This window comes from Roseomonas sp. KE0001 (assembly GCF_016107285.1).
GTDB lineage: Bacteria > Pseudomonadota > Alphaproteobacteria > Acetobacterales > Acetobacteraceae > Pseudoroseomonas.
Genome location: NZ_RCVQ01000002.1, coordinates 328,720 through 383,519 on the forward strand (window position 1 = coordinate 328,720; position 54,800 = coordinate 383,519).

Sequence of the window (54,800 nt, forward strand, 5' to 3'; positions counted from 1 at the left end):
AGCGCCCGGTTGGCCGGGATGGTCCAGGGCGTCGTCGTCCAGATCACCGCCTCGGCGCCGACCAGATCCTCCGCGCCGGCCTTCAGGATCGGGAAGCCGGTGTAGAGGATGGCGGACTTGTGGTCGTGGTACTCGACCTCGGCCTCGGCCAGCGCGGTCTTCTCGACCGGGCTCCACATCACCGGGCGCAGGCCGCGATAGAGCGAGCCGTTCATCAGAAACTTGCCGATCTCGCCTGCGATGGCGGCCTCGGAGGGGAAGTCCATCGTCGCGTAGCGCCCGGCCCAGTCGCCGGCGACGCCGAGGCGCCTGAACTCCTCCCGCTGCACGTCCAGCCAGTGGGCGGCATAGGCGCGGCACTCGGCGCGGAACTCCAGCACCGGCACGGCGTCCTTGTCCCGCCCGCCCTGATACTTGCCGCGGGGGTTGCGGTACTCCTCCTCGACCTTCCACTCGATCGGCAGGCCGTGGCAGTCCCAGCCGGGGATGTAGTCGGCATCCTTGCCGCTCATCTGGGCGGCGCGGTTGATGACGTCCTTCAGGATCTTGTTCAGCGCGTGGCCGATATGGAGCGCGCCGTTCGCGTAGGGCGGGCCGTCATGCAGGACGAACTTCTCCCGCCCCGCCGATTGCTTCCGCAGCCGGTCCCACAGCCCGATCCGTTCCCACCGCTCCAGCCAGCCGGGCTCGCGCTTCGGCAGGTCCCCCTTCATCGGGAAGGGCGTGCGGGGCAGGAAGACGGTGCCACGGTAGTCGCGGGCGCCGCCAGCGGCGGAGGGGTCGGCAGGCACGTCGGTCATCGCTGTTCGTCCAGGCCGCCCGGCGGGAGGGATGAGGGGCGGCGTCAGCCAGGAGAGGGGAAGGATGCGTCTGCGGACCCGGCCCTCCGGCGGAGGACCGGGCAGCTAATTCGCGGCCCTGCCATGGGCCACCCGGAGCGGAACGGCGTGCCAGACATAGGCGGGTTTTGCGGCGCGGCGCGCCGGGGGTCAAGGACGGCGCGCCGTGCTCCGACGCGCCGTCCTTGGCGACACCGATTTAATTAAAAATTGAGACTTTCATCGATTATTGTGCCATTCCCCCCGATGGAGTGGCCAAAATGGGCTTCCTTGGACGAGCCTTCCCCCTGTTCCGGACCGCCTGCCTGTTCGCCGGGCTCAGCCTGTCCAGCGGCTGCGCCGCGCCTGAGCTGATGGCGGGTTTCACCGAACCGCAGCCGGTGGTGGTGGAACGCGATGTCGTTTTCCAGCCGGGAGAGACGGGCCGGCTCGATGTCTACCGGCCCTCTCGCGCGGTCGGTGGGCTGCCGGTGATTGTTTTCTTCCACGGCGGGTTCTGGCAGTTCGGTAGCAACCAAGAGTTGCAGAACCAGGTCGTTGCCCAGGAACTCGCGAAGCGCGGCGCGGTCGTGATGGTCCCGGGCTACCGGCTCTATCCCGCCGCCACCTTCCCGGGCTTCCTGGAGGATGGCGCGGCCGCCCTGGCCTGGGCGCGGGACCACGCCGCCACCTATGGCGGCGACCCCGACAACCTCTATGTGGCGGGCCATTCGGCGGGCGCCTATATCGCCGTCATGCTGGCGGCCGATGGCCGCTACCTCGCGGCGCGCGGCCTGGACCACCGGAGGCTCGGCGGCGCCATCGGCATCGCCGGCCCCTATGGCGAATGGTTCCTGGACCATCCGACGGTGGCGCCCGTCTTCGCCGGCATTCCGGCCGCGCAGGCGCTGCCGGAGCCCTTCCTGGGGCCGGACACGCCCCCGCTCCTGCTGGTGAGCGGCAGCTGGGACGTCTTTACCCGGCCCGGCGACACCCGGCACCTGGCCGAGGTGGCCCGCGCGCGGGGCGGGCGGGCCGAGGCCATCCTCTACCCGATGATCGGCCACCTCGACATCATGATGTCGCTGCCCTGGCTGCCCAGCTTCGCGCCCCTGTCGAGCGACATGGCGCGCTTCATCCAGGCCAGGAGCGAACAGCGCCTGGCGGCCCGGCAGTCTCCCCGGCAGTCTCCCCTGCGGCTGACCGCGCTGCCCGCGCCCTGAGAGCCCGCCGCCCGGCTCAGCCATCCCCCCGGTTCAGCCACCGCCGGGCGGGCGCAGATCCAGGACGGCGCGGGCGAAGGCCTCCGGCGCCTCCTGGGGGAGGTTGTGGCCGATGCCGGGCAGGGTGCGGTGCGTGTAAGAGCCGGTGAAGCGCGCGGCGTCCCCGCCGCTGCCGCCGGGCCGGGAGACACCGTCGCTGCCGCCGTCCAGGCTGATGCTCGGCACGCCGATGGGCGGCTGCGCCGCCAACCGTTGCTCGATCGCCTCCAGCGCCGGGTCGCCCGCCGCCAGCCCGTGGCGGTGGCGGTAGGAGTGCACCACCACCGCCACGAAGTCCGGATTGTCGAAGGCGGCGGCGCTGCGCTGGAAGGTCTCCTCGGTGAAGCGCCAGTCCGGCGACCAGAGGCGCCACAGTAGCCGGCAGAACTCCTGCCGGTGCGCCGCCAGCCCGGCCGCGCCCCGCGCCCCGTGCAGGTAGTACTGGTACCAGTGGCGGTGCTCCCGCTCCGGCGCCGCCGGCACGCCGGCCGCGGCGATGTCCTGGATGTTGTAGCCGTCGCCGGTGACCAGCCCGGCGCAACGCTCCGGCCAGAGCGCCGCGACGACGCAGGCGGCGCGGCCGCCCCAGTCATAGCCCGCCAGCACGGCGCGCGGGATCGCCAGCGCGTCCATCAGCGCCAGGAGATCCGCCCCCAGCGCCCCCTGCTGCCCGGAGCGCGGCGTGTCGAGCGAGAGGAAGCGCGTCGGCCCATAGCCGCGCAGCCAGGGGATGACGACCCGCGCGCCCTCGGCGGCGAGGCGGGAAGCCACCGCGTCATAGGCATGCACGTCGTAGGGAAAGCCGTGCAGCAGGATGACCGGCCAGCCGCCGGCCTCGCCCTGCTCGCGGTAGGCGACGCGCAGCGCCCCGGCCTCGATCTGCTTCAGCATGGTTGGATTCCTCCCGCCCCGATGTGGGGGGCGGGCACGGCGCGGGGGAGGGGGCGCCCCGACCGGCCTCATCCCAGCAGCCGCCGCGCCTCCGCCGCATCCGCCGCGATCTGCGCCGTCAGCTCCGCCAGCCCGGCGAACCGGCGCTCCGGACGCAGGAAGTGCAGCAGCCGCACGCCGATCTCCTGGCCGTAGAGGTCACCGGTGAAATCGAAGAGATGCGCCTCCACCCGGCTTTCCGTCCCGCCCACGGTCGGCCGCTGGCCGATATTGGCCACGCCCTTCACCAGGGTGCCGTCGGCCAGCTCCGCCTCGATGGCATAGACGCCGCGCGCCGGCTCCAGGTGCCGCCCCAGCGGCACGTTGGCCGTGGGGAAGCCGATGGTCCGCCCGCGCTTGTCGCCATGGCTGACCGGGCCACGGATCTCCCAGGGCCGGCCCAGCGCCTCGGCCGCCCGCTCGGGATAGCCGTCCTGCAGGGCGCGGCGGATGCGCGAGGAGGAGATGGGGCCGGCGGCGTCGGCGACCGGCGGCACCACGGTCAGGCCGATGCCGAGCCGCTCGGCCTGCGCCGCCAGGAAGGCGACGTCGCCGCCGCGCCGGTGGCCGAAGGCGAAGTCGGCGCCGCAGGCGAGGTGCCGGGCGCCGAGCGCGCCATGCAGCACCTCGGTGACGAAGGCCTCGGCCGGGAGCGCGGCCAAGGCGGCGTCGAAGGCCAGGGCGACGACGACATCCGCGCCCGCCGCGCGCAGCGCCGCCGCCTTGGCCGGGGCGAGGGTCAGGCGGAAGGGCGGGTCGTCGGGGCGGAAATGCTCGCGCGGATGCGGCTCGAAGGTCAGCGCGGCGAGCGTCAGCTCCGGCCGTCCGGCATGGGCGGCGCGCAGCACGGCGCGGTGGCCGAGATGCACGCCGTCGAAATTGCCCAGGGCCAGCGTGGCGCCGCGCGCCGCGGGCGGCACCGCCTGCCAGGAGAGGCCCGGGATGGCGTTCGGGTCCGGCGGGTCCTGGCTCATCGGCCGGCGCCGTGGCGGCTCATCGCTGCGCCTTCTCGACCCATTTCTCGACCTCCACCGGGGCGAAATCCTCCAGCGCCGCCAGCGCCTGCTCCGGCGTGCCGGCCAGCGCCGCCAGGGCGCGGTGCTTGGGGTGCAGAAAGCCCTCCGTCACCATGTGGTCGAAGACCGTGCCCAGGCGGCCCCAGTAGCCGGCGGTGTCGAGGAAGACGAGGCCCTTGGCGTGGATGCCGAGCTGGGTCCAGGTGAAGGCCTCCACCGCCTCCTCCAGCGTGCCGATGCCGCCGGGCAGCACGACGAAGCCGTCCGACAGGTCGGCCATCATCGCCTTGCGCTCATGCATGGTGCCGACCACCCGCAGGTCGGTGATGGCGCCATGGCCGACCTCGCGGCGCATCAGCGTCTCGGGGATGATGCCGATGACCTCGGCGCCCGCCTTCATCGCCGCATCCGCGACGATGCCCATCAGCCCGACATGCCCGCCGCCATAGACCAGCCCCTGGCCGCGTGCCGCGATGGCCTGGCCGAGGGCCCGCGCGGCCGCCGCGTAGGCCGGGTTGTTGCCGGGGTTGGACCCGCAGAAGACACAGACACGCTTGATGGCCATCGGGGAACCCCAGCTCGATCGTGGCGCCGGGCGGGGCGGGCCCGAAGGCGGGGCCACCCACCCGGCCCTGCGGGCTTAACGCCGGGTGCCCGGATGGACAAGCGATCCGCACGGGGAGACAACCCGGCCGGATCGAGCACAGAGGAGTCGCCATGCCCGCCACCCCCATCGGCACGAGCGAACAGCTCCTGGAGGAGCTGCGCGGCTGGGTCGAGACCGAGACGCCGACCACCGACGCCGCCGCCATCAACCGCCTGCTGGACAGGGCCGAGGCCGGGCTGGCCGCCGTCGGCGCCGTGCTGGAGCGCATCCCCGGCACCGAGGGCCGCGGCGACCATCTGGTGGCCCGGACGCCGGGCGAGGGCAGGCCCGTGCTCGTCGCCGGCCATCTCGACACCGTCTGGGACCACGGCACGCTGGAGAGGACGATCCCCTTCCGCGTCGAGGGCGAGAAGTGCTTCGGTCCCGGCATCTACGACATGAAGGCCGGCAGCTTCTTCGCCTTCCATTCCGTGCGCGAGATCCTGCGGCACGGCACGCGGACCCGCAGCCCGATCACCCTGCTGCTGACCTCGGACGAGGAGGTGGGCAGCGGCACCAGCCGGGCGCTGATCGAGCGCGAGGCGGCCGGCGCCTGCGCCGTGCTGATCCCCGAGCCGGCGGGCGGGACGCAGAAGGCCTGTGTCACGGCGCGCAAGGGCACCGGGCGCTTCACCATCCAGGTCGAGGGCCGCAGCGCCCATGCGGGCGGCAACTGGCAGGAGGGCGCCAGCGCGGTGGTGACGCTGGCGCGGCTGATCGGCCAGATCCATGCGCTGGTGGACCTGCCGGGCGGCACGACGACGAATGTGGCGCCGATCTGGGGCGGCACGCGGCCCAACGTCATTCCCAACAAGGCCGGCTGCGAGGTGGATTTCCGCGTCGCCACGCTGGAGGACGCGGCGCGGGTCGAGGCGGCGGTGATGGCCATGGCCGGGCCGCAGCCGGAGGGGACCAGCGTCGTGATCACCGGCGGGCTGAACCGGCCGCCGATGGTCGAGGGGCCGGGCAACCTGGCGCTCTACGAGCAGGCCCGGGCGATCGCCGCGCGGCTCGGCTACGACCTGCCGAAGCAGCACCGCGGCGGCGGCTCGGACGGCAATTTCACCGCCGCCATGGGCATTCCGACGCTGGACGGGCTGGGCTGCTCCGGCGCGGGGGCGCATGCGGAGTTCGAGCACATCCTCTGGCGCGAGCTGGCGCCGCGCTGCGGCACGCTGTGCGAACTGCTGGAGACGCTGGGCTGAGGCCGGGCTCCGGGAGAGGCGGCGCCGCCCCTCCCGCGCCGGGGTCGCCTCGGGGCCGCCTCGGGGCCGCCCCCGTCAGTGGCCGCCCTCCGCCACCCCCTGCCGCCAGTAGCCGGCGGCCCGGAACTGGCCCGCCGGAAGGCCGCAGGCCTCGCTGAAATGCTGGCGCAGCTGGCGGGCGGTCTCCGCCTCGCAGGCGACCCAGGCGGAACGCCCGGCCTCGCCCGCCGGCCAGGACAGGGCGCGCACCGCGTCCAGCAGCGGCGCGCCATGGGGTGCGCCGTCGCGCAACAGCCAGCGCACCGCCATGCCCGGCGGCGGCGACAGCGTCTGCCGCTCGGCGGCATCGGCCACCTCGATCAACACCTGGCCGCGGGCGTCGCGCGGCATCTGCTCCAGGGCGCGGGCGATGGCGGGCAGGGCGGTCTCGTCGCCGCCCACCAGGGTCCAGCCCCGCACCGGGATATGGCCGCCGCCCGGGCCGGAGAGGCCGAGCCAGTCGCCCGGCTCCGCCCGCAAGGCGAAGCGCGAGCCCGGGCTGCCATCGCCATGCACGACGAAGTCGATCTCCATCTCGCCGGCGGCGGCATCGATGCGGCGGATGGTGTAGGTGCGCCGCGTCAGGTCGCGGCCGGCGAAGTCGGGCTGCCCGGCGGGGGTGAGGCCGGGCCAGCGCGGCTCGGCGCCGTCCGGGGCGCGCCGGCCCGGGATATAGATCTTGAGGTGCATCGCCTCGGCGTCGAAGCGGGCGAGATCGTCGCCGCGCAGGGTCAGGCGGCGCATGCGCGGCGTGACCGCGGCCACCCGCAGCACGCGGGCGGTGCGGAAGTTCGCCGGCCGTGCGTCGGCGCGCGGCGCGGCGGCGCTGGCCCAGGCGATGCCGAGCCGCTCCCCCGGCGCGAATTCGTCGAGATGGCCGGCGACGACGCCCTGCGCCTCGGCCAGCGCCGCGACGCTCTCGGCCTCCAGGCGCAGCGCGAGGCCGTCGGCCGCGGTCGTCACCCGCGCCTCGCCACCGGGGAAGGCAATGCGGTAATCCTCTTCGGGCCCGACGATGGGCCGGCCGTGCTCCAGCATGTGCCGGCGGAAGGCGGCGGCGAGGCGGGCGGGACTGGCGGTGCGGGCCTGCGCGGTGGCGGTGACGCGGGTCATCGGAGGTGCCTCCTTCGGCATCGGGCCGGCGGCATCAGGGCCGGCTCATGGACGGGCCGGCGGGCAGGTCGGCCCAGTAGGTTCCGGCCATCGGGATGGCCAGGAAATCCCGGTTGAGCGCCGCCAGGGTGGCGGCGGGATCGAGGTCGGCGCAGCGGTCGGGATGCAGCCAGCGGGCCAGCAGCTCCAGCATCACCACATGCGCGGGCGTGTCGTTGAAGCCGTGCCAAACGGCATGCGCCCGGCCCCGGCGCACCGCCGGCAGCAGGTCGAGCCGGTCGCGGCGCAGCGTGTCGGCCAGGGCGGCGCTCGCCGCCCCGGGCGTGACGCCCGGGCCGAGCGGGATGCCGCCGCGGCCGCCATAGGGGCCGCCGGTCGCGACATAGAGGCGGGGATCGGCGGCCACCACCTGCTCGAAGGACAGGGTGCCGATGGTGCCGGGCAGCAGCGCGGCGCCGATGCTGCGCCCGCCGCAGAAACGGATCATCGAATCATGGGCGCCGCGGCCGGGGGAATCGCAGCAGGGCCGGCCGCCGGCATGGGCGTGCAGGAACACGGAGGGGGCCTCCGCGCCGGCGACGCGCGCGGCGATGGCGGCGAGGCGTTCGCCGTAGAAGACCTCGAAGGCCGCCGCCCGGTCCTCCCGCCCCAGGATCCGGCCGAGCAGGGCGAGGCTCGGCCGCGTGTTGCGCATCGGGTCCTGGAAGAAGTCGATGACGATGACGGGAATGCCGAGCGCGGTGACGCGGTCGGCGAGGCCGCTGGCGACGGCGGAGAGGCCGGCGACCAGCACCTCCGGCCGCGCCGCCAGCAGCGTCTCCAGCGCCAGGTCCTGCGACTGCCCGCGCCGCAGCAGCGGGATGTCGTCCACCCGCGGGAAGCGCTCCCGCACCATGGCGTAGTCGGGCGGGTTCATCCGACGCAGGTCATCGCCCCAGCCGACGATGAGGGAGACCGGATCGGGGTGCAGCAGGCCCATGGCGAGGACATGCCGCGCCTCGGTCAGCGCGATGCGCCGAGCGGTGCCGGGAAGGGTGACGCCGCGCCCCGCGATATCCGTCAGCGGCGCTGCCGCAGCCCCGGCGCGTAGCGGCGGCGCCGGCACGGCCAGGGAGGAGAGGAGGGCCGGCAGGGCGCCCAGCAGGCGCCGCCGCCCGGCCGTCCCGCCGCCGCTCACCAGCGGGCGCGCAGCGAGCCCAGCACCATCCGGCCCGTGCCGTAGTAGCAGGCGGTGATGCTGCTGCAGCTGGCCACGTAGTCCTTGTCGGCGAGGTTCTGCGCGTTCACCGCCAGCTCGACGCCGGCCAGCTTCTCGAAGCGGGCGCCCAGCTCGTAGCGGATGGCGGCATCGAACAGCGTCACCGACGGCACCTTGAAGGTGTTGGTGTCGTTGCCGTAGGTCTCGCCGATGTAGCGCACGCCGCCGCCGAGGCTCAGGCCGCGCAGCGGGCCCTCGTGGAAGGCATAGTTGGCCCAGCCGGAAGCCATGTGGTGCGGCACCTGCGGCACCCGGTTGCCCTCGACGCCGACGACGTTCGACTTGGTGATCTCGGTGTCGAGATAGGCGTAGCTGCCGAGCAGGTCGAGGCTGTCGGTCAGGCTGGCGCGGCCCTCCAGCTCGATGCCGCGCGAGCGGATCTCGCCCTGCGCGACGCTGTAGTTCGTGTAGACCGCGTCACGGGTCAGCACATTGTCCTGCGTGATGTGGAAGGCGGCGAGCTGGACGAAGCTGTTCATGCCCGGCGGCTGGTACTTCACGCCGACCTCGTACTGCTCGCCCGTGGTGGGCGCGAAGTTGCCGCCGCCGCGCTGCGGCGCCTGAGTGCCGGTATTCGGCAGGAAGGAGGTCGAGTAGCTGGCATAGGGCGCCAGGCCGTTGTCGAAGAGGTAGAGGCCGCCGACGCGCCAGGTCAGCTCGTCATCCCACTGCGAGGTCTGCGCCGTGTTGGCGCCGCTCGCCAGATGCGTCGTCGTGCCGATGCTGGCGGTGTCGTAGCGCAGGCCGACATTGAACCGCCAGCGGCCGAGCGCGATCTGGTCCTGCGCGTAGAAGCCGAGCTGGTCCAGTTCCTGGTTGGTCAGGTCGGCCGGGCCGGAGAGGATGGGCGGGATGTTCCGGTAGTAGACCGGCGCGAAGAGGTCGAGGCTCGGCACGTCGACGCTGATGGTGGTCAGCCGCGCGCGCGCCGAGGTGCGCTGCCAGTCGACGCCGAAGAGCGCCGTGTGCTGCACCGGGCCGGTGGTGAAGGTCGCCTGCGCCTGGTTGTCCAGCGCGTAGGAATTGGCGTGGTCCGAGGCGTAGGTGGCGCGGCGGCTGCCGGTGCGGCCGTTGGCGGCGATGGAGCCGATGGAGAGGACGTTGAACTCCGCGTCGATATGCGAGTAGCGGAAGTTCTGGCGCACCGTCCAGACATTGTCGAAGCGGTGCTCGAACTGGTAGCCGATCGAGGCCTGGGTGCGGTCGAAGCGGTCGTAGTTCGGATCGCCGCCGAAGAAGCCGCGGCGCTGCTGGCCATAGGGGCTGGGCAGCACCGAGCCGACGGCGGGGACGAAGTTGTAGAAGCCGCTCTTCGGATCCTTCTGGTAGGAGGCGAGCAGCGTGAAGGTGGTGTTGTCGTCCGGGCGCCACATCAGCGCGGGCGCGATGGCGATGCGCTGCTCCTCGGCGAAGTCGTACTGCGTGTCGGCGATGCGGGCGATGCCGGTCAGGCGGTAGGCGAAGGTGCCGTCCTCGGTCAGCGGGCCGCCGAAGTCGAAGGCGGTCTGCATCAGCGCGTTGCTGCCGGCCTCGATGCGGACCTCATGGATCGGCGTGGTGGTCGGGCGGCGGCTGACCAGGTTCACCAGGCCGCCGACGCCGGTCTGGCCGTAGAGCACCGAGGCCGGGCCGCGCAGCACCTCGATCCTCTCCAGCAGCCAGGGGTCGGTGTTCGGCACGCCGTAGTAGAGGCCGCGGCCCTGGCGCAGGCCATCGAGAAAGTTGACGAAGGCGGCGCCGGTGCCCTGCCCGCCGAAGCCGCGCACGAAGACGCTGTCATAGCGCGCGGCGGGCCGCACCTCGGCCAGCACGCCGGCGGTGTAGCGCAGGGCCTGGGAGACGCTGAGCGCCGCCTGGTCGTCGATCTGGTCGCGGGTGACGACGCCGACCGACTGCGGCGCCTCGATCAGCGGCGTGTCGGTCTTGGAGCCGGTGGTGGTGAGTGGCGCGACATAGCCCGGCGCATGCTCCCAGGCGCGCCAGGCGGTGGCCTGGACATTGACCTCCGGCAGGGTGACGCTGCCCTCGGTGATGGGCGCCGCGGCGGGGGCGGGTGCCTCCTGCGCCAGCGTGGCGGTGGGCAGGACCGCGGCGGTCGCGAGGAGGAGGGAGCGCAGCGGAGACAAGCGAGCCATGCCAGACTTTCCGGAAACGGGAGATTGGCGCCCGTTTAGGCACGGCTGCGATTCGTTCGCAACATGGGCGGGCGCGGATCTGCCCTTCGCCCGCCGCGTGTGTCCCTTCGGCCCGCCCCTCAGCCCAGCGCCGCCAGGGCCTGGGTCAGGTCGGCGATCAGGTCGTCGACATGCTCGATGCCGATGCTGAGCCGGATCAGCCCGTCGCTCACGCCGATCCGCGCCCGCACCTCCGCCGGCACGCCGGAATGGGTGGTGGAGGCGGGGTGGCTGGCCAGCGATTCGGTGCCACCCAGGCTGACCGCCAGCTTGAAGACGCGCAGCCGGTTCAGCACCCGGAAGGCCTCCGGCTGGCCGCCGGCGATCTCGATGCTGAAGGTCGAGCCGGGGCCGCTGCATTGCGCCGCGTAGACCGGGCCGGCCTGCGGCCCCAGCGCATGCACCGCCGCGACGCGCGGGTGCCGCTCCAGGAAGTCGGCCACCGCCTCGGCGTTGCGCGCCGCCGCCTTCATGCGCAGCGAGAGCGTCTCCAGAGAGCGGCCCAGCATCCAGCAGGAATGCGGATCGAGCTGCGTGCCGATGGCGCCGCGCAGCAGCCGCACCGCCTGGATCAGGTCGCGCCGGCCGATGGCGGCGCCCGCGACGAGGTCGCTGTGCCCGCCGACATACTTGGTCATGGAGGAGACGACGAGGTCGACGCCATGCGTCAGCGGCTGCTGGAAGATCGGCCCGAGCATGGTGTTGTCGCAGAGGATCACCGGGCGGTGCCCCGCCTGCCGCGCGGCGATGCGGTCGGCGGCGACCCCGATCAGCGCCAGGTCGACCAGGGTATTGAGCGGGTTGGAGGGGGTCTCCACCAGGATCACGCTGACCCGGCCGCGCGCCACGGCCCGGTCCGCGGCGGCCTCGATGGCCGCGGCCTTCGTCCCCTCCGCGAAGCCCTCGGCGGCGATGCCGTACTGCGCCAGGGTGCGGGCGAGCAGCGTCTCGGTGCCGCCGTAGAGCGGCTGGCTGTGCAGGATGATGTCGCCCGGCCGGGCGAAGGCCAGGATGCTGGTGGCGATGGCCGCCATGCCGGAGGAGAAGAGCAGGGCTGCCTCGCCCTTCTCGTAGATCGCCAGGCGGTCCTCGACGATCTCGCTGTTGGGGTGGTTGAAGCGCGAATAGACCAGCCCGGCGCCGCCCTCGGGGGCGGCCTTGCGGCCGGCGACGACATCGAAGTAGTCGCGCCCCTCCTCGGCCGAGCGGAAGACGAAGGTGGAGGTCAGGAAGACCGGCGGCTTGACCGAGCCCTCGGAGAGGGCCGGGTCGTAGCCGTAGCCCAGCATCAGCGTCTCGGGATGCAGGGGGTGGTTGCCGATCGTCGTGTGGTGGCTGCGGTCCTCGGCCATGGCGGGCCTCCTTGCTGGGGCCGCCGGGCGGCGGCCGGGGAGGGAGGCTGGCATGGCGGCCCCGGGGCGCGCCAGGGGAACGCCAAAGGGGAAACGCCAAAGGGGAAACGCCAAAGGGGAAACGCCAAAGGGGAAACGCCAGAAGGGGCGGGAGCGGCGGCCCCTCCCTTGCCGGACGGCCCCAGGCGCGCGAGGCTCCCGCTCATGCAGGACCCCGCCTATCTCGACCCGCGCAGCGGCCGCACCTGGCCGCTTTCCGAACCCCGCTGGCGCGGCCCCGAGGGCCAGCCGCTGCTGCTCACCGACCTGCCCGGCCTGACCCGGCCGGGAATCGAGGCCGGCACGCGCGGCCTCTGGCGCTACGCCGCGGCGCTGCCGTTCCGGCCGGCGGCGCCGATCACCCTGGGCGAGGGCGCGACGCCGCTGCTGCGGCGCGACTGGGGCCAGGGCGCGCTGCGCGGCACGGCGCACTTCAAATGCGAGTGGCTGATGCCGAGCGGCAGCTTCAAGGACCGTGGCGCCACGGTCATGCTCTCGCTGCTGCGCGAGCAGGGCATCCGGCACGTGCTCGAGGATTCCTCCGGCAATGGCGGCGCGGCCATCGCCACCTACGCGGCGGCGGGCGGGATGCGGGCGAGGATCCTGGTGCCGGCCTCGACCAGCCCGGCCAAGACGGTGCAGTCCCGCGCCCTCGGCGCCGCGATCGAACTGATCCCCGGCAGCCGGCAGGACTGCGCCGACGCGGCCCTGGCCCAGGGGAACGACCCGGCGGGGAACGATCCGGCCTCGGGCGTCTTCTACGCCAGTCACAACTGGCACCCCTTCTTCCTGCAGGGCACCAAGACGCTGGCCTACGAGCTGTGGGAGGATCTCGGCTTCCGCGCGCCGGACAACGTCATCGTCCCCTGCGGCGCCGGCTCCAATGTGCTCGGCTGCGGCATCGGCTTCGGCGAGCTGCTGCGGGCGGGGCAGATCGACCGCCTGCCGCGCCTCTTCGCCGCCCAGCCGGCGCAATGCGGGCCGATCGCGCGGGCCTTCCTCGGCCTGCCGCCGGCGCCGCCCGGCCCGACCATCGCCGAGGGCACGGCCATCGCCCAGCCGATCCGCCTGCCGGAGATCCTGGACACCCTGCGGCGGAGCGGCGGCGGCGCCGTGCTGCTGGAGGAGGCGGAGATCGCCGCGGCCACGCGCGATCTGGCGGCGCAGGGCCTCTATGTGGAGCCCACCTCGGCCCAGGCGGCGGCGGCGCTGAGCCGCCTGCGGGAGGAGGGCGCCATCGGGCGGGAGGAGGTGACGGTGGTGGTGCTGACCGGCGCCGGGCTGAAGGCGACGCAGCGCCATGCCGAGCTGGCCGGGGTGGCGCTGTGACGGGAGGGCCGCGCGTCGCGCTGCTCGGCTTCTCCATCGAGTGCAACCGCTTCGCCCCCGTGGCGCGCCTGGCGGATTTCCGCCGCTGGCTGGAGGGCGAGGCCCTGCTGGCCGATGCGCGGGGCGCGGCGCCGGTGGCGCTGCCGGAGATGCCGGGCTTCGTCGCCGCCATGGACGCCGCCGGACCCTGGCGGCCCCGCCCGCTGCTGCTCGCCCTGGCCGAGCCGAACGGGCCGGTCGAGCAGGGCGACTTCGCAGACATGATGGCGCTCTGGCGCCAGGGGCTCGAGGCGCTGCGCGGCGAGCTGGACGGCGTCTACTGCCTGCTGCATGGCGCCGGCCTGACCACGGCGCTGGACGATCCCGAGGGTGCCCTGCAGGCGATGATCCGCGAGGTGCTGGGCGAGGGCGTGCCGCTGGTCTGCAGCTACGACCTGCACGCCAATGTCTCCCAAGCGATGGTGCGGCATTGCGACGCCTTCGTGGGCTACCGCACCAACCCGCATCTCGACATGCGCGAGCGGGGCGCGGAATCCGCCGCGCTGCTGCGGCGGCTGATGGCGGGCGAGCGGTTCCATCGCGCCTTCCGCCGCCTGCCCATCGTGGCGCCGACCGTCAGCCTGCTGACGGCCAAGGGGCCCTATGGCGAGGTGATCGACTTCGGGCAGGAACGGCGGCGGCTGCTGGGGCCGGAGAAGGTCGCCAATGTCTCGGTGATGGGCGGCTTCGCCTACAGCGACACGCCCTTCAACGGCTTCGCCATCGTCGTCACCGGCCCCGACCGTGCCGCCTGCGAGGCGCTGGCCGACGAGCTGGCGCGCGATGCCTGGAGCCGGCGCGCCCGCTTCGTGGCGAAGCTGACACCGCTGACCGAGGCGGTGCAGCGTGCCCTGACCGCGGAGGTGCCGCTGGCCTTCGCCGATGTCGCCGACAATCCCGGCGGTGGCGGCGGCGGCAACACCCTGTTCATCCTGGCCGCCTTCCACAAGGCGGGGGTGGAGGGCGCGCTGTTCGGCCTTCTCCATGACCCGGCGCTGGCGGCGGAGGCGCATGAGCGCGGCCGGGGCGCGCGCTTCAGCGCCCGGTTCAACCGCGACACGCGGGGCGGCTTCGCGCATCCCTTCGCCGCGCCGGCGGAGGTGGTGGCGCTGTCGGACGGGCGGGTCGTCGGGCGGCGTGGCCTCTATGCGGGCACGGCGAAGGATCTGGGCCCGACGGCCGCGCTGCGCCTGGGCGGGATCACGGCGGTGGTGGTCAGCCACCGCCTGCAATGCGCCGACCCGGCCTTCTTCGAGCATCTGGGCCTCGATATCGGCGCGGCGCGGGCCGTGGTGCTGAAGTCGCGCGGGCATTTCCGCGGCGGCTTCGACGAGTTCTTCACGCCCGGCCGCATCATCGAGGTGGACGCCCCCGGCCTGACCTCGCCGATGCTGGACCGCTTCGCCTGGACGAAGCTGCCCCGCCCGGTGCTGCCGCTCGACCCGGAGACGCGCTGGGCGCCGTGAGGGAGGCTCAGCGCCGGTCCGGGTAGTCGCGGCCCGGCCGCGCCCTGTAGGCCGGGAGCGACCAGCCCCGCCGGATCGCCGCCGCGCGGAGGCCGAAGGCGAGGGCGAGGCCGGTGCAGACGGCGAGGCCGCGGTCCGCCCCCGCCGCGGTGAGCAGGACGAAGGCGCCGGCGCCGAGCGCGGCCGCCGTGGCGTAGATCTCGCGCCGCAGGATGAGCGGCAGCTCGCCGCAGATCACGTCGCGCAGCGCGCCGCCGAAGGTGGCGGTGGCCATGCCCATCAGCGTCGCGGCCCAGGGGCCGGCGCCCTCCATCAGCGCCGCCTCGGCGCCCAGCACGGCGAAGACCGACAGCCCCAGAGCGTCGGCCCAGAGCAGCGGCACGAAGCGCCGTTCCAGCAGATGCGCCGTGAAGAAGATCAGCACGGCGATGCCGGCGACCATCAGCGCCAGGCCGGGCGTGGTGAGCCAGCCGACCGGGCGGCCCAGCAGCACGTCCCGCACCGTGCCGCCGCCGAAGGCGGTGACGGCGGCGATCAGGATGAAGCCGACCGGGTCGAGCCGCTTGCGCGAGGCGGTGAGGGCGCCCGCCGCGGCGAAGGCGGCGGTGCCCAGCCAGTTCAGGCCGACGAGCAGCCAGGCGAGCGGCCAGGCGGAAGGCCAGGCGGAAGGCAGGTCACTCGGCAGGGAGGGGGCGCGCCCTGTCGCTCTCGGCGGTGCCGCGCGCCGTGCCCATGCACAGCAGCGAGAGCGCCAGCAGCCCCGCCACCAGCGGCAGCACCCAGTGCGTCAGCCCGGCATCGAGCAGCATGCCGAAGGGCACCGGGGTCAGCGCGCCGCCCAGCGGCAGGCCGGCCGAGATGAAGCCGAAGACCTTGCCGATCTGCCCCGGCGGCGAGGCATCCTTCACCATCACGTCGCGCGGGGTGCGGCTGGCGCCGAGCGCGAAGCCGGCGCCGAGCGCCAGCACGATGGCGGCCCAGCCGGGGATGGGGATGGTGCCCAGCATGAGCAGCAGGACAATGGAGCAGAGCGTCAGGCCGATGACGAAGGCGGCGTGGCGCTGCGAGCGGTCGGCGAACCAGCCGCCCACCAGCACGCCGCCGGAATTGCCCGCCATGTAGCCGGTGAGCGCCATCGAGCCGACCGCGACCGGAATGCCCCACATCGTGTCCAGCACGGTGATGAGGAAGGCCTGGATGCCCGAACCCGCCATGGAGGAGAGCAGGAAGAAGGCGAAGAAGAGCAGCATGGTGCGCGAGAGCAGCACGGCGGCGCCGCCTTCCGTGGCGCGCGGCTTGGGCTGGTCCGAGAGCACCCGGCTCTGCCACAGGATGGCGCCCACCACCGGCACGCCGAGCAGGCCGACCAGCAGCAGCCCGGCGCGCCAGCCCATGGTCGCGGCCAGCGCCACGATCACCAGGGGCGCCAGGGCAAAGCCGAGATTGCCGGTGAAGGTGTGCATGGCGAAGGCGCGGCCCATGCGCGCCTTGTTGATGGAGCCGGCGAGGATGGCGTAGTCGGCCGGGTGGATGACGCTGTTGCCGATGCCGGACAGCACCGCGAGGCCGAGAATGACCCAGTAGCTCGGCGCGAAGGCCATGGCGGAGATGGAGAGCGCCATGATCAGCGTGCCGCCGATCAGGTAGGGCCGCGCGCCGTGCCGGTCCACCAGGAAGCCGACCGGCGTCTGCAGCACCGCCGTCACCGCGCTCATCAGCGCGACGGACAGGCCGAGCGCGGCATAGGAGACGCCGAACTCGTCGCGCCAGATCGGGAAGAGCGGCGCCAGGCACAGCATGTAGAAGTGCGACAGGAAGTGGCCGGTGCCGATGAGGCCGATGATGCGCCAGTCTCGGTCGGGCGCGGCGCGGTCCGGCCGCGGGGTGGTGTCAGGGCCCGCGGGGGGCATGTCGGATCTTCCTTGGACGGGACTCGGAGGTTCGGGCCCGCCGCGCGCGCCGTCCCGCCCTTGCCGCATGGGCGGGGCACGGGCGGCGGACGAGGCGGACCCGGCCGGTCAGGCTGCGCCCCGTCCGGGAGGCTGTCAAACCGCGCGGGGGCGGGGTGGCGAGGTTGTAATCTGAGAATGAGACGCATTAACATGATGCGCCGGCGCCGGGCTGGACTCGGCCAGGAACGGCTCGCTATGCTCAAATAAACACAACGAACAGGAGGACACCGCCATGGATGCCGCCACCGCCCACGGCCGCCTCGGCGCCGAGGCCCGCGCCTTCATCGCCCGCCGGCACAAGCTGCTGATCGGCGGGCAATGGGTCGATGCCCGATCCGGCAAGACCTTCCCCGTCCATGACCCCGCCAATGGCCAGCAGATCGCCACCGTCGCCGAGGGTGGGGCCGAGGATATCGACGCCGCCGTGCGCGCCGCGCGCAAGGCTTTCGAGGACGGCCCCTGGCCGCGGATGAAGCCGACCGAGCGCGGCAAGCTGGTCTGGAAGCTGGCCGAGGTCATCGAGCGGCACGCCGAGGAACTGGCGCAGCTCGAATCCCTCGACAACGGCAAGCCGATCAGCGACGCGCGCGCCGTCGACGTGCCCTTCTCGGCCGAGCTGCTGCGCTACATGGCCGGCTGGTGCACCAAGATCACCGGCCAGCAGATCCCGCTCTCGGCGCCCGGCGAGTGGCACGCCTACAGCATCCGCGAGCCGGTCGGCGTGGTCGGGCAGATCATCCCCTGGAACTTCCCCTTCATGATGGCGGCATGGAAGATCGCGCCCGCGCTCGCCGCCGGCTGCACCATCGTGCTGAAGCCGGCCGAGCAGACGCCGCTGACGGCGATCCGCCTGGGCGAGCTGATCGAGGAGGCGGGCTTCCCGCCGGGCGTGGTGAACGTGGTGACGGGCGACGGCACGCCGGGCGCGGCGCTGGCGGCGCATCCGGACGTGGACAAGGTGGCCTTCACCGGCTCGACCGAGGTCGGCAAGCTGATCGTCAAGGCGGCGGCGGGCAACCTGAAGAAGGTGAGCCTGGAGCTGGGCGGCAAGTCGCCGGCCGTGGTGTTCCCCGACGCCGACCTTTCCGTCGCCATCCCCGGTGCCGCCACCGGCATCTTCTTCAACATGGGCCAGTGCTGCACGGCGGGCTCGCGCCTCTTCGTGCATGAGCGCATCTTCGACAGGATGATGTCGGGCTTGGCGGACGAGGCCGGCAAGTGGCGCATCGGCCACGGGCTGGAGCCGGAGACGCGGATCGGCCCGCTGGTCTCGCAGGAGCAGTTCGACCGCGTCAGCGGCTATCTCGCCGCCGGCAAGCAGGCCGGGGCCGAGGTGGTGACGGGCGGCGAGCGGCACGGCAACGAGGGCTATTTCATCAAGCCCACCGTGCTGGCGAAGACGACGCCGGAGATGTCGGTGGTGAAGGAGGAGATCTTCGGCCCCGTCGTCTGCGCCATGCCGTTCAACGACGACGACCTGGAGCGCATCGCGCGCGAGGCCAACAACACCGCCTACGGCCTGGCCGCCAGCATCTGGACGCGCGACATCGGCATCGCCCACAGGATGGCGCGCAGGATCAAGGCGGGTTCCGTCTGGATCAACGTGCACAACTTCAACGACGTCGCGCTGCCCTTCGGCGGCTACAAGCAGTCCGGCTGGGGCCGCGAGATGGGCTACGAGGCGATCGAGCTCTACACCGAGACCAAGGCGGTCGCGGCGATGCTGTAGCGGAAGGGGACAGGGGGCGGGGGGGAAGGCGCATGGCCCCCTCCGGCCTCGCCCCGCATGGGCATTCCACGCGCCTCTCGCTAAGCTTCCTCTCCAACGGGAAGGAAGCTGAAGCGTGGCCTTGACCGAGAAGCAGAAGATGCTGTCCGGCGCCCTCTACCATGCGGGCGATGCGGAGATTCAGGCCGACGCCGCGGCGGCGCGGGACTGGATGGCGCGCTACAACGCCGCCTTCGCCGATCCCGCCGCCCGGGGCGCGCTGCTGCGCGAGCGGCTGGCGGCGGTGGGGGAGGGGGCGGTGATCCGCGCGCCCTTCCATTGCGACTACGGCTACAACATCAGCATCGGCGCCGGCGCCTTCCTCAACTTCAACTGCGTCATCCTCGATGTCGTCGCGGTCAGCATCGGCGAGGGCACGCAGATCGGGCCGGCGGTGCAGATCTACACGGCCGACCACCCGCGCGAGCCGGAGGCGCGGCGCAGCGGGCTGGAGTTCGGCCGCCCCGTGCGGATCGGCGCCAATGTCTGGATCGGCGGCGGCGCCATCCTGCTGCCCGGCGTCACGGTGGGCGACGATGCGGTGATCGGCGCCGGCAGCGTGGTGACGCGGGACGTGCCGCCGGGCGCGACGGTCGTCGGCAATCCGGCGCGCGCGCCGCGCTAGAGTGGATCCCGATCCGGTGGAATCGCCGGATCGGGATGCGCGCCGGCGTCAGGTCAGACCCACTCGCCCTTCCGCATCAGCGGCACGGCCTGACCGTCGAAGCCGATGCCGTCGAGGTCCGTCTCGGCCGAGCCGATCATCCAGTCCACATGGATCAGCGAGGAATTGCCGCCCCGCGCCGTGAACTGCTCGTCCGTCATGCTCTCGGAATCGGTGAAGCACTTCTTGTAGGCCTGGCCGAGGGCGATGTGGCAGGCGGCGTTCTCGTCGAACAGCGTGTTGAAGAACAGCAGGCCGCTTTGCGAGATCGGCGAGGAATGCGGCACCAGCGCCACCTCGCCCAGCCGCCGCGCGCCCTCGTCGGTCGAGATCAGCCGGTTCAGCACCGCCTCGCCCGTGCCGGCATGCGCCTCGACGATCCGCCCGCCCTCGAAGCGGACGCGGATGTCGCGGATCAGCGTGCCGGCATGGGCCAGCGGCTTGGTGGCGGCGACCGTGCCTTCCGTCATCGCCGCGTGCGGCGTGGTGAAGACCTCCTCGGTCGGGATGTTGGGATTGCCGGTGATGCCGTTGCGCGCCTTCGAACTGCCGCCCATCCAGCTGTGCCCGTCGGCCAGGCCCACCCGCAGGTCGGTGCCCGGGCCCCTGAAGTGCAGGGCGCGGAAGCGCTGGGCGTCGAGCATCCGGCGCCGCTCCATCAGCGCGGCGTTGTGGCGCGCCCACTCGGCCTCGGGGTCGGGTCGGTCGACGCGGGTGCTGCTGTAGACAGCCTCCCAGAGCCTCGCCTGCGCCTCGTGGGGCGCGAGGTCGGGGAAGACGGCGCGGGCCCAGGCCTGGGTGGCGTAGGGCACCAACGTCCAGTTGATGGCCGAGGCGGTGATCAGCTCCAGCGCCGGCCGGTACGCCTTGGAGCGGGCGCGGTTGGCGCGCGCCACCTTCTCCGGGTCCTGGGCGGCCAGCAGGTTCGGGTCCTCGCCCACCACCGCGAGGCGCGCCGCGCCGCCGCGGAAGGCCGCCGCCATGGCCTCGTACATCCAGCCCGGCGCCACGTCGAAACTGTCATCGGTGGCGAGTCGGTAGCGGGCCAGGGCCGACTGGTCGTCGGAGAACAGCGTCGTCACCAGCGAGGCGCCGGCCCTGTAGGCCGCCTCGGTGATCAGCCGGACCAGCGGCAGCGCCTCGACCGGCGCGGTCATCAGCAGCTCCTGCCCCGGCTTCAGCCCGCCCAGCCCGACCCGCACGGCGATCCCGGCCAGCCGTTCCAGGCGGGGGTCCTCCGCCGTGGCGGGGGAAAGGGTGCTCTGCTGGTCCATCCGGGCCTCCTCTGCGCTGACGGGGATTGCCACCCCGGGGTGGCCCCCTGTCAAGCATGGGCGGCTCAGAGGCCGATCCGCGCCCAGGCCGCGCGCTCCTCCAGCCCGGCGACCGCCTCCGCGGCGGCGCCGCGCAGCAGGCGCAGCGGCAGGGGCGGGCGCCGCTGGCCTAGCGACACCACCTGCACCTTCTCGCCGAAGCGGCGCCGGATCTCGCCCCGGGCGTCGCCCAGGCGATCGACCAGGCCGAGCGGCAGGGCCTGGCGCCCGGTCCAGAAGCGGCCGTTGAACAGCTCCGCCTCCGGGGCCTTCAGCCGGGTGCCGCGGCGCTCGTGCACCCAGGCCTTGAACTCGGCATGCAGCGCGTCGAGCAGCTCCTGCAGCCGCTCGCGCTGCCAGTCCTCCACCGGCCGGAAGGGGTCGAGGAAGGATTTCTGCCCGCCCGCCGTGGCCAGTCGCCGCTCGACGCCGAGCTTCGCCGCCAGCGTCTCGAGCCCGAAGCCCGCGGAGACGACGCCGATCGAGCCGACGATGCTGGAGGGATCGGCGACGATCTCCTCCGCCGCGCAGGCCAGCCAGTAGCCGCCCGAGGCGGCGGCATCCTCGCAGCAGGCGATGACCGGCACGCGGTGCTGGTTGGCCAGTTGCCGGATGCGGTGGGCGATGAGGCTCGACTGCACCGGCGAGCCGCCGGGCGAGTTGATCGCCAGCACCACGCCGGCCAGGCGCTTCAGGCCGAAGGCGCGCTCCAGCACCGGCCCGACGCTCTCGAGGCTGAGGCCGCCGCCGGGCAGCAGACCGCCACGCGCGGCGATGAGGCCGGAGAGCCGGACGACCGCCACGCGGGGCTGGCGGCTGAGGAAGGGGAAGGGCATTCCCAACGCTTTCGCCTCCCCGCACCGCGCCGGTCAAGGCAAAGGATCGTTGGCCCCGGGATCCCGGGCCCTGGGCCCGGCCCGCCGGCGGCGTCGCGGCGCGCCGGCCTTTTCCGCGTCCGCCCGGCATGCCAGTTTCCGGACCGAGGGAGCGGCGCGCCGCTCCGGCCGAAGCCCGAGGAGATCCGCCCATGAAGACCCGCGCCGCCGTTGCCTGGGAGGCCGGCAAGCCGCTGTCCATCGAGGAGGTGGACCTGGAAGGCCCGCGCGAGGGCGAGGTGCTGGTGGAGATCAAGGCCACCGGCCTGTGCCACACCGACAAGTACACCCTCTCCGGCGCCGACCCGGAAGGCATCTTCCCCAGCATCCTGGGCCATGAGGGCGCCGGCATCGTCGTGGATGTCGGCCCGGGCGTGAAATCGCTCAGGAAGGGCGACCACGTCATTCCGCTCTACACGCCGGAATGCCGCGAGTGCGACTACTGCCTCAGCCGCAAGACCAATCTCTGCCAGAAGATCCGCGTCACCCAGGGCCGCGGGCAGATGCCGGACGGCACCAGCCGCTTCTCCTGCAACGGCAAGCCCATCCACCACTACATGGGCACCTCGACCTTCGCGAACCACACGGTGGTCCCCGAGATCGCGCTGGCGAAGATCCGCGAGGACGCGCCCTTCGACAAGGTCTGCTACATCGGCTGCGGCGTCACGACCGGCCTCGGCGCCGTGCTGTTCACCGCCAAGGTGGAGGCGGGCGCCAATGTCGTGGTGTTCGGCCTGGGCGGCATCGGCCTGAATGTCATCCAGGGCGCGAAGATGGTCGGCGCCGACATGATCGTCGGCGTGGACATCAACCCGGAGCGCGAGGCCATCGCCCGCAAGTTCGGCATGACCCACTTCGTCAATCCGAAGGCGGTGAAGGGCGACCTGGTGGGGCACCTGGTCGAGCTGACCAAGGGCGGCGCCGACTACAGCTTCGAATGCGTCGGCAACACCACGCTGATGCGCCAGGCGCTGGAGTGCTGCCACAAGGGCTGGGGTGTCTCCACCATCATCGGCGTCGCGGCGGCGGGGCAGGAGATCAGCACCCGCCCCTTCCAGCTCGTCACCGGCCGGCGCTGGATCGGCTCCGCCTTCGGCGGCGCGCGCGGGCGGACCGACGTGCCGAGGATCGTCGACTGGTACATGGACGGCAGGATCAACATCGACGACCTGATCACCCACACAATGCCCCTGGACAAGATCAACGAGGGCTTCGACCTGATGACGCGGGGCGAGAGCATTCGCGGCGTCGTGCTGTACTGACCGGCCCGGGGCGCCCTCTCCGGACGCCGGGCCGGGGGGGGAACCCTTCCGCCCGGCCCGGCGTTGCCCCCGAAGGCACACGGAGGTTCCCATGAGCATCGACGGGCTGAGCGACGACACCATCCGCGACATCCTGCTGAACACCCGGCACATCGCCGTGGTCGGCGCCTCGGCCAATCCGGCGCGGCCCTCGCACGAGGTCACCGGCTTCCTGGTCCGGCAGGGCTATGCGGTGGTGCCGGTCAATCCGGGCCTGGCCGGGCAGAGCCTGCACGGCGCCACCGTCGCGCCCTCGCTGGAGGCGGCGGGGCCCCTGGAGATGGTGGACATCTTCCGCCGCAGCGAGGAGGCCGGGGCGGTGGTGGACGAGGCCATCGCGCAGGGCGCGCGGGTGGTCTGGATGCAGCTCGGCGTCGTCGACACGGCGGCGGCGGAGCGGGCCCGGCAGGCGGGGCTGATCGCGGTCATGGACCGTTGCCCGGTGATCGAGTTCGGCCGGCTGGGGCTTCGCCGCGCGTAGCGATCGGCAGCCGGCGAGAGATTTGCGTGACAAAACATGGCCGGAATTTAACGCGGCCTTGAAAGACGGTGGCGGGTGGTCCAGATGCCAGCACCGCGCCACACGCATGGCGTGCTCGCCATGCGCCGGTCCCCCTGCGGGTCGGGTGGCGCGCGAGGCAACCTAGTCTGGGAAAGGCCCCGTCCGGGGATCTGATATGACCGAAGAAGAACGCCGCATCATCACCGCCTTCGTCGAGCGCATGGCGGGGGTCTCCGCTTCGCAGCCGGCGGCCTCGCCCTGGGGCGGCAGCAGCGTGCCGGCCACCCAGTCCCGCCCGCCCCTGCCGCCGGTCGATCCCGAGTCTGATCGGCTGATCGCTGACCTGTTCGCCCGCTACCCGGAGGCGCGCTACCGCCTGACGCAGACGGCCTTCGTGCAGGAGCACGCCCTGGTGCAGGCGCAGAACCGCATCCAGGAGCTGGAGTGGCAGCTGGAGAACAGCGAGCGCCAGGCCCAGGCGGCGCAGCAGCAGCCGCAGGGCCGGGGCGGGCTGTTCGGCGGCATGTTCGGCGGCGGCCAGCAGCAGCAGCGCCCGGTGCCGATGACGCCGCGCCCGCAGCCGGTTCAGCCGCCGCAGCCCATGAACCCGGGCATGATGCAGCAGGGCCGCGGCTCGGGCTTCCTCGGCTCGGCGCTGACCACGGCGGCGGGTGTCGCGGGCGGCATGGTGCTCGGGAACATGCTGATGGGCGCCTTCTCGGGGGGCGCGGCCGAGGCCGCCACCCAGGCCACGGATGCGGCCGGCGCCTTCGCCGAGGAGGCGGTGCCGGCCTCCAGCCCGTGGACCGATCCGGGCCAGCAGGACGCCGTGCCGGCCGCCGATTCCTCCGGCTGGGGGCAGGACGCCACGCCGGCGGAGGATCAGGGCGGCTATGCCGACGATCCGGGCTACGAGGATGGCGGCTTCGAGGAGGATATCTGACCCCTCTTCCGGGGCCGGCTCCGGCCGGCCCCGTTGTTTTGCGGGCATCCCCACCCGATCAGGCGCTTCCCCTGATCGGGATCCGCTCTAGTAGCCGACGGTGAAGCGCGCCCGGCTGTGGCGCGGCGCCTCCACCTCATCCACCAGGGCCACGGCGAAGTCCTCGAAGCTGATGTGGCTGCGGCCGTCCGCCGCCACGAGGAGCTGGTCGGTGCCGAGGCGGAAGCGCCCGGTGCGTTCGCCGGCATGGAAGTCGGCGGAGGGGGAGAGGAAAGTCCAGTCCAGCGCCTTCTCCTGCCGCAGCCGGGTCAGGAAGGCGGCGCCGCCCTCGGCCTCGGCGCGGTAGGCGGCGGGGAAGTCGGGGCTGTCCAGCAGGCGCTTGCCGGGCGCCACCTCCAGGCTGCCGGCGCCCCCCACCACCAGATAGCGCGGCACGCCGGCCTGCCGGACGGCCCCGATCAGCTTCTCCGGATCGCTGGCCGTGAAATGCACCGCGCTGATGACGGCCGCGTTACCGGCCAGCCGCTCGGCCAGCGCCGCCTGATCGAACAGGTCCCCGGCCACGGCCGTCACGCCCGGGGCGGCGGCGATGCGGGCGGGATCGCGGGCGATGGCGGTGACGGAATGGCCGCGCCGCGCCAGTTCCTGGAGGATGCGGGCGCCGGCCTGGCCGGAGGCGCCGATGAGGGCGATGTGCATGGCGGTCTGTCCCTTCGCCGTGGTATCTGATGGAAACCAGATAACCTGCGGTGAGGTGCTGTAAAGAAGGCACCTTGGACGCACCGCGTTACCCCGAGGAAACCGCCCCATGCAGGGTGACCTCTACGATCCGCGATGCCCGACCCGGCTCGTGCTCGACCGGATCGCCGACAAATGGACCGTGATGCTCCTGGTCACGCTGGCGGCGGCGCCGACGCGCTTCGCCACGCTGCGCCGGCGCACCGGGATCTCGCAGAAGGTGCTGTCGCAGACGCTGCGGCGGCTGGAGCGGGACGGGTTGGTGTCGCGGCATGTGTTCCCCACCGTGCCGGTGACGGTGGAATACGCCGCGACGCCGTTGGGGCGCACCCTGGCCGCCACGCTCGATTCCCTACGCGACTGGGCGGAGAGCCATATCGGGGCGGTGCTGGCGGCCCAGCGGCGCTACGACGCGGCGCAGGCCGCCCCCGCCTCGCCCGAGCCCGGATCTTCGCCCTAGTCCCTTGTTTTGGCGGATGTCTTCCGCCGGGGAGAGAATTCCCTCCGGGCCGGATCTGCTCTAGCCTCCGCCCATGCGCCTGCCCGATCTCGACCTCGACCTGTTGCGCTGCTTCGTCCAGGTGGCCGAGCGCGGCGGCTTCACCGCCGGCGCCGCCGCGCTCGGCCTGACGCAATCCGCCGTCAGCCTGAAGGTGAAGCGTCTGGAGGAACTGCTGCAGAAGCGCGTGCTGGAGCGCACCAGCCGCAGCATCGCGCTCACGCGCGAGGGCGAGACGCTGCTCGCCTATGCCCGCCGCATGCTGGCGCTGAACGACGAGGCGGTACGGCGGATGATCGCGCCGCCGGTGGCCGGCCGCCTGCGCCTCGGCGTCGCCGATCATTTCGTGCCGCGCAACCTGGCGCCCATCCTGGCCCGCTTCGCCCGCACCTTTCCCGAGCTGGCGCTGGAGATCGAGGTCGGCCGCAGCCACGAGCTGCGCGCGGCGCAGGAGCGGGGCGAGCTCGATCTGGTGCTGGGCAAGCGGCGGGATGGCGAGACCGAGGGGCGGCCGATCTGGACCGAGCCGATCGTCTGGGTCGCGGCGCCGGGCTGGGCACCGCCCGAGGGGCGGCCGCTGCCGGTGGCCATGCTGCCGCAGGGCTGCATGTTCCGCGACCGCGCCCTGGCCGCCCTGGCGCGGGCCGGGATGGAGTTCGAGGTGGTCTATGTCTCCGCCAGCCTGCTCGGCGTGGCGGCGGCGGCGCAGGCCGGCCTCGCCGTCACCGTGCTCGGCCGTTCCGGTCTGCCCGAGGGCCTGACCGAGCATCACGGCCTGCCGGCCCTGGGCGTCGCGGAGATGGCGGTGTTCGGCGACGCGACCGGGCAGAGCCAGCTGGTCGAGCCGCTGATCGGCTTCATCCGCGAGAGCATCGCCCCTGGCTAAGCCTCCTCTGGCCGAAGGCTCCCCCTTGGCCGAGCCCGGTTGCGCCCGGCCGGCACCGGCCGCAATCTGCCGGCCTTCACCCCCTTCCAGCCGCCCGAGGATGTCGCAGTCATGGCCCATTCCCTCGCCGCCTCCTCCGCCCCGGTGCCGAGCCTGGCGCACAACCACCCGCCGGAGGCGGAGGCGCTGCGGCGGGCGCGGGTCGATCTCGCCGCCTGCTTCCGCATGGCGGCGCGGCTCGGCCTGCAGGAGGGCATCTGCAATCACTTCTCCGCCGTGGTGCCGGGACGGCCGGATCTGTTCCTGGTCAATCCCCACGGCCTGTCCTTCGCCGAGGTGACCGCCTCCAGCCTGCTGGTCTGCGATTTCGACGGCAACGTGGTGGAAGGCCAGGGCCAGCCGGAGGCGACGGCCTTCTACATCCACGCCCGCATCCACGCCCTGAAGCCCCGCGCGCGGGTCGCCTTCCACACCCACATGCCGCACGCGACCGCGCTGGCCATGTTGGAGGGCGAGCCGCTGGTCTGGGCGGGGCAGACGGCGCTGCGCTTCTACGGCCGCACCGCGGTGGACGAGGACTATAACGGCCTGGCGCTCGACTCGCGCGAGGGCGACCGCATCGCCGGCAGCCTGGGCGAGGCCGACATCGTCTTCATGAAGAACCACGGCGTCATGGTGGTGGCGGAGACGATCGCCGAGGCCTGGGACGACCTCTACTACCTGGAGCGGGCGGCGCAGGCGCAGCTTCTCGCCATGTCCTCCGGCCGGGCGCTGAAGCCGGTGCCGGAGGAGGTGGCGCGCCGCGTGGCCGCGCAGGAGGCCGCCGGCCGGGCCGACAGCGCCCGGCTGCACCTCGACAGCGTCCGCCGCATCCTGACGCGGGAGAGCCCGGACTTCCTGGCCTGACCGGGGCGGGGCCCCCCCGGCCTAGTCGCCGACCTGGGCGATCCAGTCGGCCAGGTTGTAGTAGTTGCTGACCCGGGCGATCAGCCCGTCCCGCAGATCGAAGAAGGCGCCGGCCGGCAGCACGTAGGTCTGGCCCCGCGCCTCCGGCAGCCCGGCATCGGTCGCCAGGTAGGTGCCGTGCACGATGAACTCGCTGGCGGCGCGGCGGCCGCCCTCGCCGGACATCACCACGATGTCGCGCAGCTCCTCGCGGTAGTGCGCCGCCATGCGCAGCAGGAAGGCGCGGAACGCCGCCTTGCCCACTTCGCGGGCGCCCTGGTTGATGTCGTGCAGCACATCCTCGGTCAGCAGCGCCAGCATGCCCTCGACATCCCCGGCGTTGAAGGCGTCATAGTAGCTGCGGATCACGGTTTCGCTGGCGGCCATGGCCTGTGCCCTTCCTTGCGGGGGTGTGGGGCGGGTCTTATGGTGCGGCGCATAACACGGCCGCAAGCCCAAGACCCTGGATGATGACCGAGACGCCGAACCGGACCAAACCCCTCAGTTTCCAGGACATCATCCTGACGCTGCACCGCTTCTGGGCGGCGCGGGGCTGCGTGATCCTGCAGCCCTACGACATGGAGATGGGCGCCGGCACCTTCCATCCCGCCACCACCCTGCGGGCGCTCGGGCCGAAGCCCTGGAAGGCGGCCTATGTGCAGCCCTCCCGCCGCCCGGCCGACGGGCGCTATGGCGAGAACCCGAACCGGCTGCAGCACTACTACCAGTACCAGGTGATCCTGAAGCCGAGCCCGGCCGACCCGCAGGCCCTGCTGATCGAGAGCTACCGGGCGCTCGGCATCGACCCCGCGCTGCACGACATCCGCTTCGTCGAGGATGACTGGGAGAGCCCGACGCTGGGGGCCTGGGGCCTCGGCTGGGAGGTCTGGTGCGATGGCATGGAGGTGACGCAGTTCACCTACTTCCAGCAGGTCGGCGGCATCCCGGTGGACAAGCCCTGCGCCGAGCTGACCTACGGCCTGGAGCGGCTGGCGATGTACATCCAGGGCGTCGAGAACGTCTATGACCTCGACTTCAACGGCGAGGGCGTCACCTATGGCGATGTCTTCCTGCGCGCCGAGCGGGAGTACAGCGCCTTCAACTTCGAATTCGCCGACACGGCGCTGCTGTTCCAGCACTTCCGGGACGCCGAGGCCGAATGCGCCGCCCTGGTGGAGAAGCGCCTCGCCCTGCCGGCCTATGACCAGTGCATCAAGGCGAGCCACGCCTTCAACCTGCTCGACGCGCGCGGCGCCATCTCGGTGACCGAGCGCGCCAGCTACATCGGCCGGGTGCGCGCCCTGGCCAGATCCTGCTGCGAGACCTGGCTCGGCGGCTGAGGCCGCCCGCCCGAGACTGCCACGCCGGCGCCTGATTCGGCGCCGAGACTCCGCTCCGGCCCCTTTTCCCGCCAAGGCCCCCGATGCCCGAACTTCTGCTCGAACTCTTCTCCGAGGAAATCCCCGCCCGCATGCAGGCGCGCGCGGCCGAGGATCTGGCGCGGCTGATGGGCGAGGCGCTGAAGGGGGCCGGCCTGCCCGCGGAGGGGCTGCGCACCCTTTATGGTCCGCGCCGCCTGACGCTGGTGGCCGAGCTGCCGGCGGGGACGGCGGCGGTCGAGGAGGAGCGGCGCGGCCCGCGGGCCGGTGCCGCCGGCCCGGCGCTGGAGGGCTTCCTGCGCGCCACCGGCCTGCGCCAGGACCAGCTGGAGACGCGCGAGGTGAAGGGCGCCGCCTATCTCTACGCCGTCATCCGCCGCCCCGGCCGGCCGACGCAGGAGGTGCTGGCCGAGATCATCCCCGCCCTGCTGCGCCGTTTCCCCTGGCCCAAGTCCATGCGCTGGGGCGGCAGCAGCGATTTCATCTGGGTGCGGCCGCTGAAGCGCATCCTCTGCCTCTTCGGCGGCGCCGTGGTGCCCTTCACCCTGGCCCAGGGCGAGGATGACGGGCACGGCCTCGCCGCCTCGGACCGGACGGAGGGCCATCGCATCCTCTCGCCGGGCGAGGTACAGGTGGTGGATTTCTCGGATTATGCGACGAAACTCGCGGCGCGATACGTGGTTATCGACCCCGCCGAGCGCGCGGCGCGGGTGCGGGACGGCATCGCGGCGCTGGCCGCGGCGCAGGGGGTCGAGGTGGTGCCGGATGAGGGGCTGGTGGCGGAGGTGGCGGGCCTGGTCGAGTGGCCGGTGCCGCTGCTCGGCCGCATTGACGAGGCCTTCATGGACCTGCCGGCCGAACTGATGCGCACCACCATGCGGGTGAACCAGCGCTACTTCGCCCTGCGCCGGCCGGATGGCGCGGCGGCGCCCTTCTTCGGCGTCGTCTCCAACATCGCCGCGCGCGATGGTGGCCTCGCGGTGGTCGGCGGCAATGAGCGGGTGCTGCGCGCCCGCCTCTCCGATGCCCGCTTCTTCTGGGATCTCGACCGCAGGCAGGCGCTGGAGAGCTACCTGCCGAAGCTCGACAGCGTGGTCTTCCATGCGAAGCTCGGCACCCAGGGGCAGCGCGTGGCGCGGCTGGCGCGGCTGGCGGAATGGCTGGCGCCAAGGCTCGGCGCCGAGCCGGCGCCCGCCGCCCGCGCCGCGCGGCTGGCCAAGGCCGACCTCGCCACCGGGCTGGTCGGCGAGTTCCCCGAGCTGCAGGGCATCATCGGGCGCTACTACGCGCTGAAGGACGGCGAGGAGGCCCGCGTGGCCGAGGCCATCGCGGCGCATTACCGGCCGCTCGGCCCGGGTGACTCGGTCCCGGCCGAGCCCGTCGCCATCACCGTGGCGCTGGCCGACAAGCTGGACCAGCTCGCCGGCTTCTTCGCCGTGGACGAGCGGCCGACCGGCTCGGGCGACCCCTATGCCCTGCGGCGCGCGGCGCTCGGCGTCCTTCGCATCCTGCGCGAGAACGGGCTGCGGCTGGATCTCGCCGACGCCATCGCCGAGGCCTTCTTCGGCTATCCGCAGGCGGTGGGCGCCACGGCGGAGCCCGAGTTCGGCATGGCCGTGGCCCAGGAGATGATGACGTCCGGCTGGCGGCCCGATCCGGCATCGGACCATCCGCCGATGGTCGCCGCCTTCGCCGCCGGCCTGCTGGGCTTCCTGGCCGACCGGCTGCGGGTGCAGCTGCGCGCCGAGGGCGAGCGGCACGACGTGCTGGCGGCGGTGGCGGCGCAGGGCGGCGCGGACCTCGTCCGCCTGCTGGCGCGCGCCGCCGCGCTGCGCGCCTTCCTGGAGGGCGAGGACGGTGCCAACCTGCTGGCCGCCTCCCGCCGCGCCGCCAATATCCTGCGCATCGAGGACCGGAAGGACGGGCCGCACCGGCCCGAGACCGATCCCGCCCTCTTCGTGGCCGAGGAGGAGAGGGCCCTCTCGGCCGCGCTGGACGCCGCCCTGCCGGCGGTGCTCGCGGCGCTGGAGGCGGAGCGGGACACCGAGGCCATGGCCGCGCTGGCGCGGCTGCGCGCCCCGGTCGATGCCTTCTTCGACCGGGTGGTGGTGAACGACCCCGACCCGGCACGGCGCCGCAACCGCCTCGGCCTGCTGGCCCGGCTGGTGGCCGCGCTGGAGCGTGTGGCAGACTTTTCCAAGATAGAAGGCTAGAGGGACCCGAGATGCAGAAGTGGGTGTATGGCTTCGGCGCTGGCCGGAACGAGGGCGGTGCGGAGATGCGGAACCTGCTAGGTGGCAAGGGGGCCAACCTGGCGGAGATGGCGACGATCGGTCTTCCGGTGCCGCCCGGCTTCACCATCACCACCGAGGTCTGCACCTACTACTACCGGCACGGGAAGCAGTATCCGGCCGAGCTGAAGGGCCAGGTGGCGGAGGCGCTGTCGCGCGTCGAGGCGGCGGTCGGGCTGCGCTTCGGTGACGAGGCGAAGCCGCTGCTGGTCTCGGTCCGCTCCGGCGCGCGCGTCTCCATGCCGGGGATGATGGACACGGTGCTGAACCTCGGCCTGAACGACCGCACGGTGGAGGGGCTGGCGGCCGCCTCGGGCGATCCGCGCTTCGCCTGGGACAGCTACCGGCGCTTCATCCAGATGTACGGCTCGGTGGTGCTCGGCGTCGATCACCACCGCTTCGAGGAGATCATCGAGGACGCCAAGCTCGACAAGGGTGTCACCGAGGACACGGAGCTCACCGCCGAGGACTGGCGGCAGGTCGTCGCCGGCTACAAGCGGATGGTGGAGGAGGTGCTGGGCCAGCCCTTCCCGCAGGAGCCCGAGGCGCAGCTCTGGGGCGCGATCGGCGCGGTGTTCGGCTCCTGGATGAACCAGCGCGCCAACACCTATCGCCGCCTGCACGACATTCCGGCCGACTGGGGCACGGCGGTGAACGTGCAGGCCATGGTCTTCGGCAACATGGGCGAGGACTGCGCGACCGGCGTATGCTTCACCCGCGATCCGTCCACGGGCGAGAACATCTTCTACGGCGAGTATCTCATCAACGCCCAGGGCGAGGATGTGGTGGCCGGCATCCGCACGCCGCAGCCGATGTCCGAGGCCCGCGCCAAGCCGGGCGAGCGCAGCATGGAGCAGGCCATGCCGGCGGCCTATGCCGAGCTGGTGCGGGTGCGCGAGACGCTCGAGAAGCACTACACGGACATGCAGGACATCGAGTTCACCGTGCAGCAGAACAAGCTGTACATGCTGCAGACCCGCAACGGCAAGCGCACCGCGGCGGCCAGCCTGAAGATCGCGGTCGACATGGCGCGCGAGGGGCTGATCGACGAGTCCGAGGCGGTGCGGCGCGTGGCGCCGAGCTCGCTCGACCAGCTGCTGCATCCGACGCTGGATCCCAAGGCCCCCCGCGATCTGCTGTCGAAGGGCCTGCCGGCCTCGCCGGGCGCCGCCTGCGGTACGGTGGTGTTCTCCGCCGACGAGGCCGAGGCGCGCGCCGCCAAGGGCGAGAGCGTCATCCTGGTGCGGATCGAGACCAGCCCCGAGGACATCCACGGCATGCATGCCGCCAAGGGCATCCTGACCACGCGCGGCGGCATGACCAGCCACGCGGCGGTGGTGGCCCGCGGCATGGGCCGGCCCTGCGTGGCGGGCGCCGGCGGCGTGGTGGTGGACTATCACAGCCAGCAGCTCTCGGCCGGCGGCAGGATCGTGCGGGCCGGCGAGACCATCACGCTGGACGGCGCCACGGGCGAGATCTTCCAGGGCGCCGTGGCCATGGTGGAGCCGCAGCTCTCGGGCGACTTTGCGACGCTGATGGGCTGGGCCGACCAGCACCGCCGCATGAAGGTGCGGGCCAATGCCGAGACGCCGCTCGATGCCGAGACGGCGCGCAAGTTCGGCGCCGAGGGCATCGGCCTGTGCCGCACCGAGCACATGTTCTTCGATCCCGAGCGCATCGGCGCCGTGCGGCAGATGATCATGTCGGAGAGCGAGGGCGGGCGGCGCGACGCGCTGGCCAAGCTGCTGCCCTTCCAGCGCAAGGACTTCATCGAGCTGTTCCGCATCATGGCCGGCCTGCCGGTGACGATCCGCCTGCTCGATCCGCCGCTGCACGAGTTCCTCCCCCACAAGGAGGAGGAGCTGGCCGAGGTGGCGGCCGGCCTCGGCGCCGACCTCGCCGCCATGAAGCGCCGCGCGGCCGATCTCTCCGAGGCCAATCCGATGCTCGGCCATCGCGGCTGCCGCCTCGGCGTGACCTATCCCGAGATCTACGAGATGCAGGCGCGCGCCATCTTCGAGGCCGCCGTCGCCACCGCCCGGGAGACGGGCCGCGCGCCGGTGCCGGAGATCATGATCCCGCTCGTCGGCATGCGGAAGGAGCTGGAGCTGACCCGCGCCCAGGTGGACAAGGTGGCGAAGGAGGTGTTCGCCGAGAGCGGCACCACCATCGAGTACCTGGTCGGCACCATGATCGAGCTGCCGCGCGCGGCGCTGACGGCCGATGCCATCGCCGGTGTCGCCGACTTCTTCTCCTTCGGCACCAACGACCTGACGCAGACCGTCTTCGGCCTGTCGCGCGACGATGCCGGCAAGTTCCTGCCCTACTACGTCGAGAAGGGCATCCTGCCGAAGGACCCCTTCGTCTCGATCGACCCCGAGGGCGTCGGCGCGCTGGTCGAGATCGCCAGCGAGAAGGGCCGCGGCGCCAGGCCAGGCCTCAAGCTCGGCATCTGCGGCGAGCACGGCGGCGACCCGGCCTCCATCCAGTTCTGCGAGAGCGTCGGCCTCGACTACGTCTCCTGCTCCCCCTACCGCGTCCCCGTCGCACGACTCGCCGCAGCACAGGCGGCGCTGGCGGGCGGCTCCGACCGGACGGCGTGACGCCACCACCCGGGGCGGCGGTGCCGCCCCGGGGCTTTTCGGTGCCTCCTTGCGGCGGCAGTGCCGCCGCGGGGCCTTTCAGCGCCGCCCTATCCGGCGCGGCCCGGCAGGGCCATCCACTCCGGCACCGAGGCGCGCAGGGTCGCCTCGCCGCAGGACAGCGGCTCCCCCTGCGGCACGGCCAGGCGGATCAGCGCCAGCCCGCGTCCCGCCGCGCCCGACCGCATCTCGCCGACCTCGGCGCCGTCGCGCAGGATGGGCGTGCCGGGGGCGGGGAGCGGGCCCTCGACGGTGACGGGGAAGAGGCGCTTCTTCAGCAGGCCGCGATACTTCGTCCGGGCGGTCAGCTCCTGCCCCATGTAGCAGCCCTTGCTCCAGGAGACGCCGGACAGCTCGTCGAACCCGGCCTCCAGCAGCACGGTCTTCTCGCTCTCCAGGTCGCGCGAGCCGTCGGGCAGGCCGAGGGCCAGGCGGTGCCTGTCATAATCCTCCGGCCCGGCATCGGCGGCCAGGGCGCCGGGCGGCAGAAGGGCGCGCCAGCCGGCGCCGGCCAGGCGCGGATCGGGCGCGGCGAGCCCGGAGGGCATCGGCGAATCGCCCCAGCCGACGAAGACCGCGAGCCCCGCGGCCGGTGCCAGCGCCACCCTGGAGCGCAGGCGGAAGCGGGAGAGCTTCTGCAGCAGCATCTCCGCCTGCGCGGCCTCGGCGTCCAGCAGAAGCCGGCCGCCGTCGCTCAGCACGAAGAAATCCGCCAGCCACTTGCCCTGGGGCGTCAGCAGCGCCGACCAGACGGCGCGGCCCGGCGCCGCCTGCGCGACATCGTTGGAGACCAGGCCTTGCAGGAAGGCGACGCGGTCCTCGCCGGAGATCTCGATCGGGGCGCGGTCGGGGAGGGGAGCGATGGGCATGCCCTCCAATTGGGCGCGTCGGCGGCGGCGGACAAGCGCGGGGATGGATTCGCGCCCCGGGACGCAGGCCCCTTCGGCGATCCGCGTCCGGCGTGCTAAGCGCGCGCCGGACACATGAACACGATCCCATGCGCATCCTCTTCGTGACCGCCACCCGGATCGGGGATGCGGTGCTCTCCACCGGCCTGCTCGACCATCTGCTGCGGCAGTATCCCGCCGCGCGGATCACCATCGCCTGCGGTCCGGCGGCGGAGGGCATCTTCACCCGCATGCCGAACAGGGAGGCCACCATCGTCCTCACCAAGCAGAGCTTCTCCCGGCACTGGCTGTCGCTCTGGCGGCAGGTGATCGGGCAGAGCTGGGATCTGGTGGTGGACCTGCGCGGCTCGGCCCTGTCCTGGATGGTGCGGGCGCGGCGGCGCGCGGTGATGCGCGGCGGCCGGCGGGCGGGGCACCGGCTCGGCCATCTGGCGGCGGTGCTCGACCTCGACCCGCCGCCGCCGCCGGTCGCCTGGTTCGACGCGGCGGACGAGGCCCGCGCTGCCGCCCTGCTGTCCTCCCCCGGCGGGGCGGCGGGCGGGGGGGCGGGCGCGGCGCCGCTGCTCGCCCTCGGCCCCAGCGCCAACTGGGCGGGCAAGGTCTGGCCGGCGGAACGCTTCGTGCAGCTGTTCCAGGCCCTGGCGGCGCCCGGCGGACCCCTGCCGGGCGCCCGGCCGGTGGTGCTGGCCGGGCCCGGCGGGACGGAGGCGGCCATGGCGGCGCCGGTGCTGGCCGCCCTGCCCGGCGCGGTCGATCTGGTGGGGCGGTTGAGCCTGCCCGAGGCGGCGGCCGTCCTGTCCCGCTGCCGCCTCTTCATCGGCAATGATTCCGGGCTGATGCACCTCTCGGCCGCCGCCGGGACGCCGACGCTCGGCCTCTTCGGCCCCACCCCGGCGAGCGAGTACGCCCCGACCGGACGCTGCGCCGGGCCGGTGCTGGCGCGCGGCGCGCCGGGCCAGGCGCCGATGGAGGCCCTGCCGGTGCGGGATGCGCTGGAGGCCGCCACCGGCCTGCTGCGCCGCTGCGGCGGGGCGGCATGACCGGCGGGGCGCCGTTGCGCGTCGCCCAGGTCATGGCCGGCGCGGCGATGGGCGGCGCCGAGGGCTTCTACGAGCGGCTGACGCTCGCGCTGCACGGCGCCGGGGACGCGGTGCTGCCGGTGATCCGCCGCGATCCGGCGCGGGCCGCGCGGCTGACGGTCCAGGGCCTGACACCCTTGCAGCTCCGCTTCGGCAACTGGTGGCTCGACTGGATGACGCGGCCGCGCCTGCGCCTCGCCCTGCGCGGTTTCGCGCCGCGGGTCGTGGTCTCCTGGATGAACCGGGGCACCCGCTTCACCCCGCGCGGCCCCTGGACCCTGGTCGGCCGGCTCGGCGGCTACTACGACCTGAGGTACTACCGCCATTGCGACCATCTGGTGGGCAACACGCGGGACCTGGCGCGCTGGATCGCGGCGCAGGGCTGGCCGGCGGAGCGGGTGCACTACCTGCCGAATTTCGTCGACGACATGCGCGGCGCCCTGCCGGCGGAGCTGGACCTGCCGCCACAGCGGCCGCGCCTCCTGGCACTCGGCCGGCTGCACCGCAACAAGGGCTTCGATATCCTGCTGCGCGCCCTGCCGGAGGTGCCCGGCGCGGTGCTGGCGATCGCCGGGGAGGGGCCGGAGCGGGCGGCGCTGGAGTCGCTGGCGCGGGAGCTGGGCGTGGCCGGGCGGGTGCGCTTCCTGGGCTGGCGGCAGGATGCCGGGGCGCTGCTCGCCGCCTGCGACGTCTTCGTCTGTTCCTCCCGCCACGAGCCGCTGGGGAACATGGTGCTGGAGGCCTGGAGCGCCGGCCGGCCGGTGGTGGCGGTGGCCGCGCAGGGCCCCTCCGAGCTGATCCGCGAGGGCGAGACCGGCCTGCTGGTGCCGAAGGAATCGCCCGCCGCCCTGGGCCGCGCCATCGCCGGCCTGCTGGCCGATCCCGGCCGCCGCGCCGCGCTGGCCGAGGCCGGCCGCGCCGCCTATGACGCGGACTTCGCCGCGGCGCCCGTGCTTGCGCGATGGCGCGGCTTCCTGCAACAGGTGGAGCGGCGGCCGGCCTCCGGCGCCGCGCCCGCGCGACCGGATGCCCCGGCGGGGTGACGACGAAACGGGGATCCCTATGTGTGGCATTGCCGGCCTGATCCTGAAGCCGGGACATGTCCCGGACGCGGCCCTGCTGCAGCGGCTGACGGCGGCGCTGGCGCATCGCGGCCCGGACGGGGCGGGGCATCACGTCGCCGCCAATGTGGCGCTGGCGCATACCCGGCTCGCCATCATCGACCTGGCGACCGGCGACCAGCCGCTCTTCGCCGGGCCGGCGGCGCTGGTCGGCAACGGCGAGATCTACAACTACCGCGAACTGCGCGACGAGAACGCCCTGGTTTGCGCCACCGGCAGCGACTGCGAGCCGCCGCTGCACCTCTTCCGCCGGGACGGGATGGCCTTCGCCGAGGGGCTGCGCGGCATGTACGCCCTGGCCATCCATGACCGCGCGGCGCGGCAGGTGGTGCTGGCGCGCGATCCCTTCGGCATCAAGCCGCTCTACACCGCCGAGGCGATGGGCGGCATCGCCTTCGCCTCCGAGCCGCAGGCGCTGATCGCCGCCGGGCTGGTGGCGCCGCGGCTGCGCGCCGAGGCGCGGAACGAGCTTCTCCAGATGCAGTTCACCACCGGCGCCGAGACCATCTTCGAGGGCATTCACCGGGTGCTGCCGGGCGAGACCATCGCCATCGCCGAGGGGCGCGTGCTGGAGCGCCGCCTCCGCCCCGCCCTGCCGGAAGGCGGGCCCGAGGCGATCGGCGAGGCCGAGGCGCTGGCGCGCTTCGACGCCGCCTTCCAGGACAGCGTGGCGCTGCACCAGCGGAGCGACGTGCCCTACGGCATGTTCCTCTCCGGCGGCACCGACAGCGCCGCCGTGCTGGCGATGATGGCGCGGCTGAACACCGCGCCGGTCACCGCCTTCACCGCCGGCTTCGACGTGAAGGGCGCGGCCGACGAGCGCGAGCGCGCCGCCGGCCTGGCCCGCGCCGCCGGCGCGCGGCACCGGACGGTGATGGTGGGCGAGGCCGATGTCTGGCGTCACCTGCCGGAGATCGTCGCCGGGATGGACGACCCGGCGGCCGACTACGCCATCATCCCGACATGGTTCCTGGCGCGCCGGGCGCGGCAGGAGGTGAAGGTGGTGCTCTCCGGCGAGGGCGGCGACGAGATCCTGGGCGGCTACGGCCGCTACCGCGCCGCCATGCGGCCCTGGTGGCTGGGCGGCAAGGCGCCGCGCACCCGGGGCGCCTTCGACCGGCTGGACGTGCTGCGCCGGCCGCCGACCGGCTGGCGGGACGGCATCGCCGCCGCCGAGGCCGCCGCCGCCCTGCCGGGCCGCAGCCGGCTGATGGCGGCGCAGGCGCTCGACATCGCCGACTGGCTGCCCAACGACCTGCTGCTGAAGCTCGACCGCTGCCTGATGGCGCATGGCGTCGAGGGCCGCACCCCCTTCCTCGATCCCGGTGTCGCCGAGGCCTGCTTCCGCCTGCCGGATGGGCTGAAGGTGCGCAAGGGGGCCGGCAAGTGGCTGCTGCGCGAATGGCTGGCGCGGCACTTCCCGGCCGCCAAGCCGCACCGGCCGAAGCAGGGCTTCACCGTGCCGGTCGGCGCCTGGATCGCCGGCGCGGCGGAGCGGCTGGGGCCGCTGGTGGCGGCGCAGCCGGGCGTGGAGGAGATCGCCCGGCCCGAGAAGGTGGTGGCGCTGTTCCGGGCGGCGGCCGGCAAGCGCGAGGGCTTCGCCGCCTGGCACCTGCTGTTCCACGCGCTCTGGCACCGCCGGCATGTGGAGGGCATCGTGCCGCGGGGCGAGGACACCTTCGAATACCTGGCGGCGCGGTAGCGGCGCCCCGGTAGCGGCGGCCTCAGTCCTCGACGAAGGGGTTCTTGCCGCCGCGCGCGTGCAGCCGGACCGGAACGCCGGGCATGTCGAAGGCCTCGCGGAAGCTGTTCACCAGATAGCGGCGATAGTCCTCCGGCAGGTCCTCGGCCCGCGGGCCGAAGACCGCGAGCGTGGGCGGCCGCGCCTTGGGCATGGTGGCGTAGCGCAGCTTGATGCGGCGGCCATCGGCCAGCGGCGGCGTGTGGCGGGCGACGGCGGCCTCGAACCAGCGGTTCAGCTCGCCGGTCGGGATGCGCCGGTTCCAGCGCTCCATCACCTCGCGCACCGCCGGCATCAGCCGGTTCACGCCCTTGCCGGTCATGGCCGAGAGCGGCACGACGCTGATGCCCTTGAGCTGCGCCAGGGAGGCGGTGAGCACGTCGTCCAGCGCGCGGCGGTTGGCCGGGCGGTCCTCCACCGCGTCCCACTTGTTGAGGGCGATGACCACGGCGCGGCCCTCGCGCTCGGCCAGCCGGGCGATGCGGAGGTCCTGCTCGTCCATCCCCAGCAGGGCGTCGAGCACCAGCACCGCCACCTCGGCCTCCTTCAGCGCGCCGATGGTGGCGCCGACCGACATCTGCTCCAGGCTCTCGCTGATGCGCGCCTTCTTGCGCATCCCGGCGGTGTCGACGAGGCGGACGCGGCCCACCTCGTCCTCCCATTCCACCGCCACGGCGTCGCGGGTCAGGCCGGGCTCGGGGCCGGTGATCATCCGCTCCTCGCCCAGCAGGGCGTTCAGCAGGGTGGACTTGCCGGCGTTCGGGCGGCCGACGATGGCCAGCCGGAGCGGCCGCTCACGGTCGCGCGCCTCGGGGTCCTCCTCCTCCGGCAGCATGGCGGCGGCGGTGGTGTAGAGGTCGGCGATGCCCTCGCCATGCTCGGCCGAGATCGCCACGGGGTCGCCGAGGCCCAGCTCGTAGGCCTCCATCGCCGCCAGGCCGCCGCCGCGCCCCTCGGTCTTGTTGGCGACCAGCAGCACCGGCGCCGGCTGGCGGCGCAGCCAGGCGGCGAAGGCGCGGTCGGAGGGGGTGAGCCCCGCCCGCGCGTCGATGACGAAGAGCACCAGATCGGCCTGCCGCACCGCGACCTCGGAGCTGGCGCGCATGCGGCCGGCGACGGTGTCGGGCGGCGCCTCCTCCAGCCCGGCGGTGTCGAGCAGCAGCACGTCGCGGCCGCCGAGCCGCGCCACGACCTCCTTGCGGTCACGGGTGACGCCGGGCGTGTCGTCCACGAGGGCCAGCCGGCGGCCGGCGAGGCGGTTGAACAGCGTGGACTTGCCGACGTTGGGCCGGCCGATGATCGCGATACGGGGGAGCATGATGCGCGGGGCTTTAGCCCGGAACGGGGTCGGGGGGAAAGGAATCCCTCCGTCCCGCGGCGAGAAGGGCCAGGCGCGGGGGCCATCCGGCCATCTGGCGAAGAGAAGCGGCGGCTGGCATCCTGCGGGCAAAACAATTCCGAGGAGCCTCCAGGAGATGACCCCGACCCGCCGCCTGCTGCTCGGCGCCGCGCCAGCCGCCCTGCTCCCGCTCGCCATGCCGCGCCTGGCCCGGGCCCAGGGGAACAGCATCACCCTGCTGGTGCCGACCGCCCCGGGCGGCAGCACCGACTTCGCGGGGCGCCTGCTGGCCGAGCCATTGTCGCGCCGCCTGGGCCAGCCCGTGGTGGTGGAGAACCGCGGTGGCGCCAATGGCGCGCTGGCCACCGGGGCGGTGGCCCGGGCCCAGCCGGACGGCGCCACGCTGCTGGTCCAGTACGCGGGCTATCACGTCGGCACCCCGGCCATCATTCCGGACCTCGGCTATGACGTGGTGAAGGACTTCACGCCGCTCAGCCTGCTGATGGAGGCGCCGCAGGCGGTCTTCACGCATCCTTCCGTCCCGGCGAAGGACATGGCGGAGCTGGTGGCCCATGCCAAGGCGCATCCCGGCCAGCTCAACTACGCCTCGGCCGGCAATGGCTCGATCCAGCACCTGGGCACCGAGCTGCTGAAGCAGCGCGAGGGGATCGAGATGACCCATGTCTCCTATCGCGGCACCGGGCCGGCGATCCAGGACCTGATCGCGGGCCGGGTGCAGGTCTTCCTGACCACCCCGCCGCCGCTGATGCCCTTCGTGCGCGAGGGCAAGCTCCGCGCCCTGGCCATCGCCGCCGAGACGCGCCATCCCGCCCTGCCGGAGGTGCCGACCATGGCCGAGGCCGGCCTGCCGGGCTTCCTCAGCCTGGCCTGGTTCGCCGTCTTCGCCCCGGCCCGGCTGCCGGAGGACAAGGCGCGCCGGCTGGTCGGGGCGATCGAGGCGGTGACGCAGGAGCCGGACTACCAGCGGCGCGTGACGGAGCAGGGCGGCTTCGTCCGCCGCCAGAGCGGCGCCGAGCTGGGCCACCGGGTCGAGGAGGAGCTGGCGGAATGGCGCCGGGTGGCGCGCGAGGCGGGCATCAAGGCCGAGTAAGGCGGGGCCGGCCGCGCCCCGCCTCGGCCCCCCCGCCTCATGCCGTCAGTTCCAGAGATCGGAGCGCGGCGGCACCACCTCGTCATCGACGCGCAGCTGCAGCCGCTCGAAGCCGCGCACCAGCGTGCCGGTGGATTCGAAGGTGAAGGCGGCGCCCCAGCCGGCCTGCGGCGTCGCCAGGAAGTCGCGGAAGGCGAGGATCTCGGCCTTGTGGGCGGCGAACTGCGCGCCGGTGAGGTCGAGGATGAAGAGGTCATGGCCCGACTGGCCGTCGAACAGCGCCCGGCCCTCGGCCAGGGTGTAGGTCAGGCGGTCGTCGCCGTCGCCGGCATAGACGGTGTCGTTGCCGCCGAGCCGGGCGATGATCCGGTCATCGCCGGAATCGCCGGTGATGAAGTCGTCGCCCAGACCGCCATTGATCTGGTCGTCGCCGGCGCCGCCATGGATGCGGTCATTGCCGTCGCCGGCGTTGATCGTGTCGTCGCCGTCGTCGCCGGTGATGAAATCGTCGCCCTGGCCGGCGGTGAGGGTGTCGTGCCCGCCGCCGCCGTGGAGGGTGTCGTCGCCCTGGCCGGCGCTGATCGTGTCGTCGCCCTCGCCGCCGGTGATGAAGTCCTGGCCCCGGCCGGTGCGGATGACATCATGGCCGGTGCCGCCATGCACCGTGGAGGGGCCGGTGGCGCCGCTGAAGTTGATGTCGTCATCCCCCTCGTCGCCGGTGGCGAAGTTCCGCCCGCTGCCGGAGGCGTGGAGGATGTCGTTGCCGGCGCCGCCGAAGAGGCTGTTGTTGCCGTCGCCGCCGAGCAGGGTGTCGTCCCCTTCGCCGCCGCCGAGGCTGTCATCGCCCGCGCCGCCGAAAATCCAGTCATGGCCGCCGCCCGCCCAGACGCTGTCGGCGCCGACGGTGCCCCAGACCTCATCGGCGGCGCCGGTGGTCTGCCAGGCATAGACGCCGGGCGTGCCAAGGATGAGCTTCACCATGTCGAGACCTTCCGGAAGAGGAACGTCTCGATAATGAGATTATTTTACGACTTGTAAACGATTTTCTGCTGCTATCCGCCGCGGGACCCTGTGGGCCCCGCGGCGAGGAATCAGCGGAAGGCCATCAGCGTGCCGTCGTCGTCGAGCAGCAGCAGCGTGGCCTGGGCGACGGCGCCCGGCAGGGTCGCCGGGCCGCGCAGCCGCAGGCGGCCGCTGACGGTGCCCTCGGCCGGATCGACCAGCAGCGCCTCGCCGGCGCTGGAGGGCAGGATGAGCCGCCCGCCCGCCAGGATGGGCGCCGCGAAGCTGGCCGGTTCGTCGCGCCGCTCCTGGCCCGGTGGCGGGGCGTTGAGGTCGGTGATCCAGCGGATCCGGCCATCCTCGCGGCCGAGCGCCAGCAACTCGCCGCTGGCGCCGATTAGGAACAGCCAGTCGCCCACCGGCAGCGGCGTCTCGGTGCCGCCCACCTCGCGTTCCCAGAGGCGCCGCCCGGAGCGCAGATCGACCGCCATGGAGGTGCCGCCCATGCCCATGGCATAGACCCGCCCGTCCTGGATCACCGGCAGGCCGCGGATGCCGGTGATCTCGCCCAGCCCGCCCAGGCCCTGGCCCGCCAGGCTCTCGGACCAGAGCAGCTGGCCATCCGCCGGGCGCATCGCGACCAGCTCGCCGGAGGGGAAGCCGGCCACCAGGAAATCGTCCTGCACCGCCGGCGCCGGGAGGCCGAGCGGCACCGCCGTCGCCGCCTGGGCGCGGTAGTTCCAGAGCGCGCGCCCGTCCTCGGCCGAGAAGGCCAGGAGCTGGTTGTCGATGGTCGGCACGAAGACCCGGCCGCCCGCCACGGCCGGGGCGCCGCGCGCCGGGGCGGCGAGGCGCTTGCGCCAGCGCGGCTGCCCGTCGGCGGGGTTCAGCGCCAGAAGCTCGGCCATGCCGGTGGCGACGAAGAGCAGGCCCTGGTCGTGGCTGCAGCCGCCGCCCACGGCCCCGGTGCTGTCCTCCTCGGGCCGGGTGTCGAAGCGCCAGCGCCGCCCGCCGCCCGCCAGATCGAAGGCGGAGACAACGCCATAGGCATCGACGGTGAAGACCGTGTTCTCCGCCACCACCGGGCCGGCGGTGATGCGCCGGCGATAGCCACTGCCGGTGCCGGCCGAGGCGCGCCAGGCTTCCGCCGGCTGCCCGGCGAGGGCCGCGTGGCCGGGGCTGTGGGCGACATTGCCGCCGGGCTGCGGCCAGTCGGCCCGGTCCGCGGCCGGGGGCAGGAGGAGCGGCTGCCCCGCCAGGGCGGGATCGGCCGCCAGCTCCCGCCGCGCTGTCAGGATCGAGCGCCGCTCGCCCGGCAGCTTGGTCTTGGCCTCGCCGAAGAGGTCGTCGAAGGTGGAGCACCCGGCCAGCAGCCCGGCACCGCCCAACAGCGCCGTGCGGCGCGTCCAGTTCGTCCTGCCTCGCATCAGACCCCCAATCCCGCCGCCAGACGGCCCGCCCGGTCACGCAGGCCGCGCGGGGCGGTCACGTCGTTGGCCAGGGCCTCCAGGGTACGTTTCGCTTCCGTCGTCTCGCCGCGGCGGATCGCCAGCAGCGCCTGCATCTCGCGCGCCGAGGCCTGCCAGGCGCTGTCGCGCCGCGCCAGCGGCTCCAGCCGCGCCGCCAGCGCCGCCGGGTCCTGGCTGTCCAGCCCGTGCAGCGCCCACATCAGGCTGGCCAGGTCGCGATAGATCTGTGGCGCCGCCTGATCGGCGGCCAGGGCGTCCCACAGCGCCAGGGCTTCCTCCCGCTGGCCGGTTTCCGCCTTGAGCGCGGCGGCGCGCAAGCGGGCGAGGACCCGGTAGCCCTCCGGCGCCGTCGGGACCAGCATGGCGAAGCGGTCGGCCGCGGCCCTCAGATCGGCGCCCTGCGCCTCGGCGGCGGCGCTGGCCTGCAGGAAGACGATGGCGGCCTGATCGGCCTGCCGCTGCTGGTACCAGCGCCAGCCCTGCCAGCCGCCGATGCCGATCAGCGCGAGAAGCGCGATGCCGGCGAGAATGGCGCCATAGCGGGCGCCGAGCTGCCGGGCCCGCTCGGCCCGCAGCTCCTCCTGAACTTCGTCGAAGATATCCGGCAAGGTATCCGGCCTCTGTGAAAAGCGGGCCGGACCATAGCCGCAGCGGCGCGCCACGTTAAGGGGAGGCGGGCGGCGGGGCGGAATCCCCCCACCACGCGGGCCCGGCCGTCAGCCCAGCGGCAAGGGGTCGAAGCTCCAGGCCGTCTCGCCCGGCCGGGGCGGCGTCACCCACATCGGCAGGGCGTTGGGCGTGCGCACATTGGGCGCCAGCCCGGCCTCGGCGCGGAAGGCGCGCCAGAGCGCGCCATGCGCCACCACCAGCACCGGCCCGGGCAGGGCGAGGCAGTGGTTGATCGCCGCCACCGTCCGCTCGCGCAGGGCGGGGAAGCTCTCCGCCCCCTCGGGCGTGAAGCGGCCCTCCACCCAGTCGTCGAACCAGCCCGCCATGGGCTGGCCCTCCTGCACGCCGAAGGAGACCTCGCGCAGCGGCTCATGGATCCGCACCGGCAGGCCGAGCGCCGCCGCCACCGTCTCCGCCGTGCGGCGGGCGCGGCCGAGCGGCGAGGAGACGATGGTGGCGATGGCCTTGCCCTTCAGCGCCTCCGCCGCCCGCTCCGCCTGGGCGATGCCGACCGCGTTGAGCGGGATGTCGACGTTGCCCTGGCTCAGCCCCTGGGCGTTCCAGTCGGTCTCGCCATGGCGCAGGAACCAGAAGGCGGCGGGGGTCAGCGGCATCAGGCTGACAAGCCCTCGGTGGCGAGGGTGCGCTGCACGGCGGGGCGGGCCAGCATGCGCTCGAAATGCGCCGTGATGCGGGGCGGCACCGGCATGCCGACGCGCCTGATCGCCCAGAAGGAGACGAAGAATAGCGCCGCGTCGGCCACCGAATAGCCGCCGGGCAGCAGCCAGTCCTGGCCGGCCCAGAGCTTGTCCAGCGTCTCGAAGCCCTTGCTCGCCAGGGCCTTGCCCTGTTCGATCACCTTGGGCTGGTCGGCCTCGGTGGGGGTGAAGTTGGCGGCGCGGAACTGGCGGGTGAACCCCTGCGGATGGATGGTGCCGCAGATGTAGTCCATTGCCTCGAGGCAGCGGGCCTGCGCCTCGACGCCCTCGGGCCAGAGGCCGGCCTGCGGGTTGGAGGCGGCCAGGTAGAAGGCGATGGCCGGCCATTCGGTCAGCACCGAGCCGTCCGGGCGCTGCAGCGCCGGCACCTTCGCCTTGGGATTGACCGCCTGGAACTCCGGCTTGTGCTGCGCGCCATCCTTCAGCGCGACCAGCACCGCCTCATAGGGCTGGCCGATCTCCTCCAGGATGACGTGGATGCCGAGCGAGCAGGCGCCGGGCGAGTAGTAGAGCTTCATGGTGTCGTTCCCCCACAGGATGGCGGCGACGAACATCGGCGGCGCGGGGCCGGGGTGCAAGGGGGGTAGGGGCGGCCCAGGCCGGGATGGCCTGGGCGCGGCGGTTCAGTTGAACAGGGTGGAGACCGAGCTTTCCTCGGAGATGCGGCGCACCGCCTCGGCCAGCAGCGGCGCGATGGTGAGCTGCCGGATGTTGGAGGAGACGCGCACCGCCTCGGTCGCCTGGATGCTGTCCGTCACCACCATCTGCTCGATCGGCGCGGCGCCGATGCGGGCGACGGCGCCGCCGGAGAACACGCCGTGCGTGACGTAGACCGAGGCCGAGCGGGCGCCGTTCTTCAGCAGCGCCTCGGCGGCATTGCAGAGGGTGCCGCCCGAATCGACGATGTCATCGACCAGGATGCAGTCGCGGCCCTCGACATCGCCGATCACGTTCATCACCTCGGACACGCCGGCGCGGGGGCGGCGCTTGTCGATGATGGCGAGGTCGGTGTGCAGCCGCGCGGCGATGGCGCGCGCGCGCACCACGCCGCCGACATCGGGGGAGACGACCATCAGGTCGCGGCCCTTGTAGCGCTCCAGGATGTCGCGGGCGAAGAGCGGCGCGGCGTAGAGATTGTCCACGGGGATATCGAAGAAGCCCTGGATCTGCCCGGCATGCAGGTCGAGCGTCAGCACGCGGTCGGCGCCGGCCCGGGTGATCAGGTTGGCCACCAGCTTGGCGCTGATCGGCGTGCGCGGCCCGGACTTCCGGTCCTGGCGGGCATAGCCGAAATAGGGGATCACGGCGGTGACGCGGCGGGCGGAGCCGCGCTTCAGCGCGTCCAGCGTGATCAGCAGCTCCATCAGGTTGTCGTTCGCCGGATAGGAGGTGGATTGCACCACGAAGACATCCTCGCCGCGGACGTTCTCGTGGATTTCCACGAACACTTCCATGTCGGCGAAGCGGCGGATGGAGGCCTGCGTCAGCGGCAGGTTCAGCGCGGCGGCAACGGCCTCGGCGAGGGGGCGGTTGCTGTTGCAGGCGACGATCTTCATGGGACGCGGCATCTCCGGGCGGCGGGGACCCCAACGGCCCCTGGGGGGAGGATCGGGCCCGGCGAGGAACGGGCGCGTGGTAGCAACGTGACGGTGCGATGTCTATCGCCCCGCGGCGCTTCGGCATGCGGCGGCCGCGGATCGGGGCTGCGCTTGCGCTCAAAATGAAATGTTATAACATATCTAAATGGCCCTGACCTGCGAGACCTTCCTCGACCCTCCCGGCCCCCGGATCGCACCCGGATCGTCCCCGGCCGGCCGGCCCTCCGTGGTCGCCGGCGCCACGCCCGAGGCGTTGCTGGGCATCCTGCGGCCGGGTGTCCAGCTCGCCATCTGGGACCGGCCGCTGCCGGCCCCCCTGCGGCGGGGCGCGGCGACCCTGTGCGCCGCGCCCTTCGCCGCTGTGCTCGAGGCGCCGGTCGCGGATCTCCTTCCCGCCCTGGCGTGCCGCCTGCCGCCCGGGGCGCCGCAAAGTCTGCTGCCGGACATTCATGGGCTGGCGCTGCTCTTCGCCGGCCTGACGGACCAGACCCGGCTGCGCCTGCGGCTGGAGGTGGTGGGGGATGCGGCCTGCCGGCGCTTCCATGTCGATGCCGTCTCCCTCCGCCTGCTCTGCACCTATCGCGGCCCCGCCACGGAGTGGCTGCCGCTGCCGGGCGGCGCCGCCGCCGCCCGGGCCCTGCCGGAGCCGCCGCCCGTGCCGGCGCAGCGCCTCGGCACCGGCGCCGTCGCCCTGCTGAAGGGCGAGGCCCATCCCGGTCAGGCCGGCATGGGCTGCATCCACCGCTCGCCGCCATGCCCGCCCGGTGGGCCGGCGCGGCTCCTGCTCTGCCTCGACGAACCCGGACGGATCCCCCTGCCATGACCCTCGCCCCCGCCAGTCCCGCCTCCCTCCTGCCGGTCACCGTGCTCTCCGGCTTCCTCGGCGCCGGCAAGACCACCCTGCTGAACCATGTGCTGGCCAATCGCGAGGGCCGGCGCGTCGCGGTCATCGTCAACGACATGTCGGAGGTGAACATCGACGCGGCGCTGGTGGCGCAGGGGGGCGGCCTGTCGCGCACGGAGGAGAGGCTGGTCGAGATGAGCAATGGCTGCATCTGCTGCACCCTGCGCGAGGACCTCATGGCGGAGGTGGCGCGCCTGGCCCGTGAGGGGCGCTTCGACGCCCTGCTGATCGAGAGCACCGGCATCGCCGAGCCCATGCCGGTCGCCGCCACCTTCGACTTCCGCGACGCGGAGGGCCATTCCCTGTCCGACCTCGCCCGGCTCGACACCATGGTCACGGTGGTCGACGCCGCGACCTTCCTGCGCGACTACGGCAGCACAGAATCGCTGCGCCAGCGCGGCGAGGTGGCGGGGGAGGCGGATGACCGGCTGCTGGTCGACCTGCTGATCGAGCAGGTGGAGTTCGCCGATGTCATCGTCGTCAACAAGATCGACCTGCTGGAGCGGGAGGAGGCGGGGCGGCTGGCGGCCCTGCTGCGCGGGCTCAACCCGGGCGCCGAGATCATCCCCGCCCGGCACGGCCGGGTGCCGCTCGGCAAGGTGCTGGAGACCGGCCGCTTCGATTTCGCCCGCGCCAGCCAGGCGGCGGGCTGGGCACAGGCCCTGTCCGGCCCGCACCGGCCCGAATCCGAGGAGTTCGGCATCACGAACTTCGTCTGGCGGGCGCGCCGGCCGCTGCATCCGGCGCGCTTCAAGGCCTTCATCGAGGGGCCGCTGCCGGGCGTGCTGCGGGCCAAGGGCTTCTTCTGGCTGGCCAGCCGGATGGGCTGGGCGGGCAGCTGGCAGCTCGCCGGCAGCATCGGCCGGCACGAGGCCGCCGGCTTCTGGTGGGCCGCCACCGATCCGCGCCACTGGCCGACTGAGCCGGAGTGGCGGGCCCGGGTGATGGCGGCGTGGCGCGAGCCCTTCGGCGACCGGCGGCAGGAGATCGTCTTCATCGGCATCGACATGGACGAGGCGGCACTGCGCCGCGACCTCGACGCCTGCCTGCTGGGGGAGGCGGAGCTGCACCTGGGCGAGGCGGGATGGCGGCGCCTGCCCGACCCCTTCCCGGCCTGGGAGCGCTGAGCTTCAGGGTGGCTCCCCGCTTCCGCCGGTTGCCGCCCTAGCCGGCGCGGCCGCGCGGGGCGGGCGGCGGCGGCTCGGGCGGCGCCGCCGCCGCCGCCGCGGGCTTCGGCGCCTCCTCCGGCGGCAGCACGGCGTTCTGCAGCACCTCCCGGATGCCGCCCGCCGCCTGCTCGGCGACCACATAGGCGACGTCGCCCCACAGGCCGTTCAGCGTGCCGCGCGGCACCTCGTTCAGCTGCACCACCCGGCCCAGCTCGTGGCCATCGCGGCGGGAGACGATCCATTGCAGCTCGATGCGCTGCTGGCCCCCCGGCACGTCCACCGCCTTGACATCGCCCTGCACCGCGTAGGTGGCGCCCTCGGCGCCATCCTGCGGCAGGTAGCCGAGCTTGATCAGGAAGTCGCGCATGCGGGCGTTCAGGCTGGTGTTGCCGTCGCCCGGCGCGCCCTTCACCCCGGCGAGCCGGATGCGCATCGGCCCCTTGCCGGCCAGGGCGGCGGGGTCGCTCGCCTTGCGCGCCGCCTCCACCCGGCCGAGCAGCTCGGCCACCGCCGGCGCATCCGCCACGGCCACCGCCTTGAACTGCGCCGCAGCCTCGCCGCCCCAGAGACGCAGCGGCACCGCCTGGCCCTCGGCGGTGCCGAGCGAGACGCCATCGGCATCGCGCAGCTCATAGCGCGGACGGACCGCCTGCCCCTGCCGCTCGGCGGTCACGGTCAGCGGCCAGTCGAGCGGGTTGGGATCGGTGGCGGCGGCGGGCACCTCATTGGCCTGCAGCGCCTCGGCCAGCTCGCGGGCGAAGGCCTGCGCGCCGGCATCGGTCAGCAGCGCCTGCTGCGGCGGCGGCACGGCGATCCGGTAGGCCGGCGGCAGCACCAGCCGCGGCGCGGCACCGCCCGGATTGCCGGCATAGGGCCGCATGTCGACGCAGGCGGCGAGCAGCAACACGGCCGGCAGGAGCCGCAGCAGCCGTGCCGCCTGGCGGCAGCGGTCAGACCAGCGCAAGGCAGGACACCAGCAGGGTCAGCGCGAAGAGGAACAGGAACATCACCATGTAGGGCATGGGGGTTATCCGGGGGGCAATCCGGGGTGTCATCCGGGCGGGGCGATGGCGGAGAGCTGATGGCCGATCGGCCCCTCGCCGGCGAGGGTGCGTCGCCGGTGGCTGAAGAAACGGTCCGGCTCGGCCAGGGTGTCGGCCTGGACCACCGCCACATGCCCGGTGCCGGCCGCGGCGAGGCGGGCGGCACAATAGCCCGCCAGATCGAATTGCCAATGCCCCGGCCGCGAGGCGGCGGTGAAGAAGCGCTCATCCGCCGCCGCGTGGGCCAGCACGGCCTCGCGCAGGTCGGCGCCCACCTCATAGGAGGGCTGGCGGATGCAGGGGCCGACCACGGCGGCGATGCGCGCCCGCCGCGCGCCCAGCGCCTCCATGGCGTCCAGCGTCGCCTCCAGCACGCCGGCCACGGCGCCGCGCCAGCCGGCATGGGCGGCGCCCACCACCCCGGCCGCGCGGTCGGCGAAGAGCACCGGCCCGCAATCGGCGGTGACGATGCCGAGCGCGAGGCCAGGCCGGTCGGTGACCAGCGCATCGGCCTCGGGGCGGCGGGCATTGGGGACCGGCGCGGTCACGGTGGCGACGGTGATGCCATGCACCTGGTGCGCGCCGGAGAGCGCCGCGGCGGGCAGGCCGAGCGCCGCCATGGCGCGGGCGCGGTTGGCGGCCACCGCGTCCGGGTCGTCGCGGCCGGAGAGCGAGCAGTTGAGGCTGGCGAAGCCGCCGGTGGAGACGCCGCCGCGGCGGGTGAAGAAGCCGTGCGGCAGCCCGTCCAGGGCGGGGTCGGTGAGGAATTCGGCGCTCATGCGGTCTCGAAGCCCGGAAGGGGTGGCAGGCCAGGATGGCGGAGGCCAGGGTGGCAAAGCGCCAGGGCCTTGAACAGCCGGCCCATGCCCTCGGGGGCGATCAGCCGCTGCGCCGCGGAAAGCTGCATCCCGGCGCTCTCCGGCCTGGCCCGGGCCAGCATGGCGGCGCGGGTGACGAGGCCGAGGGATTGCAGGAAGATCCCCTGCGGCAAGGGCCCGGCCGTGACGGCGCCGCCGGCGCGGGCGGCGGCGGCGATCGCCGCGAAATCGACATGCGCGGTCAGATCCGCCTCGCCCGGCGCCGCCAGCGGATCGGCGGCGGCATGGCGGGCGAGGGCCTGCAGCGAGTCGCCGAAGCCGCTCTCGGCCGGCCCGTAGTCGAGGAACAGCGCGGCTCCCCCCTGGGCGGCGAGCCGGGCGCCGAGGCCGGCCGCCAGGGCCAGGGCGGCCTCGCCGACCTCCCGCACCGCGCCCTCGGGCGCCGCGTCAGGCAGGGGCGGCGCGTCCTCGGCCGGGCCTTCGACGAAGGCGCCGCCTTCCACGAAACGCTCCCGCCAGGCGCCGCCCCGGCGGACGAACTGGCGGATCGGCAGGGCGTCGAGGAACTCGTTTCCGAGGATCAGCGCGGGGCCGGGCGGCAGGCCCTCGGTCGCGTCGTGCCAGGTCGGGGCGGCGTCCGCCAGACGCGCGGCCTGGGCGGCGCGCAGCACCGGACTCTGCTCGACCAGATGCAGCCGCAGCGCGGCGCGGAAGCCCGGCATGACCTGGGCGATGGCGCGCAGCGCATCGGCCATCAGCGTGCCGCGCCCGGGGCCGAGCTCGACCAGCAGCACCGGGTCGGGCCGGCCCATCCGCTGCCAGAGCACGGCGGTCCAGAGGCCGAGGCATTCGCCGAAGGCCTGGGAGATCTCGGGCGCGGTGGTGAAGTCGCCGGCCGCGCCGAAGGGATCGCGTCGCGCGTAGTAGGCGGCCACGGCGCGGGCCATGAACCGGTCGAGGCGCTCCGCGCCCGCCCTGGACGCCGGGGCCACCACCGGCGTCACGCCCGCGCGCTGGCGGGTTCCGCCGCCGGGTCGGGCCGCGCCGCGATCATCAGCCCGAGGCCGATCAGCACCATCGGGATGGAAAGGAGCTGGCCCATGGTGGCGCCGCCCCCGGGGAAGCTGAAGAGGAAGCCGAGCTGCGCATCCGGCTGGCGGAAGACCTCGCCGATCATCCGCGCCACGCCATAGCCCGCCAGGAAGGCGCCGGCGACGAAGCCCTTGCGCGCCCGCAGGCCGGGGACGCGGACCAGCATCTGCAGCAGCACGAAGAGACAGGCGCCCTCCAGGAAGGCCTGGTAGAGCTGGCTCGGATGGCGCGGCTCCGGCCCGGCATGCGGAAAGACCATGGCCCAGGGCACGTCGCTGACGCGGCCCCAGAGCTCGCCATTGATGAAGTTCGCCAGCCGGCCGAGGAACAGGCCGATCGGCACCACCGGCGTCAGCCGGTCGCCGAAACGGCGGAAGGAGAGGCCCTGGTTGCGGCAGTAGAGATACATCGCCAGGACGACGCCCGCCGCGCCGCCATGGAAGGACATGCCGCCCTTCCAGAGATACAGCGCCTCCCAGGGGGCGGAGAGGTAGTGGTCGGTCTGGTAGAACAGGACATAGCCGAGCCGCCCGCCCAGGATCACGCCGAGCACCGCCCAGGTCACGAAGTCGTCCACCTGCTGCGCCGTCGCCGCCACCGGCGGCAGGGCGGCAAGCCGGCGCATCAGCCGCCAGCCGATCAGGATGCCGGCGATATAGGCCAGGGCGTACCAGCGGATGGCCAGGGGCCCGATCTCGACCAGCACGGGGTCGATGGCGGGGAAGGGGATGGCGAGCAGCATCCGGCGGCCTTCAGCGATAAGGGTCGGGCTGGGTGAGGAAGTCCCGCACGTAGCGGCGGACGCCGTCCTCCAGCGCCGTCGCGGTGCCGTCGAAGCCGGCGGCGCGCAGCCGGTCCATCCGCGCCTGGGTGAAGTACTGGTACTTGCCGACGAGGTCGACCGGCATCTCGATGAAGGCGATCTCCGGCGTGCGGTCGAGCGCGGCGTAGATCGCGCGCGTCAGGTCGAGGAAGCTGCGCGCCGTGCCGGTGCCGACGTTGAACAGGCCGGAGACGTGGCGGTTGTCCAGCAGCCAGAGCATCACCGAGACGCAGTCATCGACATGCACGAAGTCGCGCAGCTGCTCGCCGTCGGCGATGCCCTCGCGGTCGGAGCGGAACAGCGTGGCCGGCGCGCCGGTCATGATCTGGCGGAACTTGTGCAGCACCACGCTGGCCATGCGGCCCTTGTGGAATTCGTTCGGCCCGTAGACGTTGAAGAACTTCAGGCCGGCCCATTGCGGCGGGGCCGGGTAGCCGCGCCGCAGCAGCTCGGCGATGCGCCGGTCCGTCGCGTGCTTCGACCAGCCGTAGAGGTTGAGCGGGCGCAGGCGGGCCAGATGCTCCGGCGCCGCGTCATCGTCGAAGCCCTCGGCGCCGTCGCCATAGGTGGCGGCGGAGGAGGCATAGACCAGCGGCACGCCGGCCTCGGCGCACCAGGCCCAGAGGCGCAGCGTCAGGGCAAGGTTGTTCTCCGCCACCAGGTCGCCGTCGCGCACCGTGGTGTCGCTGATGGCGCCGAGATGCAGGATGGCGTCGAGCTTCGGCCGGCTGTCCAGATAGGGCCAGAGCTGCTCGGGATGCAGGATGCCGGCGATGTTGTGGCGCGCCAGGTTGCGCCACTTCTCGCGCCCCGGCTCGCCGCCGCGCAGCCGGTCGCAAACCAGCACCTCGGCGTCGCGTTCACACAGGGCGGCGACGAGATTGGAGCCGATGAAACCGGCGCCACCAGTGACCAGATACATCGTTGTAGCCTTCCGCGACGGTGTGGAGCGGGAGGGAATGGTCGCCCGCCGGGCGCGCCGGGTATAGGCGTCCGGCCCCGATGGGGGCAAGCCGCCGGCGGCCCGGCCACCCCGGCCGACACAGGCAACAGGATCGGCGCTTCCGCCGGAACGAGGAGAGCAGAGCGATGGTGGAGTCAGGCACCGAGACGGGCCAGGGGAGCAATCCCGGGAGCAATCCGGGGAGCGGTTCGGGGAGCAATCCGGGCGCGGGCGCCGGGCAGGGACCCGGCCGGCGCGGCCGGTTCTTCGACGACCTGGCCGGCATGGCGGGCGGCGCCTTCTCCGTGATGGCCGGCCTGCGGGCCGAGGTCGAGGCCATGGCGAAGTCGCAGGTGGAGACCATGGTGCAGCGCCTGGAGCTGGTCCGGCGCGAGGATCTCGACGCGGCGCTCGAGGTCGCCCGCCGGGCGCGCGAGGAGGCCGGCGCCCTGGCCGGGCGGGTTGCCGTGCTGGAGGCGAAGCTGGCCGCGGCGCCGGGTGGAACGGAGGCCGGCCTCTCCGGCGCGACCGCCTCCGGCGCCACGTCGCCGGAGGTCGCCACACCGGAGATCGCCACACCGGAGGTCAGCACGCTGGACCCGGCCGCGGACCCGACCACCGCCGCGGCGGGCGGCACTGCCCCGGCGCCGGGACCCAGGCCGGTGCCTGAGCCGCCGGAACCGCCCACCGGCAACCCGACGCCCCCGGGCGGATCGGACGAACCGCATCCGGCGCGGCCGGTCTGAGGGCCACGGCGCCGATATGTGCGGAAGGGGCGGGAGAACCCGCCCCTTTCTCATGCCGGCTCAGAACTGGAAGTAGACGCCCGGCGGCGGCCGGTAATGGCGCGGCGGTGGCGGCGGCGGATAATAGCCGTAGCGCGGCGGCGGGTGGTAATAGCGCGGCGGCGGCGGGCGGTAGTAGCCATAGCGCGGCGGTGGCGGCGGGCGGTGCCAGCGTGGCGGCGGCGGGCCGCGCCGCCAGTGGTCATGCACCAGCACCACCTCATCGGCCCGGGCCGGCGCCGGGCCCAGGCCGGTGGCCAGCAGCGCCCCCAGGGAGAGCAGGCCGGCCAGGGCCAGGTCACGCAAGCGAGGCATGATCGGTTCCTCCTGTCAGGGCCCTAATCTGGTCCTGGCTTGCGGCGGAACCATGGCCGGCGACGGGCGGCGGTGTGGCCGCCGTCACAAGCGCGTGCGCGGACCTCAGCCGGCGCCGAAAACCCGCGCGAAGATGGTCTCGACATGGCGGAAGTCGCGTTGCGGATCGATCGCCTTGTCGAGCGCCGCCGCATCCAGCCGTCCCGCCACCTCCTCATCGGCCAGGAGATTGTCGCGGAAGGAGCGGGCCTCCGGCTGGCCGAGCGCGGTCCAGGTCGCCATGGCGGCGCGCTGCACGGCGCGGTAGGCGCCCTCGCGCGAGAGGCCGGCCTGCGTCAGGGCCAGCAGCACCTTCTGGCTGTGCACCACGCCGCCCAGGCTCTCCAGGTTGGCTTCCATCCGCGCCGGATAGACGGTCAGCCTGTCGATCATCCCGGTCAGCCGGGCGAGCGCGAAATCGAGGGTGATGGTGGCGTCCGGGCCGATGAAGCGCTCGACCGAGGAATGGCTGATGTCCCGCTCGTGCCAGAGCGCGACGTTCTCCAGCGCCGGCATGGCGAAGCCGCGCACCACCCGCGCCAGGCCCGTCAGGTTTTCCGACAGCACCGGGTTGCGCTTGTGCGGCATGGCCGAGGAGCCCTTCTGGCCGGGATGGAAATACTCCTCCGCCTCGCGCACCTCACTGCGCTGCAGGTGCCGCACCTCGACCGCCAGCCGCTCGATGCCCGAGGCGATGACGGCGAGCGTGCAGAAGAAGGCCGCGTGACG

General features: G+C 73.3%; 51 protein-coding genes (2 of these 51 only partly in view). 22 read left to right on the forward strand and 29 right to left on the reverse strand.

The window, feature by feature from the left end; all coding sequences use genetic code 11:
• A protein-coding gene (ileS, locus tag D9598_RS05095) for an isoleucine--tRNA ligase (RefSeq protein ID WP_198365314.1) crosses the window boundary here: on the reverse strand, positions 1-800 show its 5' portion. 2,137 nt of this gene lie to the left of the window's left edge; the window shows 800 of its 2,937 coding nt (coding positions 1-800); it begins with the start codon at positions 798-800; the stop codon falls past the left edge of the window.
• A gap of 299 nt (positions 801-1,099) precedes the next feature.
• On the opposite strand from ileS, the gene D9598_RS05100 reads away from it, so the two are divergent.
• Positions 1,100-2,041, forward strand: coding sequence for an alpha/beta hydrolase (locus D9598_RS05100; protein ID WP_198365315.1), 942 nt, complete (start codon positions 1,100-1,102; stop codon positions 2,039-2,041).
• A 33-nt stretch (positions 2,042-2,074) separates the two neighbouring features.
• Here the strand turns inward: D9598_RS05100 and D9598_RS05105 are convergent, their stop codons facing one another.
• From D9598_RS05105 to D9598_RS05115, 3 genes are all read right to left on the reverse strand, one after another.
• Positions 2,075-2,971, reverse strand: coding sequence for an alpha/beta fold hydrolase (locus D9598_RS05105; RefSeq protein WP_198365316.1), 897 nt, complete (start codon positions 2,969-2,971; stop codon positions 2,075-2,077).
• Between the two features lie 68 nt (positions 2,972-3,039).
• Complete coding sequence (locus D9598_RS05110; RefSeq protein WP_198365317.1) at positions 3,040-3,984, reverse strand: bifunctional riboflavin kinase/FAD synthetase; 945 nt, start codon at positions 3,982-3,984, stop codon at positions 3,040-3,042.
• A 19-nt stretch (positions 3,985-4,003) separates the two neighbouring features.
• On the reverse strand, positions 4,004-4,591 hold the full coding sequence (locus D9598_RS05115; protein ID WP_198365318.1) for a TIGR00730 family Rossman fold protein: 588 nt from the start codon (positions 4,589-4,591) through the stop codon (positions 4,004-4,006).
• 152 nt (positions 4,592-4,743) lie between these two features.
• On the opposite strand from D9598_RS05115, the gene D9598_RS05120 reads away from it, so the two are divergent.
• The gene (locus tag D9598_RS05120; protein ID WP_198365319.1) at positions 4,744-5,877 is read left to right on the forward strand and encodes a M20 family metallopeptidase; all 1,134 of its coding nucleotides are present in this window, start codon (positions 4,744-4,746) and stop codon (positions 5,875-5,877) included.
• A 75-nt stretch (positions 5,878-5,952) separates the two neighbouring features.
• Here the strand turns inward: D9598_RS05120 and D9598_RS05125 are convergent, their stop codons facing one another.
• The 4 genes from D9598_RS05125 to D9598_RS05140 form a co-directional block, all read right to left on the reverse strand.
• On the reverse strand, positions 5,953-7,029 hold the full coding sequence (locus D9598_RS05125; RefSeq protein ID WP_198365320.1) for a siderophore-interacting protein: 1,077 nt from the start codon (positions 7,027-7,029) through the stop codon (positions 5,953-5,955).
• 34 nt (positions 7,030-7,063) lie between these two features.
• The gene (locus D9598_RS05130; RefSeq protein WP_198365321.1) at positions 7,064-8,206 is read right to left on the reverse strand and encodes an ABC transporter substrate-binding protein; all 1,143 of its coding nucleotides are present in this window, start codon (positions 8,204-8,206) and stop codon (positions 7,064-7,066) included.
• Positions 8,203-10,422 carry a TonB-dependent siderophore receptor gene (locus D9598_RS05135; protein ID WP_198365322.1) on the reverse strand — a complete coding sequence of 740 codons (2,220 nt, stop codon included), beginning with the start codon at positions 10,420-10,422 and terminating at the stop codon, positions 8,203-8,205. The genes D9598_RS05130 and D9598_RS05135 overlap by 4 nt, the downstream gene beginning before the upstream one ends.
• Positions 10,423-10,541: 119 nt before the next feature.
• Entirely contained in the window at positions 10,542-11,813 is a 1,272-nt protein-coding gene (locus D9598_RS05140; RefSeq protein WP_198365323.1) for a cystathionine gamma-synthase family protein, read from the reverse strand.
• 204 nt (positions 11,814-12,017) lie between these two features.
• Between D9598_RS05140 and D9598_RS05145 the strand changes: the two genes are divergently transcribed.
• Together D9598_RS05145 and D9598_RS05150 are read left to right on the forward strand one after the other, a co-directional pair.
• On the forward strand, positions 12,018-13,181 hold the full coding sequence (locus D9598_RS05145) for a pyridoxal-phosphate dependent enzyme (RefSeq protein ID WP_198365324.1): 1,164 nt from the start codon (positions 12,018-12,020) through the stop codon (positions 13,179-13,181).
• Positions 13,178-14,686, forward strand: coding sequence for a M81 family metallopeptidase (locus D9598_RS05150; protein ID WP_198365325.1), 1,509 nt, complete (start codon positions 13,178-13,180; stop codon positions 14,684-14,686). Before D9598_RS05145 ends, D9598_RS05150 begins: the two co-directional genes overlap by 4 nt.
• Before the next feature lie 7 nt (positions 14,687-14,693).
• Here the strand turns inward: D9598_RS05150 and D9598_RS05155 are convergent, their stop codons facing one another.
• Together D9598_RS05155 and D9598_RS05160 are read right to left on the reverse strand one after the other, a co-directional pair.
• A complete protein-coding gene (locus D9598_RS05155; protein WP_370591950.1) occupies positions 14,694-15,371 on the reverse strand; it encodes a trimeric intracellular cation channel family protein in 678 nt (225 codons plus the stop codon).
• Complete coding sequence (locus D9598_RS05160) at positions 15,361-16,596, reverse strand: MFS transporter (RefSeq protein ID WP_198365326.1); 1,236 nt, start codon at positions 16,594-16,596, stop codon at positions 15,361-15,363. Before D9598_RS05160 ends, D9598_RS05155 begins: the two co-directional genes overlap by 11 nt.
• Positions 16,597-16,870: 274 nt before the next feature.
• On the opposite strand from D9598_RS05160, the gene D9598_RS05165 reads away from it, so the two are divergent.
• Both D9598_RS05165 and D9598_RS05170 read left to right on the forward strand, forming a co-directional pair.
• Positions 16,871-18,367, forward strand: coding sequence for an aldehyde dehydrogenase family protein (locus D9598_RS05165; protein ID WP_198365327.1), 1,497 nt, complete (start codon positions 16,871-16,873; stop codon positions 18,365-18,367).
• Positions 18,368-18,506: 139 nt separating this feature from the next.
• Positions 18,507-19,031, forward strand: a complete 525-nt coding sequence (locus tag D9598_RS05170) for a sugar O-acetyltransferase (protein ID WP_198365577.1) — start codon at positions 18,507-18,509, stop codon at positions 19,029-19,031.
• Between the two features lie 53 nt (positions 19,032-19,084).
• Here D9598_RS05170 and D9598_RS05175 read toward each other — a convergent pair whose 3' ends face one another.
• Both D9598_RS05175 and D9598_RS05180 read right to left on the reverse strand, forming a co-directional pair.
• A complete protein-coding gene (locus tag D9598_RS05175; protein WP_198365328.1) occupies positions 19,085-20,344 on the reverse strand; it encodes an aminopeptidase in 1,260 nt (419 codons plus the stop codon).
• 65 nt (positions 20,345-20,409) lie between these two features.
• The gene (locus tag D9598_RS05180; protein ID WP_198365329.1) at positions 20,410-21,219 is read right to left on the reverse strand and encodes a S49 family peptidase; all 810 of its coding nucleotides are present in this window, start codon (positions 21,217-21,219) and stop codon (positions 20,410-20,412) included.
• A gap of 191 nt (positions 21,220-21,410) precedes the next feature.
• Between D9598_RS05180 and D9598_RS05185 the strand changes: the two genes are divergently transcribed.
• From D9598_RS05185 to D9598_RS05195, 3 genes are all read left to right on the forward strand, one after another.
• Entirely contained in the window at positions 21,411-22,520 is a 1,110-nt protein-coding gene (locus D9598_RS05185) for an S-(hydroxymethyl)glutathione dehydrogenase/class III alcohol dehydrogenase (RefSeq protein WP_198365330.1), read from the forward strand.
• A 91-nt stretch (positions 22,521-22,611) separates the two neighbouring features.
• Positions 22,612-23,040, forward strand: coding sequence for a CoA-binding protein (locus tag D9598_RS05190; RefSeq protein WP_198365331.1), 429 nt, complete (start codon positions 22,612-22,614; stop codon positions 23,038-23,040).
• Positions 23,041-23,236: 196 nt separating this feature from the next.
• Positions 23,237-24,004, forward strand: a complete 768-nt coding sequence (locus tag D9598_RS05195; protein WP_198365332.1) for a DUF2076 domain-containing protein — start codon at positions 23,237-23,239, stop codon at positions 24,002-24,004.
• Positions 24,005-24,091: 87 nt separating this feature from the next.
• On the opposite strand, the gene D9598_RS05200 is transcribed toward D9598_RS05195, so the two are convergent.
• Positions 24,092-24,703, reverse strand: coding sequence for an NAD(P)-dependent oxidoreductase (locus D9598_RS05200; RefSeq protein WP_198365333.1), 612 nt, complete (start codon positions 24,701-24,703; stop codon positions 24,092-24,094).
• A gap of 109 nt (positions 24,704-24,812) precedes the next feature.
• Here D9598_RS05200 and D9598_RS05205 point away from each other — a divergent pair, with 109 nt between their 5' ends.
• From D9598_RS05205 to D9598_RS05215, 3 genes are all read left to right on the forward strand, one after another.
• A complete protein-coding gene (locus tag D9598_RS05205; protein ID WP_198365334.1) occupies positions 24,813-25,202 on the forward strand; it encodes a helix-turn-helix domain-containing protein in 390 nt (129 codons plus the stop codon).
• A gap of 73 nt (positions 25,203-25,275) precedes the next feature.
• Positions 25,276-26,127: a LysR family transcriptional regulator gene (locus tag D9598_RS05210; protein ID WP_198365335.1), complete on the forward strand. Its 852-nt coding sequence runs from the start codon at positions 25,276-25,278 to the stop codon at positions 26,125-26,127.
• Positions 26,128-26,238: 111 nt separating this feature from the next.
• Positions 26,239-27,033, forward strand: coding sequence for an aldolase (locus D9598_RS05215; protein ID WP_198365336.1), 795 nt, complete (start codon positions 26,239-26,241; stop codon positions 27,031-27,033).
• 21 nt (positions 27,034-27,054) lie between these two features.
• Here D9598_RS05215 and D9598_RS05220 read toward each other — a convergent pair whose 3' ends face one another.
• A complete protein-coding gene (locus tag D9598_RS05220) occupies positions 27,055-27,459 on the reverse strand; it encodes a ketosteroid isomerase-related protein (protein ID WP_198365337.1) in 405 nt (134 codons plus the stop codon).
• 83 nt (positions 27,460-27,542) lie between these two features.
• Here D9598_RS05220 and D9598_RS05225 point away from each other — a divergent pair, with 83 nt between their 5' ends.
• The 3 genes from D9598_RS05225 (at position 27,543) to ppdK (ending at position 33,345) form a co-directional block, all read left to right on the forward strand.
• Entirely contained in the window at positions 27,543-28,412 is an 870-nt protein-coding gene (locus tag D9598_RS05225; RefSeq protein ID WP_198365338.1) for a glycine--tRNA ligase subunit alpha, read from the forward strand.
• 83 nt (positions 28,413-28,495) lie between these two features.
• Complete coding sequence (glyS, locus tag D9598_RS05230) at positions 28,496-30,664, forward strand: glycine--tRNA ligase subunit beta (RefSeq protein WP_198365339.1); 2,169 nt, start codon at positions 28,496-28,498, stop codon at positions 30,662-30,664.
• Between the two features lie 11 nt (positions 30,665-30,675).
• Positions 30,676-33,345, forward strand: a complete 2,670-nt coding sequence (ppdK, locus tag D9598_RS05235; RefSeq protein ID WP_198365340.1) for a pyruvate, phosphate dikinase — start codon at positions 30,676-30,678, stop codon at positions 33,343-33,345.
• 89 nt (positions 33,346-33,434) lie between these two features.
• On the opposite strand, the gene D9598_RS05240 is transcribed toward ppdK, so the two are convergent.
• Positions 33,435-34,253 carry a folate-binding protein YgfZ gene (locus D9598_RS05240; RefSeq protein ID WP_198365341.1) on the reverse strand — a complete coding sequence of 273 codons (819 nt, stop codon included), beginning with the start codon at positions 34,251-34,253 and terminating at the stop codon, positions 33,435-33,437.
• A 128-nt stretch (positions 34,254-34,381) separates the two neighbouring features.
• On the opposite strand from D9598_RS05240, the gene D9598_RS05245 reads away from it, so the two are divergent.
• Genes D9598_RS05245 through asnB form a run of 3 tightly spaced genes read left to right on the forward strand, consistent with a single transcriptional unit; the run spans position 34,382 to position 38,194 of the window.
• Entirely contained in the window at positions 34,382-35,332 is a 951-nt protein-coding gene (locus D9598_RS05245) for a glycosyltransferase family 9 protein (RefSeq protein ID WP_198365342.1), read from the forward strand.
• On the forward strand, positions 35,329-36,414 hold the full coding sequence (locus D9598_RS05250) for a glycosyltransferase (RefSeq protein WP_232476911.1): 1,086 nt from the start codon (positions 35,329-35,331) through the stop codon (positions 36,412-36,414). Before D9598_RS05245 ends, D9598_RS05250 begins: the two co-directional genes overlap by 4 nt.
• Positions 36,415-36,433: 19 nt before the next feature.
• Positions 36,434-38,194 carry an asparagine synthase (glutamine-hydrolyzing) gene (gene asnB, locus D9598_RS05255; RefSeq protein ID WP_198365343.1) on the forward strand — a complete coding sequence of 587 codons (1,761 nt, stop codon included), beginning with the start codon at positions 36,434-36,436 and terminating at the stop codon, positions 38,192-38,194.
• Between the two features lie 22 nt (positions 38,195-38,216).
• On the opposite strand, the gene der is transcribed toward asnB, so the two are convergent.
• On the reverse strand, positions 38,217-39,551 hold the full coding sequence (der, locus tag D9598_RS05260) for a ribosome biogenesis GTPase Der (protein WP_198365344.1): 1,335 nt from the start codon (positions 39,549-39,551) through the stop codon (positions 38,217-38,219).
• Positions 39,552-39,708: 157 nt separating this feature from the next.
• Here der and D9598_RS05265 point away from each other — a divergent pair, with 157 nt between their 5' ends.
• The gene (locus D9598_RS05265; RefSeq protein WP_198365345.1) at positions 39,709-40,683 is read left to right on the forward strand and encodes a tripartite tricarboxylate transporter substrate binding protein; all 975 of its coding nucleotides are present in this window, start codon (positions 39,709-39,711) and stop codon (positions 40,681-40,683) included.
• 45 nt (positions 40,684-40,728) lie between these two features.
• On the opposite strand, the gene D9598_RS05270 is transcribed toward D9598_RS05265, so the two are convergent.
• The 6 genes from D9598_RS05270 to D9598_RS05295 form a co-directional block, all read right to left on the reverse strand.
• Positions 40,729-41,664, reverse strand: a complete 936-nt coding sequence (locus D9598_RS05270; RefSeq protein ID WP_198365346.1) for a calcium-binding protein — start codon at positions 41,662-41,664, stop codon at positions 40,729-40,731.
• 110 nt (positions 41,665-41,774) lie between these two features.
• Positions 41,775-43,112, reverse strand: coding sequence for a PQQ-like beta-propeller repeat protein (locus D9598_RS05275; protein WP_198365347.1), 1,338 nt, complete (start codon positions 43,110-43,112; stop codon positions 41,775-41,777).
• Positions 43,112-43,762 (reverse strand): tetratricopeptide repeat protein, encoded by a 651-nt coding sequence (locus D9598_RS05280; protein WP_198365348.1) that lies wholly within the window; start codon positions 43,760-43,762, stop codon positions 43,112-43,114. The genes D9598_RS05275 and D9598_RS05280 overlap by 1 nt, the downstream gene beginning before the upstream one ends.
• Before the next feature lie 108 nt (positions 43,763-43,870).
• On the reverse strand, positions 43,871-44,437 hold the full coding sequence (locus D9598_RS05285) for a histidine phosphatase family protein (RefSeq protein WP_198365349.1): 567 nt from the start codon (positions 44,435-44,437) through the stop codon (positions 43,871-43,873).
• Entirely contained in the window at positions 44,437-45,096 is a 660-nt protein-coding gene (locus D9598_RS05290) for a glutathione S-transferase family protein (protein ID WP_232476912.1), read from the reverse strand. The genes D9598_RS05285 and D9598_RS05290 overlap by 1 nt, the downstream gene beginning before the upstream one ends.
• A gap of 69 nt (positions 45,097-45,165) precedes the next feature.
• The gene (locus D9598_RS05295; protein WP_198365350.1) at positions 45,166-46,098 is read right to left on the reverse strand and encodes a ribose-phosphate pyrophosphokinase; all 933 of its coding nucleotides are present in this window, start codon (positions 46,096-46,098) and stop codon (positions 45,166-45,168) included.
• 187 nt (positions 46,099-46,285) lie between these two features.
• Here D9598_RS05295 and D9598_RS05300 point away from each other — a divergent pair, with 187 nt between their 5' ends.
• Positions 46,286-46,963, forward strand: a complete 678-nt coding sequence (locus D9598_RS05300; RefSeq protein WP_198365351.1) for a DUF1826 domain-containing protein — start codon at positions 46,286-46,288, stop codon at positions 46,961-46,963.
• A complete protein-coding gene (gene zigA, locus D9598_RS05305; RefSeq protein ID WP_198365352.1) occupies positions 46,960-48,171 on the forward strand; it encodes a zinc metallochaperone GTPase ZigA in 1,212 nt (403 codons plus the stop codon). The genes D9598_RS05300 and zigA overlap by 4 nt, the downstream gene beginning before the upstream one ends.
• 37 nt (positions 48,172-48,208) lie before the next feature.
• On the opposite strand, the gene D9598_RS05310 is transcribed toward zigA, so the two are convergent.
• The 5 genes from D9598_RS05310 to rfaD all read right to left on the reverse strand — a co-directional run bounded on the left by D9598_RS05310 (position 48,209) and on the right by rfaD (position 52,911).
• On the reverse strand, positions 48,209-49,177 hold the full coding sequence (locus D9598_RS05310; RefSeq protein WP_198365353.1) for a hypothetical protein: 969 nt from the start codon (positions 49,175-49,177) through the stop codon (positions 48,209-48,211).
• Positions 49,178-49,264: 87 nt separating this feature from the next.
• Positions 49,265-50,035, reverse strand: a complete 771-nt coding sequence (pgeF, locus tag D9598_RS05315; protein ID WP_198365354.1) for a peptidoglycan editing factor PgeF — start codon at positions 50,033-50,035, stop codon at positions 49,265-49,267.
• A complete protein-coding gene (locus D9598_RS05320) occupies positions 50,032-51,021 on the reverse strand; it encodes a class I SAM-dependent methyltransferase (RefSeq protein WP_198365355.1) in 990 nt (329 codons plus the stop codon). The genes pgeF and D9598_RS05320 overlap by 4 nt, the downstream gene beginning before the upstream one ends.
• A 53-nt stretch (positions 51,022-51,074) precedes the next feature.
• On the reverse strand, positions 51,075-51,908 hold the full coding sequence (lgt, locus tag D9598_RS05325; protein WP_198365356.1) for a prolipoprotein diacylglyceryl transferase: 834 nt from the start codon (positions 51,906-51,908) through the stop codon (positions 51,075-51,077).
• A 10-nt stretch (positions 51,909-51,918) separates the two neighbouring features.
• The gene (rfaD, locus tag D9598_RS05330; RefSeq protein ID WP_198365357.1) at positions 51,919-52,911 is read right to left on the reverse strand and encodes an ADP-glyceromanno-heptose 6-epimerase; all 993 of its coding nucleotides are present in this window, start codon (positions 52,909-52,911) and stop codon (positions 51,919-51,921) included.
• 167 nt (positions 52,912-53,078) lie between these two features.
• On the opposite strand from rfaD, the gene D9598_RS20950 reads away from it, so the two are divergent.
• The gene (locus D9598_RS20950; RefSeq protein ID WP_232476913.1) at positions 53,079-53,678 is read left to right on the forward strand and encodes an accessory factor UbiK family protein; all 600 of its coding nucleotides are present in this window, start codon (positions 53,079-53,081) and stop codon (positions 53,676-53,678) included.
• Between the two features lie 60 nt (positions 53,679-53,738).
• Here D9598_RS20950 and D9598_RS05340 read toward each other — a convergent pair whose 3' ends face one another.
• Both D9598_RS05340 and purB read right to left on the reverse strand, forming a co-directional pair.
• Positions 53,739-54,032 (reverse strand): hypothetical protein, encoded by a 294-nt coding sequence (locus D9598_RS05340; protein ID WP_198365358.1) that lies wholly within the window; start codon positions 54,030-54,032, stop codon positions 53,739-53,741.
• Between the two features lie 105 nt (positions 54,033-54,137).
• Positions 54,138-54,800 carry the end of an adenylosuccinate lyase gene (gene purB, locus D9598_RS05345; protein ID WP_198365359.1) on the reverse strand. 675 nt of this gene lie beyond the right edge of the window, so 663 of the gene's 1,338 nt are visible here — the last part of the coding sequence; its start codon lies beyond the right edge, outside the window — the gene reads right to left on this strand; the stop codon is at positions 54,138-54,140.

What these genes read in the sequence shown, in the direction of transcription:
- D9598_RS05120 (WP_198365319.1), top strand. Translation starts at nt 4,744, where the DNA reads ATGCCCGCCACCCCCATCGGCACGAGCGAACAGCTCCTGGAGGAGCTG.
- D9598_RS05275 (WP_198365347.1), bottom strand. Translation starts at nt 43,112, where the DNA reads ATGCGAGGCAGGACGAACTGGACGCGCCGCACGGCGCTGTTGGGCGGT.
- D9598_RS05240 (WP_198365341.1), bottom strand. Translation starts at nt 34,253, where the DNA reads ATGCCCATCGCTCCCCTCCCCGACCGCGCCCCGATCGAGATCTCCGGC.
- D9598_RS05225 (WP_198365338.1), top strand. Translation starts at nt 27,543, where the DNA reads ATGACCGAGACGCCGAACCGGACCAAACCCCTCAGTTTCCAGGACATC.
- D9598_RS05290 (WP_232476912.1), bottom strand. Translation starts at nt 45,096, where the DNA reads ATGTTCGTCGCCGCCATCCTGTGGGGGAACGACACCATGAAGCTCTAC.
- D9598_RS05115 (WP_198365318.1), bottom strand. Translation starts at nt 4,591, where the DNA reads ATGGCCATCAAGCGTGTCTGTGTCTTCTGCGGGTCCAACCCCGGCAAC.
- D9598_RS05300 (WP_198365351.1), top strand. Translation starts at nt 46,286, where the DNA reads ATGGCCCTGACCTGCGAGACCTTCCTCGACCCTCCCGGCCCCCGGATC.
- D9598_RS05205 (WP_198365334.1), top strand. Translation starts at nt 24,813, where the DNA reads ATGCAGGGTGACCTCTACGATCCGCGATGCCCGACCCGGCTCGTGCTC.
- D9598_RS05195 (WP_198365332.1), top strand. Translation starts at nt 23,237, where the DNA reads ATGACCGAAGAAGAACGCCGCATCATCACCGCCTTCGTCGAGCGCATG.
- D9598_RS05175 (WP_198365328.1), bottom strand. Translation starts at nt 20,344, where the DNA reads ATGGACCAGCAGAGCACCCTTTCCCCCGCCACGGCGGAGGACCCCCGC.
- D9598_RS05180 (WP_198365329.1), bottom strand. Translation starts at nt 21,219, where the DNA reads ATGCCCTTCCCCTTCCTCAGCCGCCAGCCCCGCGTGGCGGTCGTCCGG.
- D9598_RS05265 (WP_198365345.1), top strand. Translation starts at nt 39,709, where the DNA reads ATGACCCCGACCCGCCGCCTGCTGCTCGGCGCCGCGCCAGCCGCCCTG.
- D9598_RS20950 (WP_232476913.1), top strand. Translation starts at nt 53,079, where the DNA reads ATGGTGGAGTCAGGCACCGAGACGGGCCAGGGGAGCAATCCCGGGAGC.
- D9598_RS05190 (WP_198365331.1), top strand. Translation starts at nt 22,612, where the DNA reads ATGAGCATCGACGGGCTGAGCGACGACACCATCCGCGACATCCTGCTG.
- D9598_RS05170 (WP_198365577.1), top strand. Translation starts at nt 18,507, where the DNA reads ATGCTGTCCGGCGCCCTCTACCATGCGGGCGATGCGGAGATTCAGGCC.
- D9598_RS05125 (WP_198365320.1), bottom strand. Translation starts at nt 7,029, where the DNA reads ATGACCCGCGTCACCGCCACCGCGCAGGCCCGCACCGCCAGTCCCGCC.
- D9598_RS05250 (WP_232476911.1), top strand. Translation starts at nt 35,329, where the DNA reads ATGACCGGCGGGGCGCCGTTGCGCGTCGCCCAGGTCATGGCCGGCGCG.
- pgeF (WP_198365354.1), bottom strand. Translation starts at nt 50,035, where the DNA reads ATGAGCGCCGAATTCCTCACCGACCCCGCCCTGGACGGGCTGCCGCAC.
- D9598_RS05245 (WP_198365342.1), top strand. Translation starts at nt 34,382, where the DNA reads ATGCGCATCCTCTTCGTGACCGCCACCCGGATCGGGGATGCGGTGCTC.
- D9598_RS05140 (WP_198365323.1), bottom strand. Translation starts at nt 11,813, where the DNA reads ATGGCCGAGGACCGCAGCCACCACACGACGATCGGCAACCACCCCCTG.
- D9598_RS05135 (WP_198365322.1), bottom strand. Translation starts at nt 10,422, where the DNA reads ATGGCTCGCTTGTCTCCGCTGCGCTCCCTCCTCCTCGCGACCGCCGCG.
- D9598_RS05165 (WP_198365327.1), top strand. Translation starts at nt 16,871, where the DNA reads ATGGATGCCGCCACCGCCCACGGCCGCCTCGGCGCCGAGGCCCGCGCC.
- D9598_RS05215 (WP_198365336.1), top strand. Translation starts at nt 26,239, where the DNA reads ATGGCCCATTCCCTCGCCGCCTCCTCCGCCCCGGTGCCGAGCCTGGCG.
- asnB (WP_198365343.1), top strand. Translation starts at nt 36,434, where the DNA reads ATGTGTGGCATTGCCGGCCTGATCCTGAAGCCGGGACATGTCCCGGAC.
- D9598_RS05220 (WP_198365337.1), bottom strand. Translation starts at nt 27,459, where the DNA reads ATGGCCGCCAGCGAAACCGTGATCCGCAGCTACTATGACGCCTTCAAC.
- D9598_RS05105 (WP_198365316.1), bottom strand. Translation starts at nt 2,971, where the DNA reads ATGCTGAAGCAGATCGAGGCCGGGGCGCTGCGCGTCGCCTACCGCGAG.
- zigA (WP_198365352.1), top strand. Translation starts at nt 46,960, where the DNA reads ATGACCCTCGCCCCCGCCAGTCCCGCCTCCCTCCTGCCGGTCACCGTG.
- D9598_RS05210 (WP_198365335.1), top strand. Translation starts at nt 25,276, where the DNA reads ATGCGCCTGCCCGATCTCGACCTCGACCTGTTGCGCTGCTTCGTCCAG.
- D9598_RS05145 (WP_198365324.1), top strand. Translation starts at nt 12,018, where the DNA reads ATGCAGGACCCCGCCTATCTCGACCCGCGCAGCGGCCGCACCTGGCCG.
- D9598_RS05285 (WP_198365349.1), bottom strand. Translation starts at nt 44,437, where the DNA reads ATGCCGCTGACCCCCGCCGCCTTCTGGTTCCTGCGCCATGGCGAGACC.
- glyS (WP_198365339.1), top strand. Translation starts at nt 28,496, where the DNA reads ATGCCCGAACTTCTGCTCGAACTCTTCTCCGAGGAAATCCCCGCCCGC.
- ppdK (WP_198365340.1), top strand. Translation starts at nt 30,676, where the DNA reads ATGCAGAAGTGGGTGTATGGCTTCGGCGCTGGCCGGAACGAGGGCGGT.
- der (WP_198365344.1), bottom strand. Translation starts at nt 39,551, where the DNA reads ATGCTCCCCCGTATCGCGATCATCGGCCGGCCCAACGTCGGCAAGTCC.
- D9598_RS05340 (WP_198365358.1), bottom strand. Translation starts at nt 54,032, where the DNA reads ATGCCTCGCTTGCGTGACCTGGCCCTGGCCGGCCTGCTCTCCCTGGGG.
- D9598_RS05320 (WP_198365355.1), bottom strand. Translation starts at nt 51,021, where the DNA reads ATGGCCCGCGCCGTGGCCGCCTACTACGCGCGACGCGATCCCTTCGGC.
- D9598_RS05270 (WP_198365346.1), bottom strand. Translation starts at nt 41,664, where the DNA reads ATGGTGAAGCTCATCCTTGGCACGCCCGGCGTCTATGCCTGGCAGACC.
- rfaD (WP_198365357.1), bottom strand. Translation starts at nt 52,911, where the DNA reads ATGTATCTGGTCACTGGTGGCGCCGGTTTCATCGGCTCCAATCTCGTC.
- D9598_RS05110 (WP_198365317.1), bottom strand. Translation starts at nt 3,984, where the DNA reads ATGAGCCAGGACCCGCCGGACCCGAACGCCATCCCGGGCCTCTCCTGG.
- D9598_RS05295 (WP_198365350.1), bottom strand. Translation starts at nt 46,098, where the DNA reads ATGAAGATCGTCGCCTGCAACAGCAACCGCCCCCTCGCCGAGGCCGTT.
- D9598_RS05200 (WP_198365333.1), bottom strand. Translation starts at nt 24,703, where the DNA reads ATGCACATCGCCCTCATCGGCGCCTCCGGCCAGGCCGGCGCCCGCATC.
- D9598_RS05160 (WP_198365326.1), bottom strand. Translation starts at nt 16,596, where the DNA reads ATGCCCCCCGCGGGCCCTGACACCACCCCGCGGCCGGACCGCGCCGCG.
- D9598_RS05185 (WP_198365330.1), top strand. Translation starts at nt 21,411, where the DNA reads ATGAAGACCCGCGCCGCCGTTGCCTGGGAGGCCGGCAAGCCGCTGTCC.
- lgt (WP_198365356.1), bottom strand. Translation starts at nt 51,908, where the DNA reads ATGCTGCTCGCCATCCCCTTCCCCGCCATCGACCCCGTGCTGGTCGAG.
- D9598_RS05100 (WP_198365315.1), top strand. Translation starts at nt 1,100, where the DNA reads ATGGGCTTCCTTGGACGAGCCTTCCCCCTGTTCCGGACCGCCTGCCTG.